Consider the following 41,174-nt stretch of genomic DNA (forward strand, 5'->3'; position numbering starts at 1 on the left):
GGGACCGCCGGTCGCGCCGGGGAGCCCGGAGCCGGGGCGGGCACCCGCGCCGGTGCCTGTGCCGGGTGCGGAACCGTTCGTGCCGCCGGGCCGGGAGCCGCCGGGCACGTTCATGGCACCGACGACGCCACCGGGACGTGCGCCACCAGGTGCACCACCCGCGGGCGCAGCACTGCCGGAACCGGCGGAACCGCCCGCTCCGGCCCCCGAACCACCCGGAGCACTCCCGACATTGGCGGCGGAACCACCCGTACCACCCTTGCCGGCCGGGGACTTGCGGGGCGCGAACCAGTCGCTGGTCGACTTCTCCTCGGCGGACTGCTGCCCGGCCGGGGACGCGCCACCGCCGGACGACGACTGCGTGGACGGACCGGGCTGCGCACCCTGTGCGGACGCAGCGGACGCAGCGGACGAGGCGGGCCGACCGGGCTCGGTGGGGGCGCCGCCGCTGCCGGCGGACGGGCCGGAACCCGGCGCGGCCGCCTCGGCGTCGCTGTCGGCCTTGGCCTTGGCGTTGGTGACGGGCTTGCGCACGACGACCGGCGGGATGGGCCGCGATCCGGGGATGTTGATGCGGATCCGCGTCGTCAGCGTGGTCTCGGTCTTGCGGTCCTCCGGGCGCGGGGCCGTGCGGCCGCCCGCGCCCGTGCCCTCGTCCGGAACCGTCGGGGTCCCGTAGGGCGGGGTGCCCGACGGGTACGCGGCTCCGCCGTGCCCGTTGGGCCCGGAGGACGGAGTGTCAGTTTCACGACTCAAGGCAGGTTCTCCCGGTTGGCTCCGCCGCCCGTCACGACCTCACGGTGGGGGTCCCCCCAACTCGGGCGAAGCCGAGGGCTTGGGGGAGGCTCGGCGGCGCGCACCACCATACTGTCCGCGTCCGGCGGGTATCCCAGGACCGCTGGGGAAACCCGCACAGGACTCGCACCGCCGTCACCCGGCGAAGTGGTACGTCACTTGCCAAGTCGGGCAGGACCGTCGTGGGGTTGCCGCACCGGGGCAAGGGTGGCGCAGATCACAGCAACACCGATGCCGCCGAGCAGGAAGAGATACGAGCCGCTGCCGGCGGCGAACAGGAAATCGCCCTCCGGGCGGCTGGTGGTGAGCAGGATGACGGCGAGCATCCAGCCACCGGCCGCGGAGGCGGCGGCGGCACGGCTGCGCAGGAGGCGGGCCGCCCCCAGACACAGCCCCGCCTCGGCGGCGAGGGCGAGCAGCAGCCCGCCCGGGAACCACCCCGGCTGCACGAGCGCACCGGCCGCGCCGACGACGGCACCGAGGACGAACAGCCCCAGGTAGGCGCCGATCCGCGCGGCGGACGGCGGGCGGATGGGCTGGGCGAGCGCGGACGGACGGTCACCGCTCATGACGCCTCCCCGATCCCGGCGAACAGGTCACTCTCCCGGGTTTCGGGGCGTTCGCCGCGTACCAACTCGTAGTACTCGGTGGTGAAGAGGGGCTGCGCGAGCTCGTTGGAGAGGACGAAGTACGGCTCCGCCACGGTGATCTGCGTGGCATGCGCCCGCATCGCGGCGGCCTTGGCGGCAGCGGCGCGCTCGTCGCCCACGACGGCGGCGGTGATGCGCTCGTCGTCGACGACGCCGGGTACGTCGTCGACGGTGGCCGCCTTGTCGAAGGGCAGGCCGGGCAGGTCGTCCTGGAGCTGGGCGAAGGCCTGCTCGGCGACGGAGCGGGGGACGCGGTTCCAGTAGACCTTGGGGATGCCGTACCCGGCCTCGGCAGCCAGCTCGACGGCCCGCATGGCGACCCGGTGGGCCTGGATGTGGTCGGGATGCCCGTACCCGCCGTTGTCGTCGTAGGTGACGAGAACCTGCGGCCGGACCTCTCGGACGACGTCGGCGAGCAGCGCGGCGGCCTGATCGACGTCCGCCTGCCAGAAGCACCCGGGGTCGTCGTTGTCGGGCAGCCCCATCATCCCGGAGTCGCTGTACCGCCCGGCGCCGCCGAGCAGCCGGACGTCCTCGACCCCGAGGGCCCGCATGGCGTCGCCCAGCTCCCGGAAACGGTGCTGACCGAGGGCGGCGCCGCTCAGATGCGCCAGCTCGGGCGGGATGACCTCCCCCCGCTCACCGAGCGTGCAGGTGACGAGCGTCACATGGACACCCTCGGCGGCGTACCGCGCCATGGTCACGCCGTTGTTGATCGACTCGTCGTCGGGGTGCGCGTGCACCAGCAGCAGACGCCGAGCGGGCAGTTCCGTCATGGGGCCAGCCTACGAGGTGAGCGCTTCCCGCAGTCACGCCGCTCGACGGAGCTCGGTGCGATGTGCAGTTCGGCCCAGACGGTCTTGCGGGGGAAGCGATCCTCGGTCACGCCCCAGCGGTCGGCGAGGGCGTCCACGAGGAGGAGGCCGCGGCCGGATTCCGCGTCGGCGGCGGGGGTTTGGGGTGTGGGACGCCGGTCGCCGCGTGTGTCGGTGACCTCGATGCGGAGCGTGGAGTCGATCACGTAGAGCGTGAGGCGGAAGCTTCGGCCGGGGAGGCGGCCGTGTGTGGCGGCGTTGGCGGCCAGTTCGGCGACGATGTGGCTCGCCTTCTCATCCGGCAGCCCCCAGCTTCGCAGTGCGTCCGTCGCGAGCAGGCGGGCGAGGCGGGCGCCGCGTGGGGTGGACGACAGCAGGATGCTGAAGTTGCGGGCGGCGCTAATGGGTTGGGTTCCGGGCTGGGCGATTTCCTGATTCACGTCACTCAGCGTGGCCGACCGGACGTACCGTGTGGAGTAATCACGGCGATGCGTAGAGTCACCGTCCAGGCTTTGTCCAGCGCTGTCCGGACTGTCGGGACGACTCCTACGGGCAGGTCGTGAGCGTACGGAACGGCACGACGGAGGGGCGCGCATGTCGGTGGACGGCGAGGCCGTGCGGGTCAGGATCGAGACGGAGCAGACGGACGAGCCGGGCTGGGAGGTGGACCCGGACGACGACTGGGCACTGGCCGTAGTGGCCACGGTCGGACGGCAGTTGAGACTCCGTCGGGAGGCGGCGGGGCTGCGGGTCGGCGAGTTCGCGGTGGCGATCGGCTACGGCGAGGACCTCGTCTACAAGATCGAGAGCGGCAAGCGGATCCCCCGGCCCGAGTACCTGGACAAGGCGGACGAGGTGTTGGGCGCGGAGGGTCTCGTCGCGGCGATGAAGGAGGACGTCAAGAAGGTCCGGTACCCGAAGAAGGTGCGGGACTTGGCGCAGATGGAGGCTCGGGCGGTGGAGATGCAGCTCTACGATCCCTTGAACGTCCATGGGTTGCTGCAGACACCTGATTACGCACGCGGGCTGCTCCTCATGCGGCGCCCGGCTTACTCGGAGGAGGAGGTCGAGCGCTACATCTCCGCACGGGTGGCCCGCAAGGCTGTCTTCGAACGGGACCCTGCGCCTGAACTCAGCTTCGTCCTGGAGGAGTGGACCCTGCGACGCCCGTTGGGCGGGAAGGCGCTGCTGCGCCAGCAACTGAACCACCTGCTGGAGATCGGGCAGTTGCGGAGCGTCGAGCTGCAAGTGATGCCCATGGACCGGGATGAGCACGCCGGTCTGGCAGGCGGCATCGAGGTGCTGAAGTTCGAGGACGGTTCGATGGTGGGGCGCTCGCCGGCCGTCAGCAACGGCCGCCCGGTCTCTGAGCCCAGGCAGCTCCGTATCCTGGAACTGCGGTATGGCATCATCCGGGCGCAGGCGCTCACACCACGTGAGTCAAGGGCCTTCATCGAGCAACTGCTGGGGGAGACATGAGCCGCAAGACTGAGCTGGCGTGGTTCAAGAGCAGCTACAGCAGCAGCAGTGAGGGCGACTCCTGCGTGGAAGTAGCCGCCGAACCCGGCACGGTCCACGTCCGTGACTCGAAGAACGCCGACCTTGGTCCCCAGCTGGCCCTCGCTCCAGGCGCCTGGGCAGATTTCGTGACCGGCATGCTCAGAACTTGATGCTGCCGATCATGCCCGCGATGTTCGTCGTCAGTTCGTTGATCGTCGGGGCGACGGTGGAGGACGCGAGGTAGAAGCCGAGGAGCATGCAGACGATCGCGTGGCCGGCTTTCAGGCCCGACTTCTTGATCAGCAGGAAGACGATGATCGCCAGCAGCACCACCGCCGAAATCGAGAGTGCCACGGCGGCTCACCTCCAAGAGTCCAAGACGTGGGGGCAGATAAATCCACTCCGGTGCCAGCAGGTTCATACCCACTATGCGCTAGCGATCATAACTATTCGTACGTGCGCATCGATCGGCGCACAGCCGCACAAGGGGGCGCATGGCCAATATGGTCAGGGCATGACGACCGAGACCGACTCCTTCCCCCGACGGCACGCCCGTACCCAGCGCTTCACGCTCGGCGCGCCGCGTTCGTTCACCGTGGCGCCCGACGGCTCCCGTGTCGTGTTCCTGCGCTCCGCCTCCGGTACGGACCGGGCGAACGCCCTGTGGGTCCTCGACACGGAGGAGGGCACGGAGCGCATCGCGGCCGACCCGCGCGCCCTCCTCGGCGGCAGCGAGGAGCACCTCTCCCCCGAGGAGCGGGCCCGGCGTGAGCGCAGCCGTGAGGGGGGCGCCGGCATCGTCTCCTACGCCACCGACGCGGCCGTCGAGTTGGCCTCTTTCGCCTTGTCAGGGCGGCTTTTCACGGCCGAGCTGCGGGCCGGTACCGCACGCGAACTGCCCGTCGCCGGGCCGGTGATCGACCCCCGCCCCTCCCCCGACGGACGGCACATCGCCTACGTCGTCGGCGGCGCCCTGCGCGTCGTCGGCGCGGAGGGGGCGGACGACCGCGCACTCGCCGCCCCCGACGGCGACCACGTCACGTACGGGATGGCCGAGTTCATCGCCGCCGAGGAGATGGGGCGCTCACGGGGCTTCTGGTGGTCACCGGAGTCGGACCGGTTGCTCGTGGCGCGCGTGGACGACACGCCGGTGGAGCGGTGGTGGATCTCCGATCCGGCGCATCCCGAGCAGGAGCCGAGCCGGGTCGCCTATCCCGCCGCCGGGACCGCCAACGCGGAGGTACGGCTGTTCGTGATCGGGCTCGACGGGGTGCGGACGGAGGTCTCCTGGGACCGGGCGCGGTACCCGTATCTCGCGCGAGTGCACTGGTCACAGGCGGGTGCCCCGCTGCTGCTCGTCCAGGCGCGCGATCAGCGCAGCCAGCTGATCCTGGCCGTGGACCCGGACACCGGGGCGACCCGGATGGTGCACGCGGACGAAGATCCGACTTGGCTTGATCTTTTCCCCGGTGTTCCCTGCTGGAGCCCCTCCGGGCAGCTGGTGCGGATCACCGACGAAGGGGGCGCACGGCGCCTCGCGGTGGGCGAACGACCGCTCACCGGGCCCCAGTTGCATCTCCGTGCCGTCCTCGACGTCTCCGACGACGACGTGCTGGTCTCGGCGTCGGCGGGCGAGGAGGCGGCCGAGCCGGAGATCGGCGAGGTGCACGTGTACCGGGTGAACGAGCTGGGCGTGGAGCGCGTCTCCCAGGAGCCCGGTGTGCACTCGGCGGTGCGGGCCGGGGACGTCACCGTGCTGGTGTCCGCGACACCGGATCAGCCAGGTTCGCGGGTGCGCGTCCTGCGTGACGGGAAACCGACCGCGACTGTCCCCTCGTACGCCGAAGACCCCGGTATGTCCCCCCGCGTGACCCTGACCCACGGGGGCGCACGCCGCATCCCGTGCGCCGTGCTGATGCCCCGGGACTACGCCGGTGACGGCCCGCTGCCCGTGCTCATGGATCCGTACGGCGGGCCCCACGGGCCCCGGGTGCTGGCCGCGCACAATCCCCATCTCACCTCGCAGTGGTTCGCCGACCAGGGCTTCGCGGTGGTCGTCGCCGACGGGCGCGGCACGCCGGGGCGCTCCCCCGGCTGGGAGAAGGCCGTCCACCACGACTTCACGCTGTCCCTGGACGATCAGGTCGAGGCGCTGCACGACCTCGCGACGTCCCACCCCCTCGACCTCTCGCGGGTCGCCATCCGCGGCTGGTCCTACGGCGGTTACCTCGCCGCGCTCGCCGTGCTGCGCCGGCCCGACGTGTTCCACGCCGGGATCGCCGGCGCCCCCGTGACGGACTGGCGGCTGTACGACACCCACTACACCGAGCGGTATCTCGGCGACCCGGGCGCGCATCCGGAGACGTACGCGAAGAGTTCGCTGGTCACGGAGGACGGCCTGTCCGGCCCCGCCCAGCCGCACCGGCCGCTGATGATCGTGCACGGGCTCGCCGACGACAACGTGGTCGTCGCGCACGCCCTGCGGCTGTCCTCCGCGCTGCTGGCCGCCGGGCGGCCGCACGAGGTGCTGCCGCTGTCGGGGGTCACGCACATGACCCCGCAGGAGCAGGTCGCGGAGAATCTGCTGCTGCTCCAGGTGGACTTCCTGAAGCGCTCCCTGGGGCTCACCGGCTGAGCACATGGCAGCGGGCCGGGACCCCCACAGGGACCCGGCCCGCTTACGGCACCCGCACGGCCGTACGCTGTTCAGCCTCCCGTGTCCGTATATCGGAACCGAGTCCGTGAAGTTGCGCGCGTGTTAACGCAGTTGGGGTACAAATGTGCGGCTATGCGAGGGGCTCCTCGGGCGGCACGACCTGCTTCTCCTCCGCGAAATGGCACGCCGAGGCGTGAGCCGCCGGACCGCCCCGCGCACCGAACTCCGCCGGGACCGCCAGCGCCGGAACCTCCACCGCGCACTTCTCCCGCACCTTCCAGCAGCGCGTACGGAAGCGGCAGCCGGAGGGGATGTTCGTCGGGGACGGCACGTCGCCGCTGAGGATGATCCGCTCGCGGTGTTCACGCGCCTCGGGGTCGGGGACCGGGACGGCGGACAGGAGGGCCTGGGTGTAGGGGTGGGTCGGGTGGTCGTAGATCTCGGTGTCCGTGCCGATCTCGACAATCCGGCCCAGGTACATCACCCCCACCCGGTCCGAGATGTGCCGGACGATCGACAGGTCGTGCGCGATGAAGAGGTACGAGAGGTCGAACTCCGACTGGAGGCGGTCCATGAGGTTGATGACCTGGGCCTGCACGGAGACGTCCAGCGCCGAGACCGGCTCGTCGGCGACGATCACCTCGGGGCGCAGCGCCAACCCGCGCGCGATGCCGATCCGTTGACGCTGGCCGCCGGAGAACTGGTGCGGGTAGCGGTTGATGTACTCGGGGTTGAGGCCGACCACGTCCAGCAGGTCCTGGACCTTCCTGCGCCGGTCGCCCTTCGGCGCCACCTCGGGGTGGATGTCGTACGGCTCCCCGATGATGTCGCCCACCGTCATCCGGGGGTTGAGGGAGGTGTACGGGTCCTGGAACACCATCTGGATGTTCCGGCGGACCGCCTTCAGCGCCCTGCCCGACAGCCGCGTGATGTCCTCGCCCTTGTAGAGGATCGACCCCGCCGTCGGCCGCTCCAGATGGACCAGCATCTTCGCGACCGTCGACTTGCCGCAGCCGGACTCGCCGACGATGCCCAGGGTCTCGCCCCGGGCGAGCGTGAAGTCCACGCCGTCGACGGCCTTCACGGCGCCGACCTGCTTCTTGAAGACGATGCCCTGGGTCAGCGGGTAGTGCTTGACCAGGCCGCGCACCTCGAGAATCGGCTCGGCACTCGGCTCACCCATCCAGGCACTCCCTCCAGAAGTGGCAGGCGCTCCCCCGCGCCCCGGAGACCTCGTACAGCGGCGGTTCGTCGGTGCGGCACACGTCCCGGGCGAGCGGGCAGCGGGGGTGGAAGGCGCAGCCGGGCGGGATGTGCATGAGGTTCGGCGGCAGGCCCTTGATGGCGTAGAGCTGCTGGCCCTTCTGGTCGAGGCGGGGGATGGAGTCCAGCAGGCCGCGCGTGTAGGGGTGGGCCGGGGCCTTGTAGATGTCGTGCACGGGGGCGGATTCGACGATCCGGCCCGCGTACATCACCGCGATGCGGTCGGCGACGTCCGCGACCACGCCCAGGTCGTGGGTGATGAGGATGAGGCCCATGTGGTACTCGCGTTGCAGCTCCGCGAGGAGGTCCATGACCTGGGCCTGGACGGTGACGTCGAGGGCGGTGGTGGGTTCGTCGGCGATGATCAGGGCGGGTTCGAGGGCGAGGGCCATCGCGATCATGATGCGCTGGCGCATGCCGCCGGAGAACTGGTGCGGGTACTGCTTCACCCGCTCCCGGGCGGCGGGGATGCGGACGCGGTCCATCAGCTCGACCGCCTTCGTCCGGGCGTCCTTGCGGGACATGCCCCGGTGGACGACGAACATCTCGCCGAGCTGGTCGCCCACGGAGATCACCGGGTTCAGGGACGACAGCGCGTCCTGGAAGATCATCGCCATCTCGGCACCCCGGACCCTGCGGCGCTCCTCCTCCTCCTTGAGCTTGAGCAGGTCCCGGCCCTGGAACAGCACCTCGCCGCCGGTGATCCGGCCGGGCGGCATGTCGAGGATGCCCATGATCGCCTGGGCGGTGACGGACTTTCCGGAGCCGGACTCGCCGAGCACGGCGAGGGTCTCGCCCGCGTCGACGCCGTAGCTGACGCCGTTGACGGCCCTGGCGACGCCGTCCCGGGTGTGGAACTCCACGTGCAGATCACGCACTTCGAGCAGCACGCCGGCTCACCTCAGCTTCGGGTCGAGGGCGTCGCGCACGGCGTCGCCGAGCATGATGAACGCCAGGACGGTGATCGCGAGGGCGCCCGAGGGCCACAGCAGGGCGTGCGGGGCGTTGCGCACGTAGGGCGAGGCGGCGGAGATGTCGATGCCCCAGGAGACGCTGGGCGGCTTCAGTCCGACGCCGAGGTAGGACAGCGTGGCCTCCAGGGCGATGTACGTGCCGAGCGCGATGGTGGCGACGACGATGACCGGGGCGATCGCGTTGGGCGCGATGTGCCGCAGCAGCAGCCGGGAGTTGGAGGCGCCGAGGGCGCGGGCGGCCTGGACGTAGTCGTTCTGCTTGGCGGTGATGACCGAGCCGCGGGCGATGCGGGAGAGCTGGGGCCAGCCGAGCAGCACGATGAAGCCGATGACGGGCCAGACGGTGTTGCTGGTGATGACGGACAGCAGCACCAGGCCGCCGAGGACGACGGGGATGGCGAAGAAGACGTCGGTGATGCGGGACAGGATGGAGTCCCACACCCCGCCGAAGAACCCGGCGAGCGCGCCGAGGACGCTGCCGAAAACGGCGACGCCCAGCGTGGCCAGCACGCCCACCGCCACCGACGTGCGGGCGCCGTACACCGTCCGCGTGTACACGTCGCAGCCCTGGCCGTTGAAGCCGAAGGGATGGCCGGCCTGGGAGCCCTCCTGGGCCTTGGACAGGTCGCACTTCAGGGGGCTGCCGGAGGCGATGAGGGAGGGCCACAGGGAGATGACGATCAGGAAGAGGATCACCAGGGCCGAGATGATGAAGACGGGGTTGCGGCGCAGGTCGCGCCAGGCGTCCGACCACAGGGAGCGGGGCTTGCCCTCGGGTCCGGTGCCGTCGGGGCCGCTCGGCTTCTTCTCCAGGGTCTCGGCCTCGTCCACGCCCAGGTCCATGGTGCCGCCCATGCCGGTGCCCGCGATGGCTTGATCGGGATCGTAGTGCTGGTCAGGCATAGCGGATCCTCGGGTCGAGTACGGCGTACAGCAGGTCGACGACGAGATTGCAGACCAGGAAGACCAGCACGAGGACGGTGACGAAGCCGACCACGGTCTGGGTGTTCTGCCGCAGGATGCCCTGGTAGAGCTGGTAGCCGACGCCGTGGATGTTGAAGATCCGCTCGGTGACGATGGCGCCGCCCATGAGGAAGCCGATGTCGGCGCCGATGAAGGTGACCACCGGGATGAGGGAGTTGCGCAGCAGGTGCCGGGTGATGACCCGGTGCCGGGGCAGGCCCTTGGCGACGGCGGTGCGGACGTAGTCGGAGCGGCGGTTCTCGGCGATGGAGGTGCGGGTCAGCCGGGTGACGTAGGCGAGGGAGACGGAGGCCAGGACCAGTCCGGGCAGGATCAGCTCGTCGAAGGGGGCCTCCGGGGAGACCGAGGGGCGGATCCAGCCCCACTTCACGCCGAGCAGCAGTTGCAGCAGCAGGCCGGTGACGAAGGTGGGGACGGAGATGACGACGAGGGTGAGCAGCAGGACGGAGGTGTCGATCGGGCGGCCCCGGCGCAGTCCGGTGACCACGCCGAGGGTGATGCCGATGACGATCTCGAAGAGGATGGCGACGAGGGTGAGCCGGATGGTGACGGGGAACGCCGTCGCCATCAGCTCGGTGACCTCCTGGCCGTTGAACGCCGTCCCGAAGTCGCCGGTGAAGACGTTCCCCATGTAGGTCAGGTACTGCTGCCAGACCGGCTTGTCGAGGCCGAACTCCGCTCGGAGCTGGGCGGCCGTCGCCGGGTCGCACTGCCGCTCACCGCACAGTCCGGCGATGGGGTCGCCCATCACGTTGACCATGAGGAAGATCAGCAGCGTGGCCCCGATGAACACCGGGATCATCTGGAGCAGCCGCCGCAGGACGTAGCGCCCCATGGCGGCTCAGCTCACCTTGATCTGGTCGTACACGGGGACGCTGAACGGGTTGAGCTTCACGTCGGAGAGCCGCTCCGACCAGCCCGCGCTGCCGTTCTGGTACCACAGCGGGATGGCGGCCATGTTGTCGCGGACGACCTCCTCGGCCTGCTGGAACAGGTCGATGGCCTTGGCGTTGTCGGTCTCCTGGTTGGCGCGGTCGACGAGGTCGTCGAACTCCTTGTTGGACCACTTGCCGTCGTTGGAGGAGGCGTTGGTGTAGTAGAGCGGCTGGAGGAAGTTCTGGATGAGGGGGTAGTCCATCTGCCAGCCGGCGCGGAACGGGCCGCTCATCTTCCGCTGGGTGATCTGGTTGCGGAAGTCGGCGAAGGTGCCGACGGGGTTGCCGGTGCAGGCGCGTTCGTTGTCGAGGGCGTTGTTGATGGAGTTGCAGACGGCGTCGACCCAGTCCTTGTGGGAGCCGGTGTCGGCGTTGTAGGTGATGGTGATGCGCCCGCCGGGCAGGCCGCCGCCCTCGCGGATCAGCTTCTTCGCCTCGTCCGCGTTGTATTCGCAGGCGTCGCCGCACAGGCCGTCCTGGAAGCCGCCGTCCTCGCCGAGGACCGGGGAGGTCCAGTCGGTGGCGGGGGTGCGGGTCTTCTGGAAGATGGTCTCGGTGATCTGGTCGCGGTCGATCGCGCGGGACAGGCCGGTGCGGACCTTCTCCATGCCGGGCTTGTTCCAGGCCTCGTCGTAGAACGGGAAGGCGAGGGTCTGGATGATGCCGGCGGGGGTGTTGAGGTAGCGGTCGCCGAGGTCGTTGCCGACGTTCTTCAGCTGGGAGGCGGGGACGTCGTCGACGAGGTCGAGGTTGCCGGCCAGCAGGTCGGTGTAGGCGGTGTTGTTGTCGGTGTAGACCTTGAGGTCGACGCCGCCGTTCTGGGCCTTGTCCTCGCCGGGGTAGTCGTCCCACTTGCGCAGGGACATCTGGGAGCCCTTGGCGTAGGAGTCGACGAGGTAGGGGCCGTTGCCGACGGGCTTGGCGATCCAGGCGTCGTGGTCGTCGAAGAAGGCGCGGGGCAGGGGGGCGTAGGCGTTGTAGCCGAGGGTGTCGGGGAAGGTCGAGAACTTCTGCGTGAGCTTGACGGTGAAGGTGCGGTCGTCGACGACCTTCAGTCCGGAGAGCGTGTCGGCGGTCTGCTTGCTGCCGTCCTCGGGGTGGACCTTGTCGTAGCCCTCGATGTAGCCGAAGAAGTAGGCGTTGCGCTGGTTGTTCTTCAGGCTGGCGCCGTAGTTCCAGGCGTCGACGAAGGACTGGGCGGTGACCTTCTCGCCGTTGCTGAAGGTCCAGCCGTCCTTGATCTTGATGGTGAAGTTCTGCGAGTCGGACGTCTCGATGCTCTCGGCGAGCATGTCCTCGGCGGCGCCGGTCTCCGGGTGGTAGCGCTTGAGCCCGCGGAAGATCATGTCGAGGACCTTGCCGCCCTGCACCTCGTTGGTGTTGGCGGGCTCCAGCGGGTTCTGCGGGTCACCCCAGGAGGCACTCAGCACGGCCCCGGCGTCCGCACTCCCGCCACCGCCGTCCCCGCCTCCGCAGGCGGTCGCCGCGAGAGCTACGGCCACCGCACCGACGACCCACCTGGCGTGCGTGGCTCCACGCATGGAGTGCCTCCTCGTCCGTGCACCTGTCGAACCCTGTCGATCCCTGAGGGTTCAATATCAGGGCAAAGGGTGCGTATCGCGGGCGTGCGACGCGGGGGCGGGGTGGATTACGGGGTGGACTCCCACCATATGTACGTATCGCAGCCCAGCGAGTCAGCTCGACGGCGGCTCGTCACCCGCAACCAGCTCGACCTCGAATCCGTCGGAGTCGGCGAGATAGGCCGCGTAGTGCGCCCGGCCTCCGGCGTACGGGTGACGATCGGGAAAGAGGAGGCTCCAGCCGTGCGCGGGCGCCTCCGAGACGAGTTCGTCGACCGCCGCACGGCTCCCGGCGTGGAAGGCCAGATGGTTGAGGCCGGGCCTCATCCGGTCGTGCTCCGAGCCTTTCAGGGCGGGTGACCGCTCGATCACGAGGTACGTCGCGCCCAGCCGCCAGCTGCGGCCGTGCTCCCACTCCTGGTACGGCGTCCAGCCCAGGCGGCCGAGGAGCCACCCCCACGCGCGGACCGCGGACGGCAGTTCGGGAACCCAGAGTTCGACGTGATGCAGCATCGCTTCCTTCCGGGGGATGGGCGTATGGGGGTTACGCCGCGTGGACCACGTCCTTCTCCTCGGCGAAGTGGCAGGCCGATTCGTGGGCCGCCGGGGAGTCCGAGCCCTTGAAGCGCTCGGGGACGGCCAGCAGGGGCACCTCCTCGGCGCACTTGTCCTGGGCCTTCCAGCAGCGGGTGCGGAAGCGGCAGCCGGAGGGCGGGTTGGCCGGGGACGGGACGTCGCCGGTGAGGATGATGCGCTCGCGGTGGTCGCGGGCCTCGGGGTCGGGGACCGGGACGGCGGAGAGCAGCGCCTGGGTGTACGGGTGGGTCGGGTGGTCGTAGATCTGGGTGTCGGTCCCAATCTCGGCCATCTTGCCCAGGTACATCACACCGACACGGTCGGAGATGTGACGGACGATCGACAGGTCGTGGGCGATGAAGATGTAGGAGAGGTTGAACTCCTCCTGCAGCTTCTCCATCAGGTTGATGACCTGCGCCTGGACGGAGACGTCCAGCGCCGAGACCGGCTCGTCGCAGATGATGATCTCCGGGTTGAGCGCGAGGCCGCGGGCGATGCCGATGCGCTGGCGCTGACCGCCGGAGAACTGGTGCGGGTAGCGGTTGATGTACTCGGGGTTCAGGCCGACGACGTCCAGGAGCTCCTGGACGCGCTTGCGGCGGTCGCCCTTCGGGGCCACCTCGGGGTGGATGTCGAACGGCTCCCCGATGATGTCGCCCACCGTCATCCGCGGGTTGAGGGAGGTGTAGGGGTCCTGGAACACCATCTGGATGTTCCGGCGGACCGCCTTCAGCGCACGCCCGGACAGCTTGGTGATGTCCTGGCCCTTGTAGAAGACCTCGCCCGCCGTGGCGCTCTCCAGCATCATCAGCAGCTTCGCGACGGTGGACTTGCCGCAGCCGGACTCGCCCACGATGCCGAGGGTCTCGCCCTGGTACAGGTCGAAGCTGATCCCGTCGACGGCCTTGACCGCGCCGACCTGCCTCTTGAAGAGGATGCCCTGGGTCAGCGGGAAGTGCTTGACCAGGTTGCGCACCTGCAGGATCGGCTCACCCCGCTCGACGGGGGCCTCGATCGCGGCGACCGCCTCCGACTCGGTGGCGGCGTCCACCGTCTCGACCTCGGAGACGTTCGGGGTGGCGTCCGCCGGCTCGTTGCTCTTGCTCAGCTCAGCCATGGATCGTCTCCTTCCAGAAGTGGCACGCGCTGCCGCGGCCGACCAGCTCGCCGCCGTCCCGCTCGGTCACCGGGTGCAGTGCCGGGATGTCCGTGCGGCAGATGTCCTGGGCCATCGGGCAGCGCGGGTTGAACGCGCAACCGCTCGGGATCCGCGTCAGGTTGGGCGGCAGCCCCTTGATCGCGTACAGCTCCTGGCCCTTCTGGTCCAGGCGCGGGATGGAGTCGAGCAGACCCCTGGTGTACGGGTGGGCCGGGCGCTTGTACAGCTCGTGCACGGGCGCGGTCTCGACGATACGGCCCGCGTACATCACGGCGATCTTGTCCGCGACGTCGGCGACGACACCGAGGTCGTGGGTGATCAGGATCAGACCCATGTTGTACTCGCGCTGCAACTCCGCGAGCAGGTCCATGACCTGGGCCTGGACCGTCACGTCGAGCGCCGTGGTGGGCTCGTCCGCGATGATCAGGTCCGGCTCCAGGGCGAGCGCCATGGCGATCATGATGCGCTGGCGCATACCGCCGGAGAACTGGTGGGGGTAGTCGTCGACCCGCGCCGCGGCGGCGGGGATCTTGACCTTGTCCATCAGCTCGATGGCCTTGGCCTTGGCCTCCTTCTTGGACAGGCCCAGGTGCACACGGAACATCTCGCCGAGCTGGTAGCCCACGGAGAGCACCGGGTTGAGCGAGGAGAGCGCGTCCTGGAAGATCATCGCGATCTTCCGGCCACGGATCTTGCGCCGCTCGTCGCCGGACATCCTGAGCATGTCCTGCCCGCGGAAGAAGATCTCCCCCTTGGGGATACGACCGGGCGGCATGTCCAGGATGCCCATGATCGCCTGCGCGGTCACGGACTTGCCGGAGCCCGACTCGCCGAGGACCGCGAGGGTCTCGCCGGCGCTGACGGTGTAGTTGACGCCGTTGACGGCCTTGGCGACGCCGTCACGCGTCTTGAACTCCACGTGCAGGTCCCGGACTTCGAGCAGCGGTCCGGTGAAGTCGTCCGAGCCGTCGAGGCCGAGGACGCTCGACGTCTTGTCGATGGTGGTCACGTACGCCTCCCTCAGCGCAGCTTGGGGTCGAGGGCGTTGCGTACCGCATCGCCGAACATCAGGAACGAGAGCACCGTGATCGACACCATCACCGAGGGGATGATCAGAGTGTGCGGAGCGATACGGAGCTGCTCACGTCCTCGCGCCACGTCGCCGCCCCAGGACACGGCGGTGTCGCCGAGACCGACTCCCAGGAACGACAGGGTCGCTTCGGCCGCGATGTAACCGCCGAGGGCGATGGTCGCCACGACGATGATGGGCGCGAGCGCGTTGGGCAGGATGTGGCGGAACAGGATCCGGGACGTCGAGGCACCGAGCGCCTTGGCCGCCACCACGTAGTCGGCCTGCTTGATGGTGATCACTGCGCCGCGGGCCACGCGGGCGATCTGGGTCCAGCCGAGGAAGGCGAGGGCCAGGATCACCACGATGACGGTGCGGTCGGTGAAGGAGTTCAGCACGACCAGGGCGCCGAGCAGGAACGGGATGCCCAGGAAGATGTCGGTCAGCCGGGACAGCAGGGTGTCGGTCCAGCCGCCGAAGTATCCGGCGATCATGCCGATGATCGTGCCGAGGACGGTGACGCAGATGGTCACGCCGACACCGACGGAGATCGACGCGCGGGCACCGTAGACCACGCGGGCGTAGATGGAGCGGCCCTGGACGTCGTAGCCGAGCCAGTCGGGGGCGAAGAAGTGACCCCAGTTCGGCTTGCCCAGATAGTGCTTGGCCAGGTCGGCGTCGCGCGGCGAGGCGCTGGTGAACAGGCCCGGCCAGATCGACATCACCAGCAGGAACACGATCAGCACGGCCGATATCAGGAACAGCGGGTTGCGCCGCAGATCGTGCCAGGCGTCGGACCAGAGGCTGCGCGCCTTGGCCGGAGCGGGACCGGCGTCCGTGGCGGCAACGGCGGGCATCGGCTCGCCGGTCGCGGTCGCGACCTTCACGGCGGTCTTGTCAGGCATACCGGATCCTCGGGTCCAGGACCGCGTAAAGCAGGTCGACGATCAAGCTGGCGGCGAGGTAGATGAGCACCATGAGGGAGGCGATGCCGACGACGGTCGCGCCCTCACGCCGGCTGAGCGCCTCGTAGATCTCCACGCCGATACCGCGCACGTTGAAGATGCCCTCGGTCACGATGGCACCCGTCATCAGGTTGCCGACCTCGATACCGAGGAAGGTGACCACCGGGATCAGCGAGTTGCGCATCAGGTGCACACCGACGATGCGGCGGCGGGGAAGCCCCTTGGCCACCGCGGTGCGCATGTAGTCCGCGCGCAGGTTCTCCGCGATCGAGGTGCGGGTCAGCCGGGCGACGTACGCGAGCGACAGCGACGCCAGCACGATCGCGGGAAGCATGAGTTGGGAGAAGTCCGTCGAGTCGGTGACCGTGGGTGTGGTGACCGACCACTTGAACGCGAGCAGGTACTGCAGCAGGAAGCCCAGCACGAAGGACGGCATCGAGACGAGCACCAGCGTCAGGGTGAGCAGTCCGCGGTCGCGCAGCGTGTCGGGCTTCAGGCCCGCGACGATGCCGAGGCCGATGCCCACGAGCGAGACGAAGGTGAAGGCGAAGATCGTCAGCCGGATCGTCACCGGGAACGCGTCCGCGATGATGTCCGCGATCGGTCTCTGGCTGGCGATCTGGGTGCCGAAGTCACCCTGGAGCAGTCCGGCCATGTAGTTCACGTACTGCTGGATGAGCGACTGGTCGAGACCGAGTTCCTTCTTGATGTTCGCGACCACCGTCGGGTCGTACGCCTGATCCCCCATCATCGCCCGGACGGGGTCGCCGGGCAGGGCGTACATCATGCAGAAGATGATCAGGGTTGACCCGATGAACACCGGGATCATCTGGAGCAGTCGTCGTGCGACATAGCGCCCCATAGGTGCCTCCGTGAGGGGTTACTGCAGGTGCGGGGGCCGCCCCCCTGATCCAGGGTGCGGCCCCGTGCAACCTCCCACCGCCGCCTCGCGGCGGCGGTGGGTCAACGGCCGAGTTGGGGATGAGGCCCGAGGGCTCGACTACTTCGTGGTGACGGCCCAGACCTCGAGGTCACCGTGGAAGTCGACGTTGACGTTGTCGACGTTCTTACCGTGACCACCGTTGATGCGGTAGTACCAGAGCGGGATGGCCGGCATGTGCTCGACCAGCTTCTTCTCGACCTCCTGGAAGGCCTTGACCGACTCGTCGAGGGTCTTGGCCTTGTCCGCCTCGTTCATCATCTTGTCGATCTCCTTGTTGGAGAAGCGACCGTTGTTGGCCTCGGCGGTGGAGTGGTAGAGCTCCTTCATGAAGTTGGCGTTGACCGGGTAGTCGGCGACCCAGCCACCGCGGTACATGCCCTTCACCTGGTCGTTGTCACGGGCCTCGAGGTCCGTGGCGAAGTCCGGCTTCGGGTCGCCGACGCAGTCGACGCCGGTGGCCTTGCGGATGGACTCGCAGACCGCGGTCACCCACTCCTTGTGCCCACCGTCGGTGTTGTACTGCACGGTGAACTTGTTGCCCGGAACGCCGCCGCCCTCCTTGATGAGCTGCTTGGCCTTCTCCGGGTTGTAGGTGAACACGTCCGTGTCCAGGTCCTGGTTGCCCTTGACGCCGGGCGGGGTGAAGCCCTTGGCCGGCGTGCGGGTGCCGTTCAGGACCGTCTTGGTGATCGTCTCGCGGTCGATCGCCATGGACAGACCCTGCAGGACCTTCGGGTCGATGTCCTTGAAGGTCTTGGAGTAGAACGCCGGGGTCAGCGTCTGGATGGCCGCGTACGGCTGCTCGATGGCGCCGTCGCCCAGGTCCTGCTTGTACTTCGGCAGGTCCGTCGGGCCGACCTGGCGGATCATGTCCAGGTTGCCGGAGACGACGTCCTTGTAGGCGGCCTCGAGCGTCGTGTAGGCCTTGAACTGGACGCCCTTGTTCTTCGCCTTGTTCGGGCCCTTGTAGTCGTCCCAGGCCTTGACCTGGATCAGCTTCTTGTGGTCCCACTTCTCGAAGGTGTAGGGACCGTTGCCGACCGGCTTCTGGCCGAAGGCCTTCGGGTCGTCGTAGAAGACCTTGGGCAGCGGGGCCCAGGTGGTGTAGCCGAGCTTGTAGTTGAAGTACGGCATCGTGTACTTCAGCTCGATCGTGAAGGTGTGGTCGTCCACGATCTTCAGGCCGGACATGGTGTCGGCCTTCGGGTCGCCCTTCTCCGGGTGGACATCGTCGTAGCCCTTGATGTCCTGGAACCAGAAGGAGTTCTGCTGGTTGTTCTTGATGTTGGCGTACCAGTTCCACGCGTCGACGTACGACTTGGCCGTGACGTCCTCGCCGTTGTGGAACTTCCAGCCCTTCTTGAGCTTCACGGTCCAGGTCTTGGAGTCCGTGCTCTCGACCGACTCGGCGTTCGTGTAGACGATGTTGCCGTCGGCGTCGAAGTCCAGCAGCTGGGTGAACAGGGACTGGATGACGTACGAGCCGTTGCTCTCGTTGGTGTCGGCCGGGATCAGCGGCCGCTGCGGCTCGCCGACGTCGATGGAGACGTAGCCGGCAGGGCCGGAACCCTTGTTCGCCTTGTCGCCGTCACCGCTTCCCCCACCACAGGCGGTCGCGCCCAGCGCCACAACCGCGGCTATCGCGACCCACTTGGCGCTCTTGGCACCGCGCATGGGTTCCTCCTCATGAGTCCATTGGTTCACCGCAAAGAAGAGCACACGACATGTCGCCGCCCACCGCCCGTCGCCGGTGTCGGAGATCGTCAGGTGCCCCCGCGCTCGTGAGTCGGCGCCGACAGCGCGTGACCCGTTCGTCCGAGCTCTACGCGCCTAACTATCTGCCATGCGCCAGGACCGAACCACACCCTCGAGGTCTCGGTTCGATCACAGCTCGGGCCTACATCTTCCAAAATCCGGACAAAGGGTTTGGTGAAAGATCCCTGCGAAACGGACTTGTTACACATCTATCGGGGGTGGGCGTCCGTATACCGGACGTCCGGATGAGAAAAACCGATTGCGCGTAACCTGACCGCCGTGCAGGGTGCCCGCAGGGGCTGTCGCGTGCTCAGCGCACGTGGCCGGCAAGGCCGTTGGCCATAGGGACCGCGAACCTGTTTTCTGCCGGCCGTACGGGCGCTTTGCTTCGGAGCAGGGTAGTGCGGAACGGGCCCTCGGACGGCACATCGCCGGGAGATCGAGGGTTATCCCTACCCTCCGGTTCCCAGCGGGCTTCCCCCGGGCACACATGCAAACGGCACCGGGCGCCCCTCCGTGCGAGGGGCGCCCGGTGCCGTCGTGCGGTGTGGGTCAGGCGTGCTTGGCGCGGCTGGCGGCGCGGGCGCGCTCGCGCTGGTCCAGGACCACCTTGCGGATGCGGACCGCCTCCGGGGTCACCTCGACGCACTCGTCGTCGCGGCAGAACTCCAGGGACTGCTCCAGGGAGAGCTTGCGCGGCGGGACGATGGACTCGGTCACGTCGGCGGTCGAGGACCGCATGTTGGTGAGCTTCTTCTCCTTGGTGATGTTGACGTCCATGTCGTCGGAGCGGGAGTTCTCCCCGACGATCATGCCCTCGTACACCTCGGTGCCGGGCTCGACGAACAGCACGCCGCGCTCCTGGAGGTTGGTCATGGCGAACGCCGTGACCGCGCCGGAGCGGTCGGCCACCAGGGAGCCGTTGTTACGGGTCGTCAGCGTCCCGAACCAGGGCTCGTGCCCCTCGTGGATGGAGTGGGCGATGCCCGTGCCCCGGGTCTGCGTCAGGAACTCCGTCCGGAAGCCGATGAGTCCGCGCGAGGGCACGACGAACTCCATGCGCACCCAGCCGGAGCCGTGGTTGGACATGTTGTCCATCCGGCCCTTGCGGACACCCATGAGCTGCGTCACAGCGCCCATGTGCTCCTCGGGCACGTCGATTGTCATGCGCTCGACGGGCTCGTAGACCTTGCCGTCGACCTCCTTGGTGACGACCTGCGGCTTGCCGACGGTGAGCTCGTAGCCCTCGCGGCGCATGGTCTCGACCAGGATGGCGAGCGCCAGCTCACCACGGCCCTGGACCTCCCAGGCGTCCGGGCGGTCGGTCTCCAGGACGCGGAGGCTGACGTTACCGATCAGCTCGCGGTCCAGGCGGTCCTTGACCTGGCGGGCGGTGACCTTGCGGTCCTTGACCGCCGCCTTCGCGTCGGCGCCCTTGCCGGTGCCGCCGCGGCCGACCAGCGGGGAGGTGTTGGTGCCGATGGTCATGGAGATCGCCGGCTCGTCCACCGTGATCAGCGGGAGCGGCACCGGGTTCTCCGGGTCGGCCAGCGTCTCGCCGATCATGATGTCGGGGATACCGGCGACGGCGCAGATGTCACCCGGGCCGGCCTTCTCGGCGGGCTTGCGGGTCAGCGCCTCGGTCATCATCAGCTCGGAGATCCGCACATTGGTGACGGACCCGTCGCGCTTCATCCACGCGACGGTCTGCCCCTTCTTCAGCTCGCCCTGGTGCACGCGGAGCAGCGCGATACGGCCGAGGAAGTTGTCGGCGTCCAGGTTCGTCACGTGCGCCTGGAGCGGGGCGTCCTCGTCGTAGGAGGGGGCGGGGATCGTGTCCAGGATCGTGGAGAAGAACGGCTCCAGGCTGTCGGAGTCCGCCGGGACCGTGCCGTCCTGCGGCTTGGTCAGCGAGGCGATGCCGTCACGGCCGCAGGCGTAGACGATCGGGAACTCGATCTGGTCCTCGTCGGCGTCCAGGTCCAGGAACAGGTCGTAGGTCTCGTTGACGACCTCGTCGATCCGGGAGTCCGGGCGGTCCGTCTTGTTGATGCACAGGATGATCGGCAGCCGCTGCTGGAGCGCCTTGCGCAGCACGAAGCGGGTCTGCGGCAGCGGGCCCTCGGAGGCGTCGACGAGCAGCACGACGCCGTCGACCATGGACAGACCGCGCTCGACCTCGCCGCCGAAGTCGGCGTGGCCGGGGGTGTCGATGATGTTGATGGTGATCGGGTCCCCGCCGCCCTTGGGGTGATACTTCACCGCCGTGTTCTTGGCGAGGATCGTGATCCCCTTCTCACGCTCCAGGTCGTTGGAGTCCATCATGCGGTCGTCGACCTGGTCGAGCTGGTGCGCGGCGAAGGCGCCGGCCTGCTTGAGCATGCCGTCGACGATGGTGGTCTTGCCGTGGTCGACGTGGGCGACGATGGCGACGTTGCGGATGTCGTGGCGCGTGGCCATAAGCTGCCGTACTCCCGGAGTGGTGAGGAATGCCTCGCGCGAACGCCTGCGGTGCGCGGGCCCTGCCGGGCTGAACACGCCACGGCCTCACCCCATGGTACGGGGCCGCGAGGGCTACGCCGTGCTGGGATACGTTGGTGCAGCTCAGGCCGCCTTCGCGGCGGCGGAACCGGCGGGGCATGACCGCTGGGCGGCCTGGCGGGCGAGGTCCGAGTCGTCGACGCTCTCACCGCAGTCGAGGACGCCGCCGATGTCGACCTGCCAGCTCCGTGCGTGACCGGTGGTGGTCTTCCCGCCCGGGCACACATAACGGAACGCGCCCGCAACCTCCCTCACCCCGGCGTACTGCACGATGTCTCCGGCACCCTCGACGGCGGTGACGCTCTTGCCGAGGGCCGGGGCCTGGGCGTGCACGTCGGTGAAGCTCCATGTCTCGCCGTCCGCCTCCGCCAGGGTGCGGGCCTCGGACTCGATCACGCCGGTCTTCTTGCCCAGCGAGAAGAGGACCTCCGCCGCTGAGACGCCCGGTCCCTCGGCTCGCACCGACGGACGCGGGGCATACACCCGCCTCAGCGGCTCCGTCAGCTTCGCCCCGCCCCGGCCCACCCGCTGCCGCGCGGCGACACCGGTCAGCTTCTCCGTCTTCTTGACGCCGGACCAGGTGAACGTGCCGTCCGCGCACGCTCGCACCGCGGCCTTGTCGCGCTGGCTGCCGCTGCGGGGCGCATCGGTCTTTTCGCCCGTGCAGGCGGCGAGCGCAGCGGCCAGTGTCAGTGTGGCCGCTGCCGCGGCGCAGGTTCGTCGGGTCCTGCTGTGCATGGTGAGTCCTCCCCCGTGTGCGGGCCTGGTCGGTGCCCGCACCGTGACATTAGTCCGTGGGGGATGGTTGCGTGTTGTCCTTCTGACCGGATTGCGGCCCCTCGGCGCCCTTCTTCAAGAAGCCCATGTCCTCATAGACCGGTGTGCGGAAGCCGAAGGCGCCCGTGTTGGCGAGGTGTTTGCGGGACGCGACGAGCTGGGGGCGCTGGAAGAGGGGGATGGAGCCGGCTGCCGCCCAGATGCGGGAGTCGGCCTTGCGGAGCAGGGCGTTGCGTTCGGAGTCGTTCAGGGTCGTCATCGCCTGGTCGAAGAGCTGGTCCACCTGGTCGGTGCCGACCCGCGTGTAGTTCTGCTCGACGTTCAGCGAGCCGTCTGCCGCCGGGACCGGCTTGGCGTAGACCGGGCGGGCGTCCGTCGCCGGGTACGCCGTGGCCGGCCACGAGTACAGGGCCAGGTCGTACTCGCCCGCCGCGATGTGGTCCTTGAAGTAGCTCTCGTCGTCGACCTTGGAGATGTCCGTCCCGATGCCGATCTTCTCCAGCATCCGCGCGATGCGCTCGGCCACCGTGCGCAGCGTGTCCGAGCCGGGCCCGTCCGGGACGACGAAGCGCAGGGTGAGGGCCTTGCCGTTCTTGGCGAGCGGCGCGGTCTCGGCGTTGGCGGGAGCCGCGGTGCCCTTGGGGGCGTAGGCGCCGGGCGGGCTGCCCTGCTTGCGCTGCGCCGCACCGTCGTGGGCCCACTGTCCCTCGCCGTCCAGCAGGGCGGACCCGCGGGGCGCCTTGCCGTCGTCGCCGCTCTCCTCCTCGTCCTCGCCGACGATGTACGTACCGTCGTCGACGCCCGAGGAGTCGTCCGACTCGTCCGACTCGTCCGACTCCTCCGACGAGTCCTCCGAGCCCGCCGCCCGTTCGCCGTCCTCCTTCTCCCCCTTCTCGCCCTTCTTCTTCACCGGCCCACCCGGCACCCACCCCGCGTCCGCCAGCAGTGCCCGTGCCTCCGCCACGTCCTGCTCGCCGAGCGCCCCGCTGTTGTCGGCGTAGGCGGCCTGCCCGGACAGGGCGAGGTGGCTGCCGACCGGCTTCGTGGGCAGGCCGAGGGGCTTCAGGACCGCCTCGGCCAGATCCTCCCGGTCCAGCGCGCGGGCCACCGCGCGGCGGACCCGCTCGTCGGCCAGCGGACCCTCGGCCCCGTTGAGGGCGAGCTGCGTGTACGCCGGTTCCAGCGACTTGCGGACCTCGTACCCGGCGAGTGCCTTCTGCTCGCGGGCGTACTCCGCCGCCGCCTCGCCGCGCTCCTCACGGGCGGAGGTCTCCTCGTCGGCGGCCTCCTCGTCGGAGCCGTGGGCGATCGCCCAGGAGCGCAGGGCGTCGGCGGCGGAGGACTTGTGGTCGCCGGGGCCCATCAGGGGGCCGTTCCCGGACTTCGGCCGTGCGGCCACGGTGGTCCGGCGGGCGGCGGTGGGGTCGATCTCGGCCAGGTCGATGTCGCCCTCGGTGAGCGCGGTGATCCGCTCGTCGCGGGGCACCTCCCGCAGCACGATCTTCTTCAGCCGGGCCGGGTCGCCCCACCAGCGGGCGTTGCGGGTGAGGGTCACCTCGTCGTCGTCCCGGTCGACCTTCTTCACCTTGAAAGGACCGGCGCTGATCTTCAGCTTCGTGCGGGCCCCGTCGTTGAAGGCGTCCGGGGTGCCCATGACCTCCTTCGGGTACAGGGGCGTGAACAGCGACTTCCAGTCGGCGTAGGGGCGGCTGAAGGTGACCTTGACCTCGAGGTCGCCCTTGCCGCGCTCGATCTTCTCGATGCGGTCGTAGCCGGCGTTGCGGGCGGTCCAGTAGGCGGTGTCCTTGCCGGACAGGGCGCGCCACTGGGCGGCGAAGTCGGCGGCGCCGATCTCGCGGCCGTCGCTCCAGACGGCCTGCTGGCTGAGCTTGTACAGGACGACCTGCTTGGGCTCGGTGTCGACGACCTCCGCGGACTCCAGGTAGTCGGCGTTGCGTACCGGCCGGCCGCGGCTGTCCATCGTGTACATCGACGGCAGGACCGCCTGGGCGATCTTGGTGGTGGTGGCGTCGGCGTCCGCCTGGAAGGTGTTCAGGGTGTCGGGGACGGTGTCCACGGCCCAGCGCAGGGTGCCGCCGTCGGCGATGTTCGCGCGGGCGGCGCGCTGGATGTCCGGTCCGGCCAGCGGCTTGCCCGCGGGGTCCTCTGAGCCGCATCCGGCCAGCGCGGTCACCGCGAGCGCGCCCGCGGTCAGGAAGGCGACCGAGCGCGTGACCGCGCGCGGTCCGACGCCGTCGTGGGACATCTCTGGTTACCTCCGGGAAGCCGCGGGCGTTACGATCACTTTTGGTGGTATTTGGAGCTCATCTGATGTATGCGGCCACTGAAGAGGAAAGGGTTCGGCAACCGAGAGCGACACGGCGGCCACGGGCGGGAAGCCCACCCGTGCGGCGCAACGCACCGTGCGATGCACCCATGCGCCTCGGCCAATCGATGCACATCCCTTCACAGCACAAGGTGTGACGCGCAACACTCGCAGGCGCATGAACGTTGCCGCCTTGGGCCACGAAGGACCCGCGGAAGTGAGGGCAAGTCATGTCCGTGCACGACGAACTGACAACCGTCCAGCGGTGTCTCGACGACCTGATGCGGTCGGTGGGGCGCCTGGAGAAGCAGCTCGGCGGCGGTGGCCTGGAGATGCGCCGCGTCCGCGCCGACGCCAGTCATCTGCGGGAGAGCGTCGCGCTGCTGCGGGAGACGGCCGCCACCCCGGCCACCGCGCAGAAGCGGCCCGACCTGGTCACCATCTCCGACACCCCGTACGACCCGTCGCTGTGGGTGGACACGGACGACGAGGGTCTCGGCGCCCGCGACCGGCACGCGCCCTGATCCACCCGGCAGCGCCCCGCCGCCCCTGCCCGGCAGTGGTCTCGCGGCCCCTGCCGGACGCGCATCCCTGACCCCTAGCGGAGTGGACACGTGGCCACTGGTACGGAACCTCCCGACACCGAATCCCATCCCCGGCGCGGCGGCGTACGAGCCGGTACGCGCGCCGCGATCGATGCCCCGCATCTGCGGACCGACCGCTGGTGGCTGGCCCCGGCCGCCACCGCGGCCGGTCTGCTCGCCTTCATCGTGTACTCGACCTGGCGGGCCTTCGCCAACGCCGACTACTACGCGGCCCCCTACGTCTCGCCCTTCTACTCCCCCTGCCTGGCGGAGAACTGCGAGCCGATGAAGGCGGGCCCGAACTGGGAGATCTTCGGCAGCTGGTGGGGCATCTCACCGGCGATCATCATTCTGATCTTCCCGCTGGGCTTCCGGCTGACCTGCTACTACTACCGCAAGGCCTACTACCGGGGCTTCTGGGCGTCCCCGCCGGCCTGCGCGGTCGCCGAGCCGCACAAGAAGTACACCGGTGAGACCCGCTTTCCGCTGATCCTGCAGAACATCCACCGCTACTTCTTCTACGCGGCGATCCCGGTCGCGGGCATCCTCACCTACGACACCGTGCTCGCCTTCCGCGACGAGAACTACGAGTGGGGCCACATGGGTCTCGGCACCCTGGTGTTCCTCGTCAACATCGTGCTGATCTGGGCGTACACGATCTCCTGCCACTCCTGCCGGCACATCGTCGGCGGCAAGCTCAAGCACTTCTCCCGGCATCCGGTGCGCTACCGGATGTGGCAGTGGGTCGGCAGGCTGAACGCCCGCCACATGCTGCTCGCCTGGGCCTCCCTGGTGAGCGTGGCGCTCGCCGATCTCTACGTCTATCTGATCGCGTCCGGTGTCTTCGAGGATCCGAGGTTCTTCTGATGTCCGTGGTCGACCGACAGGAGTGGGACGTCGTCGTGGTCGGGGCGGGCGGCGCCGGGCTGCGCGCCGCGATCGAGGCGCGCGAGCGGGGCGCCCGTACGGCCGTGATCTGCAAGTCGCTGTTCGGCAAGGCGCACACCGTGATGGCGGAGGGCGGCATCGCGGCGGCGATGGGCAACGTCAACGCCGGGGACAACTGGCAGGTGCACTTCCGCGACACCATGCGCGGCGGGAAGTTCCTCAACCAGTGGCGGATGGCCGAGCTGCACGCCCAGGAGGCGCCCGAGCGGGTGTGGGAGCTGGAGACCTGGGGCGCGCTGTTCGACCGGACGAAGGACGGCCGGATCTCGCAGCGCAACTTCGGCGGCCACGAGTACCCGCGCCTGGCCCATGTGGGTGACCGCACGGGGCTTGAACTGATCCGCACCCTCCAGCAGAAGATCGTCGCGCTCCAGCAGGAGGACTTCCGTCAGACCGGGGACTACGAGTCCCGGCTGAAGGTCTTCCAGGAGTGCACGGTCACGCGGGTGCTCAAGGACGGCGGGCAGGTCAGCGGGGTCTTCGGCTACGAGCGGGAGTCCGGGCGGTTCTTCGTGCTGGAGGCACCGGCCGTCGTCATCGCCACCGGCGGCATCGGCAAGTCGTTCAAGGTGACGTCGAACTCGTGGGAGTACACCGGCGACGGGCACGCGCTGGCGCTGCTCGCGGGCGCGCCGCTGCTGAACATGGAGTTCGTGCAGTTCCATCCGACGGGCATGGTCTGGCCGCCGTCGGTGAAGGGGATCCTGGTCACCGAGTCGGTGCGCGGTGACGGCGGGGTGCTCAGGAACTCCGAGGGCAAACGGTTCATGTTCGACTACGTCCCGGACGTCTTCAAGGACAAGTACGCGGAGTCCGAGGAGGAGGGCGACCGCTGGTACGACGACCCGGACCACAACCGCCGCCCGCCCGAGCTGCTGCCCCGCGACGAGGTGGCCCGCGCGATCAACGCCGAGGTGAAGGCGGGCCGCGGCTCCCCGCACGGCGGGGTCTTCCTGGACGTGTCCACGCGGATGCCGGCAGAGGTCATCAAGCGGCGGCTGCCGTCGATGTACCACCAGTTCAAGGAGCTGGCGGACGTCGACATCACCGCCGAGCCGATGGAGGTCGGGCCGACCTGTCACTACGTGATGGGCGGCATCGCCGTCGACTCGGACTCGGCGGCGGCGCGCGGGGTGCCGGGGCTCTTCGCGGCCGGTGAGGTGGCGGGCGGCATGCACGGCTCCAACCGGCTGGGCGGCAACTCGCTGTCCGACCTGCTGGTGTTCGGCCGCCGGGCCGGCTGGCACGCGGCCGAGTACGCCACCGGGCACAGCGCCGAGCGCCCCCGGGTGGACGACGCGCAGATCGACGCGGCGGCGGCCGAGGCGCTGCGGCCCTTCTCCGCCGAGAGCACCGCGGCCGGTGACGGCCCGCCGGAGAACCCGTACACCCTGCACCAGGAGCTCCAGCAGACGATGAACGACCTGGTCGGCATCATCCGCCGCGAGCCGGAGATGCGTCAGGCCCTGGAGAAGCTCGCCGAGCTGCGGGTACGGGCGCGGCGGGCCGGGGTGGAGGGGCACCGGCAGTTCAACCCGGGCTGGCATCTCGCGCTGGACCTGCGGAACATGCTGCTGGTCAGCGAGTGCGTGGCGCGGGCCGCGCTGGAGCGCACCGAGTCGCGCGGCGGGCACACGCGTGAGGACCACGCGGCGATGGACCGCACCTGGCGCAACGTCAATCTGCTGTGCAAACTCACCGATCCGACCGGCGGGCTCGCGGCCACCGACCCGGTGCGCGGCCAGATCACCCTCACCCGCGAGACCACCGAACCCATCCGCCCCGACCTGCTCGCCCTCTTCGAGAAGGAGGAGCTGGTCAAGTACCTCGCCGAAGAGGAGCTGTACGAGTGAGCAGCTACGAGGCCCGCTTCAAGGTGTGGCGGGGGGACGTGCAGGGCGGCGGCCTGGAGGACTTCAAGGTCGAGGTGAACGACGGCGAGGTGGTCCTCGACATCATTCACCGCCTCCAGGCGACGCAGGCCCCCGATCTCGCCGTGCGCTGGAACTGCAAGGCCGGCAAGTGCGGTTCGTGCTCGGCCGAGATCAACGGGCGTCCCCGGCTGATGTGCATGACCCGCATGTCGGTGTTCGAGCGGGACGAGACCATCACCGTGACGCCGCTGCGGGCGTTCCCTGTGGTGCGGGACCTGGTGACGGACGTCGGCTTCAACTACACCAAGGCGCGGCAGGTGCCGTCGTTCGTACCGCCGGAGGGGGTCGGTCCCGGCGAGTACCGGATGATGCAGGAGGACGTGGACCGCTCGCAGGAGTTCCGCAAGTGCATCGAGTGCTTCCTGTGCCAGGACACCTGCCATGTGGTGCGCGACCACGAGGAGAACAAGCAGGCGTTCGCCGGGCCGCGGTTCCTGATGCGGGTGGCGGAGCTGGACATGCATCCGCTGGACGCGGCCGAGGAGACCGGCCTGGACCGCAAGCGCACGGCCCAGGACGACCACGGTCTCGGCTACTGCAACATCACCAAGTGCTGTACGGAGGTCTGCCCCGAGGGCATCAGGATCACGGACAACGCGCTGATCCCGCTGAAGGAGCGGGCCGTGGACCGCAAGTACGACCCGCTGGTGTGGCTGGGGAACAAGATCCGGCGCAGGCCGGCGGCGTCAGGCTGAGGCGCGCAGATAGCCCGAGCGGGCCACCTTGCCGAGGAAGGTCAGCCGGGTGTCCGTCGCCATGTGCTTGTCGAACGCCTCTTTGATGCCGGGCCACTTGGGGTCGCCGAAGTCGTCCAGGACGACGATGCCGCCGGGCGCGACGATCTTCTCGGCCCACTCCAGGTCGGCGGCGACCCCGGCGGCCGAGTGGTCGCCGTCGATGATGATCACGCCGTAGGACCGGTCGGAGACCTGTGCGCGCACCTCGGGGTCCTCGGAGAAGCCCCGCTGGATACGGGCCGTCGTGCCGGCCTCACCGGCGAGGGCGAGGTTGGCGCGCACGGCGGCCTCGCGGACCGGGGTGCCGGTCGGGTCGGCGCTCGTCGTGGTGCCGGGCTGGAGCTGCTCACCGGCGAGCGGGTCGACGATGGTGAGGCGGGGGTCGTGTCCGGCGCGCTGCATCATGCGGATCAGGCCGGTGCCGAACATGCCGTACAGGGTGCCGATCTCCAGGATGTCCTCGTTCGGCGGGTCGAGCAGCGGCACGGTGGAGAGCTTGCCGCAGATGTTCATGGTGCCGCCGGCGATGCGGCCGACGCCGAGGGCCTCCAGGGCGACCAGCAGCCGGAAGGCCTGGGCGATGTTGCGTTCGGCGCCGTCGCGGTCGCCGGTGACGCGGGCGGTCTCCTCGATGGTGCGGTCGAGGTGGGGCGGGGAGGGCAGCCGGGAGATGCCGCGGCCGGTCGAGTCGAAGAAGAACTCCAGGGGCCGCCGGTCGTCGCGCAGTTTCGTGAGTTCCCGCCTGACCTGGCGCTCGATGCGCTGGTCGATCAGGCCGAGGATCGGACGCAGGCCGCGCCGTGCGACCTTGCTGGTGAGTAGCGCTCGCATGGGTCGGTATTCCTCACGGACGTAGGAGTAACGGACCGTAGGGGGCGAACGGGGCGACAACAACAAACACCGGGCCGATGTCGGGGAAAGCTCGGATGACGTCTGGGTGCCGTCAGGGGTTGTCCCGGCCGCCCACCCAGTCCTTCTCGTACGCCGCCCAGTCGGCTTCCTTGGCCGCGAAGTCGACGTAGAGGGCGACGCCGAAGTTCGCGCGGTCGGCGTCGGTGCGGGACAGGCCGAGGCGGACGCCGCGGACGGCGGCGGGGACGGTCTCGGCGTGGCCCCAGTGGCTGAAGTCGCTCTCGTAGAAGAAGGGCAGGCCCATCAGCAGGTCGGTGCCGGGCGGGGTGACCTCCAGGGCGAGGGAGGTCTGCTGGGCGACGTAACCGGCGTAGGTGCTCTCCAGGGGCTGCTTGGTGTCATACGACATGAGGGCGATCTGGTCGACGCGGCGGGCGACCTGGCCGAAGTACTCCTGGGTCCACCACTTGGGGTGGCCGGTGAAGGCGCCCACGACGGTGTGCAGGCCGGGCAGCGGGTCGATCTGGTGGGCGGCGACGGACAGCGGGACGTCCCGGGAGCGGGTCTCGCTGTGCAGGTCGTCGAGGAGGGTGAGGAAGTTGCGGTCGCCGGAGTGCATGGGCTCCAGGTCGAAGTGGACGCCGTCGTAACCGGCGTCGAGGATCTGCCGGGTGGAGGCCAGGACGGCGGCCCGCGTCCCGGCGCGCTCCAGGTGCAGCCCCTCGGGGTGCTCCGGGGCGACGACGTCCCCGAGCCAGGCCTGCACCCGCACCCCGGGCAGCTCCCGGTGCACGGCGTCGATGAACCAACGGGCTCGGGGATAAGCGGACTCGGGCAGCGTGCCGTCGTGCTCCAGCGGCCCGGCGTGTACGTACAGGTCCCGGATGCCGGTGTCGCTCAGCCGCCGTGCGAGCGCCGCGACATCGGCGTCCTTCTTCCGCCCGTCCACCCAGGCGTGCCCGAGCCAGAGGGCGTCCCGGTTCCGGGTACGGGTGCCGTCGGCGGGGTCACCGGTGCTGTTGAACCACAGGGCGGTCTCGACGGCGAGGAGCGGGACGAGCAGCAGGAGAACGAGGGCGAGCGCACCGCGCCTCACCCACCGCACCCAGGGCCTACGGCGCTTCCCTTCGTCCCGCGAGGATTCCTCGACGTCCGCCGGTCCCTGCTCCGTACGCGTCATCCCGGGCCGCCCCCTCGCAGTTGATGGTGCGGTGGAGGACGACGATCAGCGGCACGTTGGTTGCGATCACCCGTTCGAAGCCGGGGGCCTGGGTCAGAACAGGCTCAGGAGGGCCTCCGCCGGGTCTGTGAGGCCTGTGTCGCCGCCGGGGAGGGGGAGTTCGAACCAGACCGTCTTGCCGCGGTGGGTGCGGCGGGAGCCCCAGGCGGCGCTGAGGAGGCCGACGAGCTGGAGGCCGCGGCCGCCCTCGTCGGTGTCGCGGGCGCGGCGGCGGCGGGGCTGGACCAGGCCGGAGTCCCAGACCTCACAGACCAGGGTGCGGTCGAGGAGGAGGCGGAGTCTGATCTCGCCCTCGCCGTAGCGCAGGGCGTTGGTGACCAGTTCGCTGACCAGGAGCTCCGTGGTGTCGACCAGGGGCTCCATGTCCCAGCTGAGCAGCTGGGCGCGGGCGTACTCGCGGGCGCGGCCCACGCTGCGCGGCTCGCGCGGCAGGGTCCAGTCGCCCACGGAGTCGGCGGGCAGGCCCTGGACTCGGGCCATGAGCAGGGCGATGTCGTCCTCGCCGTGGTGGGAGTCGAGGGTGTTGAGGACGTGGTCGCAGACGTCCTCCAGGGGGCGGGCCGGGTCGGTGAGGGCGCCGACGAACGCCTGGAGGCCCTCGTCGAGGGGATGGTCGCGGCTTTCGACCAGTCCATCCGTGTAGAGCGCGAGCAGCGCGCCTTCGGGCAGTTCGACCTCGACCTCCTCGAAGGGCTCGCCGCCGACGCCGAGCGGCATGCCGGGCGGCACGTCCAGCATCAGCGCGCTCTCGCCGGGTTCGACCAGGACGGGCGGCAGATGACCGGCGTTGGCGAAGGTGCAGCGCCGGGTCACCGAGTCGTAGACGGCGTAGACGCAGGTCGCCAGGTAGACCTCGGAGAGGTCGGCCTCGCGGGGGCGGCGGGCGGCGCGGGTGGCCTGCTGGACACCTCCGGGGGCACCGAGGCCGCGAGCGATCTCGTCCAACTGGGAAAGAACCTCGGCCGGTTCGAGGTCCAGCTGCGCCAGGGTACGTACCGCGGTGCGCAGTTCGCCCATCGCGACGGCCGCGCGCAGGCCGCGGCCCATGACGTCGCCCACGACCAACGCCGTGCGGTGCCCGGGGAGTTCGATGACGTCGAACCAGTCGCCGCCGACCTCGCTGGGCCGGCCCGTCGCCGCGTTGCCGGGCAGATAGCGGCAGGCGATGTCCAGGCCGGACGCCTCGGGGTCGCCGGGCGGGAGCAGGGACCGCTGGAGTATCAGCGCGCGTTCGTGCTCGCGCCGGTACAGGCGGGCGTTGTCGATGCAGACGGCGGCCCGCGCCGCCAGCTCGACGGCGAGATCCCGGTCGCGCTCCCCGAACGGCTCGCTGCCCTTGGTGCGGGCGAACTGCGCGAGCCCCACCACCGTGTCGTGGGCGACCATCGGCACGGCGAGCGTGGACTGCACCAGTCCCCCGTCCTCTCCGGCGACGGTCTGCGGGCGGGCGGTGCGCAGGGCGTCCGCGCAGGGCGAGTTGAACGGGTAGTGGTGGACCGCGCCGAGCTTGACGGGCTCACCGGTGCCGCTGAACGGGCCGTCGGAGACGGCGCTGGCGAAGGCGACCCTGCGTACCTCCGCGCTGCCGTCGGCGAGCCCCGGCGGGGTCTCGTCGCCGGCCAGCAGCCCCTGGTACAGGTCGACGGTCGCGAGGTCGCAGAAGCCGGGGACGACCACGTCGAGGAGTTCGCGCGCGGTGGTCTCCAGGTCGAGGGAGTTGCCGATGCGGGCCCCGGCCTCGTTGAGCAGGGCCAGATTGCGCCGTGCGGCGGCGGCCTCGCGGGCGGCGGCACGGCGGGCGGTGATGTCCGTGCCCAGCCAGGCGATCCCGATGGGGCGGCCGGTGCCACTGTGCACGCGGTAGAGATTGACGGACCAGTGGCGGCGCTCGTCGGAGCCCGGCACAAAGCCCGTGACGTGCATGTCGGTGATGGAGTCGCCGGTCTCCAGCACCCGGCGCAGGGTCGCGGCGACCCGCTCGGCCTCGCCGCGCGGCAGATAGTCGTGGACGCCCTTGCCGCGGTGGTCGTCTGGGGTGCCGCCGAAGATGGACGCGAAGCGCTCGTTGGCGCGGCGGACCTTCAGCTCGGTGTCGATCAGCAGGAAGCCGAACGGGGATTGGCCGAATATGGCCTGCGAGGCGGCGAGGTCGGTCTCGATCCGGCGCAGGGTGCGCACGTCGACGACGATGCAGACGGCGGCCCGCTCACCGTCCTCGGTGCGCGTCGGCATGACGTAGACCTCGGCGAGGCCCGTGCGCCCCCGCTCGAGCCCCGGCGTCCCGCCGGTCTCCGGCACCCGGAAGGGCACGACGCCGGTCCACTCGCGGCCGTCGAGGATCTCGGCCATCTTGCGCTGGCCCTGCTCACGCCGGTGCGGGTCGATGAACGCCGCGATGGGGTCCATGCCGACGGCTCGGTCGGCGGGGATGCCGAAGAGCTGCTCGGCGCGCAGGCTCCACTGGTCGACCAGACCGTCCGGGCCGATGGAGAAGGACGCCACCTTGATGTAGTCGTACATGGAGCCGGGCGGGCTGCTCTGCCACATCGGGTCGGCCGTCTCGGCATCGCCGGCCTGCCCCGGCACCGGGCCGTCCACGGCATCGTTCCTCGCGCCGTCCGACGGGTCCTCGGACTCCGTGGCCTTCGCTGGTATCTCGCTCACGCGAACCGTCCCCTCCAGCTCACCGCGTCCGGCACCGGTCACCGGGGGCGGCTGCCCGCAGTATCCAGCACTACGGCGCCGCACAACACGGTGTTCACGATCACAGCACGGTCCCGATGCTTTTCGGTCCGCGCCGTGAGAACACTCCCAGTCTTCTAACCAGCGGACACGTCGTCGAATCCCCCTCTTCGGCAACCGCCACAGGCGTGAACCAGCCGATCGACAGGCGGGGCGTGCGCGTACACCTCGTGCGCCGTCATGTCGGCACCCCGAGTTCGAACCACACGGTCTTGCCTGCGCCTCCGGGGCGGGTGCCCCAGCGGCGGGAGGTGGAGGCGACGAGCTGCAGTCCGCGTCCGCTCTCCTCGTCGGGCCGGGCGGCGCGCTCGCGCGGGAACTCCGGCAGCGGGTCGGAGACCTCCGCCAGGAGAACGCCGTCGAGTCCGGTGGGGCGTACGAGGCGGACCTCGATGGGGCCGGTGGCGTGCCGCAGGGAGTTGGTGACCAGCTCGCTGACCAGCAGGGCCGCCGGGTCGGCCAGGCGGTCGAGGTCCCAGCCGTGCAGTTGGGCGCGCACGGCGGAGCGTGCGGCGCGCACGGCGCCCGGTTCCGCGGGGAAGGTCCAGGCGGCACGGTCGCCCTCGGTGTCGACCACGCGGATCACTTCCCAGACGAGCGAGTCCACCCCTGTCCGGTTTCGTGGGGTTAATGGGCACATACCCGAAATTGGGGGCGGATTACCGTCCTGCGCCCCCGCGCAGGCGCATCGCAGCGCACGGGATGCGCGGGGGCTCGCGCGAGGGTCCGGTGAGCGCTTCGACGCGCCGTACGTGGGAGGCGTTCGAGCGGTGCTGATCGCCTACGTGTCCTGTCGTGCGGCGGCGTGGGTGAGGGTGGCCTCGACGGCCGGGATGTCGTGGTCGAGCCAGTCGACGTGCCAGATCTCGGCGGGGGTGAGCCAGCGCAGTGCGTCGTGGTCCTCGAGGGGGTGGGGGTCGGCGGATCCGGGGCGCAGGGTCGCGGTCCACACGTGCAGCACGTACGGCGGCCTCAGCGGCCACTCCCCCGGCACACGCTCACCGGCCTCGGCGTCGATGCCGAGTTCCTCGCGCAACTCCCGTACGACGGCCGCCTCTCCGGTCTCACCGGGCTCGACCTTGCCCCCGGGCAGTTCCCATAGCCCGGCCAGTTCGGCCGGTGCGCTGCGGCGTGCGGCGAGCAGCCGCCCCTCGTGCCAGAGGGCCGCGCCGACCACCACGATCCGCTCACTCATGCGCCGGAGCCTACGGGAGGGCGTCGGCCGGCCGGGCGTCAGCCCGCGCCCGTGCCGTTCTGGCCGATGCGCTCGACCCAGTAGAGCTGCTGGTGACCGCGGCTGTCGAGGCTGTCCGCGATCTTCTGCGCCTCGGCGCGGGTCGCGTACCGGCCCACGCGGTAGCGATTGCCGTTGTCGTCCTGCCGCACGACGAGCCAGGGCAGAGTGACCGTGCCGTCGTTCATCGCGCCCCTCCTCTTCCCGCCCGCGACCTGTGCCGCGCCCCGCCCGGTAAGGAAACCGCAGTCCGCATATGCCCGAGCCTACGCCTTACCTTCACGCAGCGAATACGCCTTTTCACAAAGAGGTACGCAACCAGCCAGAACGCAGGGGGCGCACGGTGGTGAACGCGCCGTGCACGCTCCTCGACACATCCGGTCAGCAGCACACCGCCGCACGCGCCCCGCTCCGGGGCGACCTGCGAGAACGACCGGATTGCTACGGCACGGGAGCGTGCGGACCACGGCGGGCGCGCGGTGCCCGGCCGCACGCGGGGCGCGCGGCAAGAGGGGTTACGTGAGCTGCTTCACCAACGGGTGCGCTACTTGACCGGCAGGTGGTACGACGCCCGGTACCGGTCCGCGGGGATCACCACGTCCGCCGTCTCCACCGGACGGCCCGACGCGAAGTACGTCCGCTGGATGACGAGGACGACATGACCGGGGACCCCGCCCAGGAGGAGCAGTTCCTCGGCGAGACCGGGGCGGGCGCCGACCTCCTCGGTGACGTTGTCCACGATGACGTCGATGGCGCGCATGCGCTCGACGACGCCCATGCCGCCGAGCGGGCCCTCCTCGGGCAGCATCACCGGCGTCCGCCCGGTCAGCGCGAGCGGCTCCCAGGAGGTGGAGAGCATCATCGGCTCACCGGCCTCCCGGAACAGGTACTTGGTGCGCATCACACGGTCGCCGGGCTCGATGCCGAGCCGCTCGGCGACGGTGCCGTGCGCCTCGGTCTGCTCGCTGCTGGACTCCCATGTGCCGTGGACAGCGGCGTCGGACTGCTCCTGCCGGAAGGGAGTGGCCCCGCGCTCGGGGCGGAAGCCGGAGCGCGCGATGCGCCGCGGCACGGGCCGCTCACGGACGTACGTCCCCGAACCGGAGCGGCCCTCGACGAGGCCCTCGGCCATGAGCACCTTGCGGGCCTCCAGCGCCACCGTGTCCGAGACGCCGTACTCCTCGCGGATCCTGGCCTGGGAGGGGAGCCGGGTGTGCGGGGGCAGCAGGCCGTCGACGATCTTCTTGCGGAGATCACCCGCGACACGCAGATACGCCGGCTGCTCACCGAATGTCACTGGCCGCTCCCATCAGGTTGTACAGACAGCAACAGCGTGGCAACCGAGGGTTCCGCCAGGCAAGCAAAGGCCAGAGAATCACTCGATGTGATGACATGCGGCGGGGGAAGCCTTTACGCAGGCACTTTCTCCCCGCTATGGGGGCCGTCACACCTCGATGGACCCGCCTCCTGAGTCGCGCTCCTCCGCCTCCTCCGGGTCCGGCGGGGTGGTGGCCAGGCCCAGAGCCTCGCGGGCGGTGACCGTCTTCCGGGCGTCGAGGAGGGCCCAGCCCTTGTCGTAGTGCTCGTAGTACGTGTCCAGGTCCGTGGCCTCGGCGGCGGCAGACCACTCCTTCTCGGCCCGCTCCAGCTCCTCGGCCAGCTCCGACACCGGCCGCCGGGCGTCGTCGGGCCAGCGGTGCTCACGCAGCATCCCGGTCTGCTCCGTGAGCGCGTCGGCAACCTCGCGCGCCCACTTCCGCTGAGCGGGCAGGTCCTCCTCGCCGGCCTCCGTGACCGGTCCCTTCTCCATGGCCGCGTTGAGCACCTGGGCCGCCTCCAGATACGTCACCTGGTGCGCGTCGAGCGTGGTCTCGTCCTTCCGCAGTGACCCGGTGAGCTTGCTCCTGCCGTCCTCCTTGCCGAACACGCAGGTGATCTCACGGTCGCCGTAGCGCCAGCTCTGCCGGGACGGCACGAGGTAGTACACGGCGACGTCGTCCGGCAGGGCCCAGCTGTCCATGACATAGGCGTCCTGGAGGGCGTAGCACCGCTCGTCGGCGAGGTCGGTGAGGACGTCGTCGCCCGGGTAGGCGCCGTCGGGCCGGGTGAGGACGGCGAAGACCTCGCCGTCGTGCGCCCGCGCGCAGGGCACCCTGGCCGCCTCGGTCGTCCAGCCGTCCAGTCCGCCGGGCGAGTTGAAGCAGTCGCCCTTGCGGAGCGCGAGCACGCTGTCGGCGGCGGCACCGTCCTTGAAGCCCTGCCAGACGTCGGCGGCGGCACCGGTGGTGAGCGCCACCACCCACAGCGCGAGCCCCACGGACGACAGCACGGACCCCGCGACGGCCATCCCGCGGCCCCCCCTCGCCCCGCCGCCGGATCTGCCGCAGCGCGATCACGCCCAGCACGAGCCCGACGGCCGGCAGGAAGCAGAGCACACCGAGGACCAGCGAGGCGATCGCGACGCCGTTGACGGCCGCCGGGGGACGCGGGCCGTAGGGCCCGTAGAGGCCGTACGGAGCGACTCCGGGCGCGCCTCCGTAGGGCGACTGCCGGGGCGGGTAGCCCCCTTGCGGCTGGGGCTGGGGCTGGGGCTGGGGAGCCGGGTACGGGCCCTGGAAGCCCTGCGGGTCCTGCGGGTGCCGGGGACCGGAGGGCGGAGGTATGGACACGAGTACCGTGCTCCTGTTTCGGCTGCGGGCGACGAGAGGCGGGTGGCCGGTGTGCGGCTGGCCGCATCGTAAGCGCAGGGTGATCGTCGGACGCACCGGGGTGACGAACACGACGATCCGCCCGCGCCGCTGTGAACGGCAGATGACCTCCCACTAGGCCCTGTCGTCAAATCCCCGTCGTCCGCCCGGAGGGCGGGCCTGGCGGCGGCGTGGGGGCACCTCCCGCCCGAGCCGTGCGAAGCGCGGTTCGAGGGTGGGGGAGCGTGCTCTCGGCGTGCCGGGCGTCGACCGGCGTACTGGTTGTACGTGGTCGGCGCCCGGTGCGGCGAGTGGGGGCACCTCCCACGCCCTTAAGGCAGTGGGGGAGCGTGCATGGCGTCGCCAGGCAGACGGGGATTTGACGACAGGGCCTAGCGCCTCGTCCCCGCGGCGGGCCGGGTCGGGGACCCGGGCCCGTCCGCGAGGACGAGGGTGGTGCGGGTGGTGAGGGTGCGTCAGTGGCCTGACGTCAGGGGCAGGACGGGATCAGAACGGGTCAGAACTGCAGCGCCCAGCTGTTCAGGCGGCCGGTGTCCCAGTTCGCGTTGTCGCTGACCCGGAGTTTCCACGTGCCGTTCGCCGTCTCCGAGGAGGCGTTGACGGTGTACGTGGTGTTGATGTTGTCCGAGCTGCCGCCGGTGCCGTACGACTTCAGCGTGTACGCCGTGCCGTCGGGGGCGATCAGCTGGACCTGGAGGTCGCCGATGTAGGTGTGGGTGATGTTCACCTCGACGGCCAGGTCGGACGGTGCGTTGCCGCTGACGCCGGTGACGGTCACCGGGGACTCGACGGTGGAGTTGTCGGCGATGGCCGCGCCCTCGGTGTTCTCGAAGCGGTCACCGGGAGGCGGGGTGGTGCCGCCGCCCCCGACGTACAGCAGCCGGTTGGGCGAGCCGCTGCCGGGGTTGCCGACGACGCCGGTGGTGGCGGCGGAGGTCAGCGCGGAGGAGACCTGGGCGGGGGTGGCCGTGGGGTTGGCGGCCAGGTGCAGGGCGGCCGCACCGGCGACGTGCGGGCTCGCCATGGACGTACCGGAGATGGTGTTGGTGGCCGTGTCGCTGGTGCGCCAGGCGGAGGTGATGGAGGAGCCGGGCGCGAAGATGTCCAGCACCGAGCCGTAGTTGGAGTAGCTGGCGCGGGCGTCGCTGGAGGTGGTGGCGCCGACCGTGATGGCCTCGGTGACGCGCGCCGGGGACTTGGTGGAGGCGTTGGTGGACTCGTTGCCCGCCGCGACGACGAAGGTGACACCGGAGGCGATGGCGTTGCGCACGGCCGTGTCGAGGGCGCTGTCGGCGCCGCCGCCGAGGGACATGTTGGCGACGGCCGGCTTGACCGCGTTGCGCGCCACCCAGTCGATGCCGGCGACGACCTGCGCGGTGGTGCCGGAACCGGAGTTGTCGAGCACGCGCACGGCGACGACCTTCGCCTTCTTGGCCACACCGTAGGCGTTGCCCGCGACCGTGCCGGCGACGTGGGTGCCGTGGCCGTGGCCGTCCTGCGCGGTGTTGTCGTTGTCGATGGCGTCGTAGCCGTTGGAGGCGCGGCCGCCGAAGTCGCTGTGCGTGATGCGGACGCCGGTGTCGATGACGTACGCCGTCACGCCCTGCCCGGCCGAGTCCGGGTAAGTGTACGAGCTGTTGAGCGGGAGGTTCTTCTGGTCGACCCGGTCCAGGCCCCAGGAGGGCGGGTTGGGCTGGGTGCCGGTGATGCTGAAGGTGCGGTTCTGGATCACCGAGGCGACGGCCGGGTCGGCGGCGAGACGTTTCGCCTCGGTCTCCGAGGCCTCGATCTCGTAGCCGTTGAGGGCCTTGGTGTAGGTCCGCTCGATGTCGGCGCCGTACTTCCTGGCGAGCGCGCGGCCCTCGGCGGAGCCGGCCTTGGTGCCCTTGAGGGTGATGACGTAGCTGCCGGGGACGGCGTTCGCGGCGTCCTCGTACTGGATGGTGCCCTCGGCTGCCGGGGCGGCCGAGGCGGGGAGGGCGGAGACGAGGCTCGCGGTGAGCGCCGCGGTGGCCGCCGCGCCGATCGCGGCCATTCTTCGCCGGGTGCTGCGGGCGTGACGCATGAGGGGTCCTCCTCAGTCGGTGGTGCGTGTGGGGTGGTGCACGCCGAGCAGGCCGCCCCGCTTCTGCCATGCAGGTCATGGTCATGACAATGCGAGGCGGCGCGTGTGCGTCAGCCGAAAGATTGAGGGTTCCACAGGAATTGCACAAGGGTCCTGCACGAACGAAACAGAGCCGCCATGCGGCCGTCATATGCGGGCGGTGTCCGTGGAGTTGGCGGTGCCGGCGGCCGCCAGGCGCTGCTGCTCCTCCTCGACGATGCGGCGGGCGAGCGCGGCGTCGGAGACGTCCACGGCGTCCGGCGTGGCCTCGGCGGTGTCGCTGCGCCGGGCGTAGGCGTCGAACAGGCGGTTCTTGTTCTCCAGGATGTGCAGCAGGCGTTCGTCCACGCTGTCCGTCGCCAGCAGCCGGTGCACCTGGACCGGGCGGGTCTGGCCCATGCGGTGGGCGCGGGCCACGGCCTGGTGCTCCAGCGTGGGTTTGACCTGCGGTTCGCACAGGACGACCACGGAGGCGGCCTGGAGGTTGAGCCCGACGCCGCCGGCCTCGATCTGCGCGAGCAGCACGGCGGGTCCTTCGGCACCGGTGAAGTCGTCGACGAGCTGCTGGCGTCGAGCGGCGGGGACGGAGCCGGAGAGGGGGCCGAGGAGGCGTACGGGCGGGGTCGTAGCGTCCAAAGCGCGTTCAGCCCCGGCGAGTACGTCCCGGAAGTACGAGAACACGACCACCTTGAGCCCGTTGTCCGCCGCCTCCTCCACCAGTTCACGCAGCCGCTGGAGCTTCGCGGACTTCTCCGGGTCGGCGTACGCGGCCCGGCGCATCGCCATGAAGTTCCCCTCGGCGACGGCCGCGCGGTAGGCGTCCTGGTCGGCGGCGCTGAACTCCTCCCACTCGTCGACCTGGAGCAGCGCGGGCAGTTCGGTGAGCACGTCCTGCTGATTGCGGCGCAGATACGCGGGCGCGACCGACGTACGGAACGCCTGCGGACCGGCGACCGCGTCACTGCGCCGCACCGCGGGAACCAGGTCGGGGCGCACATGGCGCAGCAGCGCGCGGAACTCCTCGACGCGGTTCTCCATCGGCGTGCCGGTCAGGAACAGCACACGCTCGCAGTGTTCGGCCCACACCGCCACGGAGCGGGCACGGCGGGTGTCCGGGTTCTTGACGTAGTGCGCCTCGTCGACGACGAGCAGGGCCGGTCTCGTGCCGCTGGTGTCGTCGGGCGCGGGCAGGGTGCGCAGCATGTCGAAGGTGGTGACGGCGACTCCGCCGCGCTCGCGCCACTGGGCGTAGGCGTCCTGCCGGCCGGGGCCGTGCACCGGCAGCGCGCGCAGGGTGCTGCGGGCGCGGATCTCGCGGGTCCAGTTGATGAGCACGCCGGCCGGGCAGACCACCAGGAAGTGGCTGTGCCCCTCGGCCGCGAGGTGGGCCAGCGCCGCGATGGCCTGGACGGTCTTGCCGAGCCCCATCTCGTCGCCGAGGATCACCCGCCGCTGGGCGAGCGCGAACCGGGCGCCGAAGGCCTGGTAGCCGCGCAGCGAGACGCGGCGGTGGGTGTCGTCCAGCGGCTGGGCGTGCACCCGCTCGACGACCTCGGAGGGCAGGAAGCCCTCGCTCGCCGCCACGTCCGTGCGGTGCTCGGCGATCTCGGCGAGCTGGCTGTAGTACTCGGCGGAGCGCAGCTCGAAGTCGACCCAGGCCTCGATCTCGTCGACGGGCGGGCGCAGCAGGTCGGTGGTGGCCTGGGCGAGCAGCAGCCGCAGGTCACGCTCCTGCGCGTCGCGGACGATCTCCTGGAGCTCGGCGACGGCGGCCAGCGCCCGGGCGCGCCGCTTGCGCCCGGCGAACGCCATCCGCAGCCGCCCGGCG

Annotated in this window: 34 protein-coding genes and 2 pseudogenes; 7 read left to right on the plus strand and 29 right to left on the minus strand. The window is 70.2% G+C overall.

Features of this window, described 5'->3' with window-relative positions:
• From N4P33_RS08195 to N4P33_RS08210, 4 genes and pseudogenes are all read right to left on the minus strand, one after another.
• Window positions 1–756, minus strand: a pseudogene (locus tag N4P33_RS08195) (hypothetical protein); the annotation flags it as partial.
• A 194-nt stretch (window positions 757–950) separates the two neighbouring features.
• Window positions 951–1,364 (minus strand): DUF6113 family protein, encoded by a 414-nt coding sequence (locus tag N4P33_RS08200; RefSeq protein WP_260825653.1) that lies wholly within the window; start codon window positions 1,362–1,364, stop codon window positions 951–953.
• Entirely contained in the window at window positions 1,361–2,221 is an 861-nt protein-coding gene (gene mshB / locus N4P33_RS08205; RefSeq protein WP_260825654.1) for an N-acetyl-1-D-myo-inositol-2-amino-2-deoxy-alpha-D-glucopyranoside deacetylase, read from the minus strand. Before mshB ends, N4P33_RS08200 begins: the two co-directional genes overlap by 4 nt.
• On the minus strand, window positions 2,218–2,700 hold the full coding sequence (locus N4P33_RS08210; RefSeq protein ID WP_399029013.1) for an ATP-binding protein: 483 nt from the start codon (window positions 2,698–2,700) through the stop codon (window positions 2,218–2,220). Before N4P33_RS08210 ends, mshB begins: the two co-directional genes overlap by 4 nt.
• A gap of 154 nt (window positions 2,701–2,854) precedes the next feature.
• On the opposite strand from N4P33_RS08210, the gene N4P33_RS08215 reads away from it, so the two are divergent.
• Both N4P33_RS08215 and N4P33_RS08220 read left to right on the plus strand, forming a co-directional pair.
• A complete protein-coding gene (locus N4P33_RS08215) occupies window positions 2,855–3,739 on the plus strand; it encodes a helix-turn-helix transcriptional regulator (RefSeq protein ID WP_260825655.1) in 885 nt (294 codons plus the stop codon).
• Window positions 3,736–3,930 (plus strand): DUF397 domain-containing protein, encoded by a 195-nt coding sequence (locus N4P33_RS08220; RefSeq protein WP_260825656.1) that lies wholly within the window; start codon window positions 3,736–3,738, stop codon window positions 3,928–3,930. Before N4P33_RS08215 ends, N4P33_RS08220 begins: the two co-directional genes overlap by 4 nt.
• Here N4P33_RS08220 and N4P33_RS08225 read toward each other — a convergent pair.
• The gene (locus N4P33_RS08225; protein WP_030842840.1) at window positions 3,920–4,114 is read right to left on the minus strand and encodes a hypothetical protein; all 195 of its coding nucleotides are present in this window, start codon (window positions 4,112–4,114) and stop codon (window positions 3,920–3,922) included. The two genes, N4P33_RS08220 and N4P33_RS08225, sit on opposite strands and share 11 nt — an antisense overlap.
• Window positions 4,115–4,274: 160 nt before the next feature.
• Here N4P33_RS08225 and N4P33_RS08230 point away from each other — a divergent pair, with 160 nt between their 5' ends.
• Window positions 4,275–6,395 carry a prolyl oligopeptidase family serine peptidase gene (locus tag N4P33_RS08230; protein ID WP_260825657.1) on the plus strand — a complete coding sequence of 707 codons (2,121 nt, stop codon included), beginning with the start codon at window positions 4,275–4,277 and terminating at the stop codon, window positions 6,393–6,395.
• A 151-nt stretch (window positions 6,396–6,546) separates the two neighbouring features.
• On the opposite strand, the gene N4P33_RS08235 is transcribed toward N4P33_RS08230, so the two are convergent.
• The 14 genes from N4P33_RS08235 to N4P33_RS08300 all read right to left on the minus strand — a co-directional run bounded on the left by N4P33_RS08235 (window position 6,547) and on the right by N4P33_RS08300 (window position 24,203).
• The gene (locus tag N4P33_RS08235; protein WP_260825658.1) at window positions 6,547–7,599 is read right to left on the minus strand and encodes an ABC transporter ATP-binding protein; all 1,053 of its coding nucleotides are present in this window, start codon (window positions 7,597–7,599) and stop codon (window positions 6,547–6,549) included.
• Window positions 7,592–8,569, minus strand: a complete 978-nt coding sequence (locus N4P33_RS08240) for an ABC transporter ATP-binding protein (protein WP_260825659.1) — start codon at window positions 8,567–8,569, stop codon at window positions 7,592–7,594. Before N4P33_RS08240 ends, N4P33_RS08235 begins: the two co-directional genes overlap by 8 nt.
• Window positions 8,570–8,575: 6 nt before the next feature.
• Window positions 8,576–9,556, minus strand: coding sequence for an ABC transporter permease (locus tag N4P33_RS08245; protein ID WP_260825660.1), 981 nt, complete (start codon window positions 9,554–9,556; stop codon window positions 8,576–8,578).
• Entirely contained in the window at window positions 9,549–10,472 is a 924-nt protein-coding gene (locus tag N4P33_RS08250) for an ABC transporter permease (RefSeq protein WP_260825661.1), read from the minus strand. Before N4P33_RS08250 ends, N4P33_RS08245 begins: the two co-directional genes overlap by 8 nt.
• Before the next feature lie 6 nt (window positions 10,473–10,478).
• Window positions 10,479–12,113, minus strand: coding sequence for an ABC transporter substrate-binding protein (locus N4P33_RS08255; RefSeq protein ID WP_260825662.1), 1,635 nt, complete (start codon window positions 12,111–12,113; stop codon window positions 10,479–10,481).
• A 153-nt stretch (window positions 12,114–12,266) separates the two neighbouring features.
• Window positions 12,267–12,665: a VOC family protein gene (locus N4P33_RS08260; RefSeq protein ID WP_260825663.1), complete on the minus strand. Its 399-nt coding sequence runs from the start codon at window positions 12,663–12,665 to the stop codon at window positions 12,267–12,269.
• A 31-nt stretch (window positions 12,666–12,696) separates the two neighbouring features.
• Complete coding sequence (locus N4P33_RS08265) at window positions 12,697–13,845, minus strand: ABC transporter ATP-binding protein (protein WP_260825664.1); 1,149 nt, start codon at window positions 13,843–13,845, stop codon at window positions 12,697–12,699.
• On the minus strand, window positions 13,838–14,896 hold the full coding sequence (locus tag N4P33_RS08270) for an ABC transporter ATP-binding protein (RefSeq protein WP_260825665.1): 1,059 nt from the start codon (window positions 14,894–14,896) through the stop codon (window positions 13,838–13,840). The genes N4P33_RS08265 and N4P33_RS08270 overlap by 8 nt, the downstream gene beginning before the upstream one ends.
• An 11-nt stretch (window positions 14,897–14,907) precedes the next feature.
• A complete protein-coding gene (locus N4P33_RS08275) occupies window positions 14,908–15,861 on the minus strand; it encodes an ABC transporter permease (protein ID WP_260825666.1) in 954 nt (317 codons plus the stop codon).
• Complete coding sequence (locus N4P33_RS08280) at window positions 15,854–16,783, minus strand: ABC transporter permease (RefSeq protein ID WP_260825667.1); 930 nt, start codon at window positions 16,781–16,783, stop codon at window positions 15,854–15,856. Before N4P33_RS08280 ends, N4P33_RS08275 begins: the two co-directional genes overlap by 8 nt.
• Window positions 16,784–16,921: 138 nt before the next feature.
• Window positions 16,922–18,538, minus strand: coding sequence for an ABC transporter substrate-binding protein (locus N4P33_RS08285; protein ID WP_260825668.1), 1,617 nt, complete (start codon window positions 18,536–18,538; stop codon window positions 16,922–16,924).
• Window positions 18,539–19,171: 633 nt separating this feature from the next.
• Window positions 19,172–21,079: a translational GTPase TypA gene (typA, locus tag N4P33_RS08290; RefSeq protein WP_260825669.1), complete on the minus strand. Its 1,908-nt coding sequence runs from the start codon at window positions 21,077–21,079 to the stop codon at window positions 19,172–19,174.
• Window positions 21,080–21,223: 144 nt separating this feature from the next.
• Complete coding sequence (locus N4P33_RS08295; protein ID WP_260825670.1) at window positions 21,224–21,898, minus strand: hypothetical protein; 675 nt, start codon at window positions 21,896–21,898, stop codon at window positions 21,224–21,226.
• A gap of 49 nt (window positions 21,899–21,947) precedes the next feature.
• Entirely contained in the window at window positions 21,948–24,203 is a 2,256-nt protein-coding gene (locus tag N4P33_RS08300) for an ABC transporter family substrate-binding protein (RefSeq protein WP_260825671.1), read from the minus strand.
• A 290-nt stretch (window positions 24,204–24,493) separates the two neighbouring features.
• Here N4P33_RS08300 and N4P33_RS08305 point away from each other — a divergent pair, with 290 nt between their 5' ends.
• The 4 genes from N4P33_RS08305 to N4P33_RS08320 all read left to right on the plus strand — a co-directional run bounded on the left by N4P33_RS08305 (window position 24,494) and on the right by N4P33_RS08320 (window position 28,424).
• On the plus strand, window positions 24,494–24,787 hold the full coding sequence (locus N4P33_RS08305; protein ID WP_260825672.1) for a hypothetical protein: 294 nt from the start codon (window positions 24,494–24,496) through the stop codon (window positions 24,785–24,787).
• Window positions 24,788–24,877: 90 nt separating this feature from the next.
• Window positions 24,878–25,714, plus strand: coding sequence for a hypothetical protein (locus tag N4P33_RS08310; RefSeq protein ID WP_260825673.1), 837 nt, complete (start codon window positions 24,878–24,880; stop codon window positions 25,712–25,714).
• Entirely contained in the window at window positions 25,714–27,648 is a 1,935-nt protein-coding gene (locus tag N4P33_RS08315; protein ID WP_260825674.1) for a fumarate reductase/succinate dehydrogenase flavoprotein subunit, read from the plus strand. Before N4P33_RS08310 ends, N4P33_RS08315 begins: the two co-directional genes overlap by 1 nt.
• Window positions 27,645–28,424 (plus strand): succinate dehydrogenase/fumarate reductase iron-sulfur subunit, encoded by a 780-nt coding sequence (locus N4P33_RS08320; protein ID WP_260825675.1) that lies wholly within the window; start codon window positions 27,645–27,647, stop codon window positions 28,422–28,424. Before N4P33_RS08315 ends, N4P33_RS08320 begins: the two co-directional genes overlap by 4 nt.
• Here N4P33_RS08320 and N4P33_RS08325 read toward each other — a convergent pair.
• The 10 genes and pseudogenes from N4P33_RS08325 to N4P33_RS08370 form a co-directional block, all read right to left on the minus strand.
• Window positions 28,416–29,297, minus strand: coding sequence for a class I SAM-dependent methyltransferase (locus N4P33_RS08325; protein ID WP_260825676.1), 882 nt, complete (start codon window positions 29,295–29,297; stop codon window positions 28,416–28,418). The genes N4P33_RS08320 and N4P33_RS08325 overlap by 9 nt on opposite strands.
• 112 nt (window positions 29,298–29,409) lie before the next feature.
• A complete protein-coding gene (locus N4P33_RS08330) occupies window positions 29,410–30,498 on the minus strand; it encodes a hypothetical protein (RefSeq protein ID WP_260825677.1) in 1,089 nt (362 codons plus the stop codon).
• A gap of 93 nt (window positions 30,499–30,591) precedes the next feature.
• Window positions 30,592–33,222 (minus strand): SpoIIE family protein phosphatase, encoded by a 2,631-nt coding sequence (locus tag N4P33_RS08335; RefSeq protein WP_260825678.1) that lies wholly within the window; start codon window positions 33,220–33,222, stop codon window positions 30,592–30,594.
• Between the two features lie 256 nt (window positions 33,223–33,478).
• Window positions 33,479–33,907 (minus strand): ATP-binding protein, encoded by a 429-nt coding sequence (locus N4P33_RS08340; protein WP_260825679.1) that lies wholly within the window; start codon window positions 33,905–33,907, stop codon window positions 33,479–33,481.
• 174 nt (window positions 33,908–34,081) lie between these two features.
• Window positions 34,082–34,495, minus strand: coding sequence for a (deoxy)nucleoside triphosphate pyrophosphohydrolase (locus tag N4P33_RS08345; protein WP_260825680.1), 414 nt, complete (start codon window positions 34,493–34,495; stop codon window positions 34,082–34,084).
• A 38-nt stretch (window positions 34,496–34,533) separates the two neighbouring features.
• A complete protein-coding gene (locus tag N4P33_RS08350) occupies window positions 34,534–34,722 on the minus strand; it encodes an SPOR domain-containing protein (RefSeq protein ID WP_260825681.1) in 189 nt (62 codons plus the stop codon).
• A 356-nt stretch (window positions 34,723–35,078) separates the two neighbouring features.
• Window positions 35,079–35,831: a GntR family transcriptional regulator gene (locus N4P33_RS08355; RefSeq protein ID WP_260825682.1), complete on the minus strand. Its 753-nt coding sequence runs from the start codon at window positions 35,829–35,831 to the stop codon at window positions 35,079–35,081.
• A 147-nt stretch (window positions 35,832–35,978) separates the two neighbouring features.
• Window positions 35,979–37,203: pseudogene (locus N4P33_RS08360) on the minus strand (DUF4190 domain-containing protein).
• A 535-nt stretch (window positions 37,204–37,738) separates the two neighbouring features.
• A complete protein-coding gene (locus N4P33_RS08365; protein WP_260825683.1) occupies window positions 37,739–39,307 on the minus strand; it encodes a S8 family peptidase in 1,569 nt (522 codons plus the stop codon).
• Between the two features lie 186 nt (window positions 39,308–39,493).
• Window positions 39,494–41,174: DEAD/DEAH box helicase (locus N4P33_RS08370; protein ID WP_260825684.1), on the minus strand; the 1,681-nt coding region annotated here is incomplete at its 5' end.

It is taken from the genome of Streptomyces sp. 15-116A (assembly GCF_025290915.1).
GTDB lineage: Bacteria > Actinomycetota > Actinomycetes > Streptomycetales > Streptomycetaceae > Streptomyces.

Coding starts and splice junctions, on each gene's coding strand:
- N4P33_RS08265 (WP_260825664.1), bottom strand. CDS start 13,845: ATGGCTGAGCTGAGCAAGAGCAACGAGCCGGCGGACGCCACCCCGAAC.
- N4P33_RS08245 (WP_260825660.1), bottom strand. CDS start 9,556: ATGCCTGACCAGCACTACGATCCCGATCAAGCCATCGCGGGCACCGGC.
- N4P33_RS08285 (WP_260825668.1), bottom strand. CDS start 18,538: ATGCGCGGTGCCAAGAGCGCCAAGTGGGTCGCGATAGCCGCGGTTGTG.
- N4P33_RS08325 (WP_260825676.1), bottom strand. CDS start 29,297: ATGCGAGCGCTACTCACCAGCAAGGTCGCACGGCGCGGCCTGCGTCCG.
- N4P33_RS08305 (WP_260825672.1), top strand. CDS start 24,494: ATGTCCGTGCACGACGAACTGACAACCGTCCAGCGGTGTCTCGACGAC.
- N4P33_RS08255 (WP_260825662.1), bottom strand. CDS start 12,113: ATGCGTGGAGCCACGCACGCCAGGTGGGTCGTCGGTGCGGTGGCCGTA.
- N4P33_RS08330 (WP_260825677.1), bottom strand. CDS start 30,498: ATGACGCGTACGGAGCAGGGACCGGCGGACGTCGAGGAATCCTCGCGG.
- N4P33_RS08350 (WP_260825681.1), bottom strand. CDS start 34,722: ATGAACGACGGCACGGTCACTCTGCCCTGGCTCGTCGTGCGGCAGGAC.
- N4P33_RS08295 (WP_260825670.1), bottom strand. CDS start 21,898: ATGCACAGCAGGACCCGACGAACCTGCGCCGCGGCAGCGGCCACACTG.
- N4P33_RS08200 (WP_260825653.1), bottom strand. CDS start 1,364: ATGAGCGGTGACCGTCCGTCCGCGCTCGCCCAGCCCATCCGCCCGCCG.
- N4P33_RS08220 (WP_260825656.1), top strand. CDS start 3,736: ATGAGCCGCAAGACTGAGCTGGCGTGGTTCAAGAGCAGCTACAGCAGC.
- N4P33_RS08300 (WP_260825671.1), bottom strand. CDS start 24,203: ATGTCCCACGACGGCGTCGGACCGCGCGCGGTCACGCGCTCGGTCGCC.
- N4P33_RS08275 (WP_260825666.1), bottom strand. CDS start 15,861: ATGCCTGACAAGACCGCCGTGAAGGTCGCGACCGCGACCGGCGAGCCG.
- N4P33_RS08280 (WP_260825667.1), bottom strand. CDS start 16,783: ATGGGGCGCTATGTCGCACGACGACTGCTCCAGATGATCCCGGTGTTC.
- N4P33_RS08365 (WP_260825683.1), bottom strand. CDS start 39,307: ATGCGTCACGCCCGCAGCACCCGGCGAAGAATGGCCGCGATCGGCGCG.
- N4P33_RS08315 (WP_260825674.1), top strand. CDS start 25,714: ATGTCCGTGGTCGACCGACAGGAGTGGGACGTCGTCGTGGTCGGGGCG.
- N4P33_RS08250 (WP_260825661.1), bottom strand. CDS start 10,472: ATGGGGCGCTACGTCCTGCGGCGGCTGCTCCAGATGATCCCGGTGTTC.
- typA (WP_260825669.1), bottom strand. CDS start 21,079: ATGGCCACGCGCCACGACATCCGCAACGTCGCCATCGTCGCCCACGTC.
- N4P33_RS08345 (WP_260825680.1), bottom strand. CDS start 34,495: ATGAGTGAGCGGATCGTGGTGGTCGGCGCGGCCCTCTGGCACGAGGGG.
- mshB (WP_260825654.1), bottom strand. CDS start 2,221: ATGACGGAACTGCCCGCTCGGCGTCTGCTGCTGGTGCACGCGCACCCC.
- N4P33_RS08215 (WP_260825655.1), top strand. CDS start 2,855: ATGTCGGTGGACGGCGAGGCCGTGCGGGTCAGGATCGAGACGGAGCAG.
- N4P33_RS08230 (WP_260825657.1), top strand. CDS start 4,275: ATGACGACCGAGACCGACTCCTTCCCCCGACGGCACGCCCGTACCCAG.
- N4P33_RS08260 (WP_260825663.1), bottom strand. CDS start 12,665: ATGCTGCATCACGTCGAACTCTGGGTTCCCGAACTGCCGTCCGCGGTC.
- N4P33_RS08235 (WP_260825658.1), bottom strand. CDS start 7,599: ATGGGTGAGCCGAGTGCCGAGCCGATTCTCGAGGTGCGCGGCCTGGTC.